This is a genomic window from Mycobacterium sp. IEC1808 (genome assembly GCF_002101935.1).
GTDB lineage: Bacteria > Actinomycetota > Actinomycetes > Mycobacteriales > Mycobacteriaceae > Mycobacterium.
Genome location: NZ_LQPV01000008.1, coordinates 1 through 55,367 on the forward strand (window position 1 = coordinate 1; position 55,367 = coordinate 55,367).

60 protein-coding genes, 1 tRNA gene and 1 other RNA gene (1 of these 62 running past the window's edge) are annotated in these 55,367 nt (G+C 68.5%); 26 read left to right on the forward strand and 36 right to left on the reverse strand.

The genetic code is table 11. The features are described 5' to 3' along the window. The coding region (locus tag AWB92_RS05545; protein ID WP_085184425.1) for a PE family protein at positions 1-1,202 on the reverse strand (1,202 nt) is incomplete at its 3' end. Between the two features lie 217 nt (positions 1,203-1,419). Here AWB92_RS05545 and AWB92_RS05550 point away from each other — a divergent pair. Beyond that, the gene (locus AWB92_RS05550; protein WP_085184426.1) at positions 1,420-2,427 is read left to right on the forward strand and encodes an ABC transporter ATP-binding protein; all 1,008 of its coding nucleotides are present in this window, start codon (positions 1,420-1,422) and stop codon (positions 2,425-2,427) included. A gap of 12 nt (positions 2,428-2,439) precedes the next feature. Here AWB92_RS05550 and AWB92_RS05555 read toward each other — a convergent pair whose 3' ends face one another. The 4 genes from AWB92_RS05555 to AWB92_RS05570 form a co-directional block, all read right to left on the reverse strand. Further along, positions 2,440-3,195, reverse strand: coding sequence for a rhomboid-like protein (locus tag AWB92_RS05555; protein WP_085184470.1), 756 nt, complete (start codon positions 3,193-3,195; stop codon positions 2,440-2,442). 47 nt (positions 3,196-3,242) lie between these two features. Further along, positions 3,243-4,580 (reverse strand): diaminopimelate decarboxylase, encoded by a 1,338-nt coding sequence (gene lysA / locus AWB92_RS05560; RefSeq protein ID WP_085184427.1) that lies wholly within the window; start codon positions 4,578-4,580, stop codon positions 3,243-3,245. Between the two features lie 112 nt (positions 4,581-4,692). Then, complete coding sequence (locus tag AWB92_RS05565) at positions 4,693-5,457, reverse strand: SDR family NAD(P)-dependent oxidoreductase (protein WP_085184428.1); 765 nt, start codon at positions 5,455-5,457, stop codon at positions 4,693-4,695. Between the two features lie 69 nt (positions 5,458-5,526). Then, positions 5,527-6,081, reverse strand: a complete 555-nt coding sequence (locus AWB92_RS05570; RefSeq protein WP_241523373.1) for a PaaI family thioesterase — start codon at positions 6,079-6,081, stop codon at positions 5,527-5,529. A 94-nt stretch (positions 6,082-6,175) separates the two neighbouring features. On the opposite strand from AWB92_RS05570, the gene AWB92_RS05575 reads away from it, so the two are divergent. The 3 genes from AWB92_RS05575 to AWB92_RS05585 are packed head-to-tail and all read left to right on the forward strand — an operon-like array spanning position 6,176 to position 8,888. Continuing rightward, the gene (locus AWB92_RS05575) at positions 6,176-6,763 is read left to right on the forward strand and encodes a TetR/AcrR family transcriptional regulator (protein ID WP_085184429.1); all 588 of its coding nucleotides are present in this window, start codon (positions 6,176-6,178) and stop codon (positions 6,761-6,763) included. A 60-nt stretch (positions 6,764-6,823) separates the two neighbouring features. Beyond that, a complete protein-coding gene (locus AWB92_RS05580; protein ID WP_277622280.1) occupies positions 6,824-7,675 on the forward strand; it encodes a mycofactocin-coupled SDR family oxidoreductase in 852 nt (283 codons plus the stop codon). A gap of 10 nt (positions 7,676-7,685) precedes the next feature. After that, a complete protein-coding gene (locus tag AWB92_RS05585; RefSeq protein ID WP_085184430.1) occupies positions 7,686-8,888 on the forward strand; it encodes a cytochrome P450 in 1,203 nt (400 codons plus the stop codon). Position 8,889: 1 nt separating this feature from the next. Here the strand turns inward: AWB92_RS05585 and AWB92_RS05590 are convergent, their stop codons facing one another. After that, positions 8,890-9,444, reverse strand: coding sequence for a TetR/AcrR family transcriptional regulator (locus AWB92_RS05590; RefSeq protein ID WP_068132786.1), 555 nt, complete (start codon positions 9,442-9,444; stop codon positions 8,890-8,892). 170 nt (positions 9,445-9,614) lie between these two features. On the opposite strand from AWB92_RS05590, the gene AWB92_RS05595 reads away from it, so the two are divergent. Then, entirely contained in the window at positions 9,615-10,319 is a 705-nt protein-coding gene (locus tag AWB92_RS05595; protein ID WP_085184431.1) for an SDR family NAD(P)-dependent oxidoreductase, read from the forward strand. 12 nt (positions 10,320-10,331) lie between these two features. Further along, positions 10,332-10,718: a PPOX class F420-dependent oxidoreductase gene (locus tag AWB92_RS05600; RefSeq protein ID WP_085184432.1), complete on the forward strand. Its 387-nt coding sequence runs from the start codon at positions 10,332-10,334 to the stop codon at positions 10,716-10,718. Positions 10,719-10,911: 193 nt separating this feature from the next. Here AWB92_RS05600 and AWB92_RS05605 read toward each other — a convergent pair whose 3' ends face one another. From AWB92_RS05605 to AWB92_RS05620, 4 genes are all read right to left on the reverse strand, one after another. Continuing rightward, a complete protein-coding gene (locus AWB92_RS05605; RefSeq protein WP_085184433.1) occupies positions 10,912-12,081 on the reverse strand; it encodes a zinc-binding dehydrogenase in 1,170 nt (389 codons plus the stop codon). A gap of 72 nt (positions 12,082-12,153) precedes the next feature. Continuing rightward, positions 12,154-13,134, reverse strand: a complete 981-nt coding sequence (locus AWB92_RS05610) for an SDR family NAD(P)-dependent oxidoreductase (protein ID WP_085184434.1) — start codon at positions 13,132-13,134, stop codon at positions 12,154-12,156. Between the two features lie 19 nt (positions 13,135-13,153). After that, the gene (locus tag AWB92_RS05615) at positions 13,154-13,855 is read right to left on the reverse strand and encodes a cutinase family protein (RefSeq protein WP_085184435.1); all 702 of its coding nucleotides are present in this window, start codon (positions 13,853-13,855) and stop codon (positions 13,154-13,156) included. Between the two features lie 143 nt (positions 13,856-13,998). Beyond that, on the reverse strand, positions 13,999-14,172 hold the full coding sequence (locus AWB92_RS05620; protein ID WP_068106689.1) for a CsbD family protein: 174 nt from the start codon (positions 14,170-14,172) through the stop codon (positions 13,999-14,001). Between AWB92_RS05620 and AWB92_RS05625 the strand changes: the two genes are divergently transcribed. Both AWB92_RS05625 and AWB92_RS05630 read left to right on the forward strand, forming a co-directional pair. Beyond that, positions 14,173-14,394, forward strand: coding sequence for a hypothetical protein (locus tag AWB92_RS05625; protein ID WP_085184436.1), 222 nt, complete (start codon positions 14,173-14,175; stop codon positions 14,392-14,394). Positions 14,395-14,436: 42 nt separating this feature from the next. After that, entirely contained in the window at positions 14,437-15,732 is a 1,296-nt protein-coding gene (locus AWB92_RS05630) for a serine hydrolase domain-containing protein (protein ID WP_085184437.1), read from the forward strand. A 4-nt stretch (positions 15,733-15,736) separates the two neighbouring features. Here AWB92_RS05630 and AWB92_RS05635 read toward each other — a convergent pair whose 3' ends face one another. The 4 genes from AWB92_RS05635 to AWB92_RS05650 form a co-directional block, all read right to left on the reverse strand. Next, on the reverse strand, positions 15,737-17,884 hold the full coding sequence (locus AWB92_RS05635; RefSeq protein WP_085184438.1) for a PPE domain-containing protein: 2,148 nt from the start codon (positions 17,882-17,884) through the stop codon (positions 15,737-15,739). Between the two features lie 168 nt (positions 17,885-18,052). Further along, positions 18,053-19,108 (reverse strand): dihydrodipicolinate reductase, encoded by a 1,056-nt coding sequence (locus AWB92_RS05640; protein ID WP_085184439.1) that lies wholly within the window; start codon positions 19,106-19,108, stop codon positions 18,053-18,055. A 37-nt stretch (positions 19,109-19,145) separates the two neighbouring features. Then, positions 19,146-20,291, reverse strand: coding sequence for a hypothetical protein (locus AWB92_RS05645; protein ID WP_085184440.1), 1,146 nt, complete (start codon positions 20,289-20,291; stop codon positions 19,146-19,148). Next, a complete protein-coding gene (locus AWB92_RS05650; protein WP_085184441.1) occupies positions 20,288-21,613 on the reverse strand; it encodes a hypothetical protein in 1,326 nt (441 codons plus the stop codon). Before AWB92_RS05650 ends, AWB92_RS05645 begins: the two co-directional genes overlap by 4 nt. A 98-nt stretch (positions 21,614-21,711) precedes the next feature. Here AWB92_RS05650 and AWB92_RS05655 point away from each other — a divergent pair, with 98 nt between their 5' ends. Next, positions 21,712-22,011 (forward strand): hypothetical protein, encoded by a 300-nt coding sequence (locus tag AWB92_RS05655; RefSeq protein ID WP_231982141.1) that lies wholly within the window; start codon positions 21,712-21,714, stop codon positions 22,009-22,011. A 5-nt stretch (positions 22,012-22,016) separates the two neighbouring features. On the opposite strand, the gene AWB92_RS05660 is transcribed toward AWB92_RS05655, so the two are convergent. The 3 genes from AWB92_RS05660 to AWB92_RS05670 form a co-directional block, all read right to left on the reverse strand. Beyond that, positions 22,017-23,363 carry a CHAT domain-containing protein gene (locus tag AWB92_RS05660; RefSeq protein WP_085184442.1) on the reverse strand — a complete coding sequence of 449 codons (1,347 nt, stop codon included), beginning with the start codon at positions 23,361-23,363 and terminating at the stop codon, positions 22,017-22,019. Further along, positions 23,360-25,096 (reverse strand): hypothetical protein, encoded by a 1,737-nt coding sequence (locus AWB92_RS05665; protein WP_085184443.1) that lies wholly within the window; start codon positions 25,094-25,096, stop codon positions 23,360-23,362. The genes AWB92_RS05660 and AWB92_RS05665 overlap by 4 nt, the downstream gene beginning before the upstream one ends. A gap of 95 nt (positions 25,097-25,191) precedes the next feature. Next, entirely contained in the window at positions 25,192-25,680 is a 489-nt protein-coding gene (locus AWB92_RS05670; protein ID WP_068107046.1) for a lipoprotein LpqH, read from the reverse strand. A 138-nt stretch (positions 25,681-25,818) separates the two neighbouring features. Here AWB92_RS05670 and AWB92_RS05675 point away from each other — a divergent pair, with 138 nt between their 5' ends. Both AWB92_RS05675 and AWB92_RS05680 read left to right on the forward strand, forming a co-directional pair. After that, positions 25,819-26,193, forward strand: a complete 375-nt coding sequence (locus tag AWB92_RS05675) for a hypothetical protein (RefSeq protein ID WP_085184444.1) — start codon at positions 25,819-25,821, stop codon at positions 26,191-26,193. Continuing rightward, complete coding sequence (locus tag AWB92_RS05680; protein WP_085184445.1) at positions 26,190-26,930, forward strand: enoyl-CoA hydratase/isomerase family protein; 741 nt, start codon at positions 26,190-26,192, stop codon at positions 26,928-26,930. The genes AWB92_RS05675 and AWB92_RS05680 overlap by 4 nt, the downstream gene beginning before the upstream one ends. A 1-nt stretch (position 26,931) precedes the next feature. On the opposite strand, the gene AWB92_RS05685 is transcribed toward AWB92_RS05680, so the two are convergent. Both AWB92_RS05685 and AWB92_RS05690 read right to left on the reverse strand, forming a co-directional pair. After that, complete coding sequence (locus tag AWB92_RS05685; RefSeq protein WP_085184446.1) at positions 26,932-27,714, reverse strand: hypothetical protein; 783 nt, start codon at positions 27,712-27,714, stop codon at positions 26,932-26,934. 117 nt (positions 27,715-27,831) lie between these two features. Beyond that, positions 27,832-27,920, reverse strand: a tRNA-Ser gene (locus tag AWB92_RS05690). Between the two features lie 67 nt (positions 27,921-27,987). Here AWB92_RS05690 and ffs point away from each other — a divergent pair. The 3 genes from ffs to AWB92_RS05705 all read left to right on the forward strand — a co-directional run bounded on the left by ffs (position 27,988) and on the right by AWB92_RS05705 (position 31,334). Beyond that, positions 27,988-28,084: signal recognition particle sRNA small type (ffs, locus tag AWB92_RS05695), an RNA gene on the forward strand. Between the two features lie 51 nt (positions 28,085-28,135). Beyond that, positions 28,136-29,428: an aminotransferase class I/II-fold pyridoxal phosphate-dependent enzyme gene (locus AWB92_RS05700; RefSeq protein ID WP_142281952.1), complete on the forward strand. Its 1,293-nt coding sequence runs from the start codon at positions 28,136-28,138 to the stop codon at positions 29,426-29,428. Between the two features lie 127 nt (positions 29,429-29,555). Next, positions 29,556-31,334, forward strand: a complete 1,779-nt coding sequence (locus AWB92_RS05705) for a DNA polymerase III subunits gamma/tau (RefSeq protein WP_085184447.1) — start codon at positions 29,556-29,558, stop codon at positions 31,332-31,334. A 61-nt stretch (positions 31,335-31,395) separates the two neighbouring features. On the opposite strand, the gene AWB92_RS05710 is transcribed toward AWB92_RS05705, so the two are convergent. Together AWB92_RS05710 and AWB92_RS05715 are read right to left on the reverse strand one after the other, a co-directional pair. Continuing rightward, complete coding sequence (locus AWB92_RS05710; RefSeq protein ID WP_193791389.1) at positions 31,396-32,706, reverse strand: class I SAM-dependent methyltransferase; 1,311 nt, start codon at positions 32,704-32,706, stop codon at positions 31,396-31,398. Further along, a complete protein-coding gene (locus tag AWB92_RS05715; protein WP_085184448.1) occupies positions 32,703-34,100 on the reverse strand; it encodes an FAD-binding oxidoreductase in 1,398 nt (465 codons plus the stop codon). The genes AWB92_RS05710 and AWB92_RS05715 overlap by 4 nt, the downstream gene beginning before the upstream one ends. Positions 34,101-34,171: 71 nt before the next feature. Between AWB92_RS05715 and AWB92_RS05720 the strand changes: the two genes are divergently transcribed. Continuing rightward, positions 34,172-34,609: an SRPBCC family protein gene (locus AWB92_RS05720; protein WP_068107055.1), complete on the forward strand. Its 438-nt coding sequence runs from the start codon at positions 34,172-34,174 to the stop codon at positions 34,607-34,609. On the opposite strand, the gene AWB92_RS05725 is transcribed toward AWB92_RS05720, so the two are convergent. Then, positions 34,606-35,367, reverse strand: coding sequence for an Rv3717 family N-acetylmuramoyl-L-alanine amidase (locus AWB92_RS05725; RefSeq protein WP_193791390.1), 762 nt, complete (start codon positions 35,365-35,367; stop codon positions 34,606-34,608). The two genes, AWB92_RS05720 and AWB92_RS05725, sit on opposite strands and share 4 nt — an antisense overlap. Before the next feature lie 98 nt (positions 35,368-35,465). On the opposite strand from AWB92_RS05725, the gene AWB92_RS05730 reads away from it, so the two are divergent. Continuing rightward, positions 35,466-35,819 (forward strand): YbaB/EbfC family nucleoid-associated protein, encoded by a 354-nt coding sequence (locus tag AWB92_RS05730; protein ID WP_068107057.1) that lies wholly within the window; start codon positions 35,466-35,468, stop codon positions 35,817-35,819. Positions 35,820-35,832: 13 nt separating this feature from the next. Further along, the gene (recR, locus tag AWB92_RS05735) at positions 35,833-36,444 is read left to right on the forward strand and encodes a recombination mediator RecR (RefSeq protein WP_068187739.1); all 612 of its coding nucleotides are present in this window, start codon (positions 35,833-35,835) and stop codon (positions 36,442-36,444) included. A 119-nt stretch (positions 36,445-36,563) separates the two neighbouring features. On the opposite strand, the gene AWB92_RS05740 is transcribed toward recR, so the two are convergent. The 3 genes from AWB92_RS05740 to AWB92_RS05750 all read right to left on the reverse strand — a co-directional run bounded on the left by AWB92_RS05740 (position 36,564) and on the right by AWB92_RS05750 (position 39,239). Beyond that, positions 36,564-37,217: a C39 family peptidase gene (locus AWB92_RS05740; protein ID WP_085184449.1), complete on the reverse strand. Its 654-nt coding sequence runs from the start codon at positions 37,215-37,217 to the stop codon at positions 36,564-36,566. Between the two features lie 92 nt (positions 37,218-37,309). Beyond that, positions 37,310-38,017 carry a type 1 glutamine amidotransferase gene (locus AWB92_RS05745; RefSeq protein ID WP_085184450.1) on the reverse strand — a complete coding sequence of 236 codons (708 nt, stop codon included), beginning with the start codon at positions 38,015-38,017 and terminating at the stop codon, positions 37,310-37,312. Next, entirely contained in the window at positions 38,010-39,239 is a 1,230-nt protein-coding gene (locus AWB92_RS05750; RefSeq protein WP_085184451.1) for a Mur ligase family protein, read from the reverse strand. Before AWB92_RS05750 ends, AWB92_RS05745 begins: the two co-directional genes overlap by 8 nt. A gap of 164 nt (positions 39,240-39,403) precedes the next feature. On the opposite strand from AWB92_RS05750, the gene AWB92_RS05755 reads away from it, so the two are divergent. Genes AWB92_RS05755 through AWB92_RS05765 form a run of 3 tightly spaced genes read left to right on the forward strand, consistent with a single transcriptional unit; the run spans position 39,404 to position 41,455 of the window. Continuing rightward, positions 39,404-40,396, forward strand: a complete 993-nt coding sequence (locus AWB92_RS05755; RefSeq protein ID WP_085184452.1) for a DEDDh family exonuclease — start codon at positions 39,404-39,406, stop codon at positions 40,394-40,396. 46 nt (positions 40,397-40,442) lie between these two features. Continuing rightward, positions 40,443-40,892 (forward strand): hypothetical protein, encoded by a 450-nt coding sequence (locus tag AWB92_RS05760; RefSeq protein ID WP_068187750.1) that lies wholly within the window; start codon positions 40,443-40,445, stop codon positions 40,890-40,892. Continuing rightward, entirely contained in the window at positions 40,892-41,455 is a 564-nt protein-coding gene (locus AWB92_RS05765) for a TetR/AcrR family transcriptional regulator (RefSeq protein WP_085184453.1), read from the forward strand. Before AWB92_RS05760 ends, AWB92_RS05765 begins: the two co-directional genes overlap by 1 nt. Here the strand turns inward: AWB92_RS05765 and leuA are convergent. Then, entirely contained in the window at positions 41,452-43,263 is a 1,812-nt protein-coding gene (gene leuA, locus AWB92_RS05770) for a 2-isopropylmalate synthase (RefSeq protein ID WP_085184454.1), read from the reverse strand. The genes AWB92_RS05765 and leuA overlap by 4 nt on opposite strands. Positions 43,264-43,443: 180 nt before the next feature. After that, on the reverse strand, positions 43,444-44,673 hold the full coding sequence (locus AWB92_RS05775) for a DUF4185 domain-containing protein (protein WP_085184455.1): 1,230 nt from the start codon (positions 44,671-44,673) through the stop codon (positions 43,444-43,446). Positions 44,674-44,856: 183 nt separating this feature from the next. Between AWB92_RS05775 and AWB92_RS05780 the strand changes: the two genes are divergently transcribed. The 4 genes from AWB92_RS05780 (at position 44,857) to AWB92_RS05795 (ending at position 49,307) form a co-directional block, all read left to right on the forward strand. Further along, the gene (locus tag AWB92_RS05780; protein ID WP_085184456.1) at positions 44,857-45,699 is read left to right on the forward strand and encodes a C1 family peptidase; all 843 of its coding nucleotides are present in this window, start codon (positions 44,857-44,859) and stop codon (positions 45,697-45,699) included. A 158-nt stretch (positions 45,700-45,857) separates the two neighbouring features. Then, positions 45,858-47,123, forward strand: coding sequence for an aspartate kinase (locus AWB92_RS05785; RefSeq protein WP_068187756.1), 1,266 nt, complete (start codon positions 45,858-45,860; stop codon positions 47,121-47,123). Positions 47,124-47,125: 2 nt separating this feature from the next. Next, positions 47,126-48,172: an aspartate-semialdehyde dehydrogenase gene (locus tag AWB92_RS05790; protein ID WP_068132881.1), complete on the forward strand. Its 1,047-nt coding sequence runs from the start codon at positions 47,126-47,128 to the stop codon at positions 48,170-48,172. 40 nt (positions 48,173-48,212) lie between these two features. After that, positions 48,213-49,307 (forward strand): DUF4185 domain-containing protein, encoded by a 1,095-nt coding sequence (locus tag AWB92_RS05795; RefSeq protein WP_193791391.1) that lies wholly within the window; start codon positions 48,213-48,215, stop codon positions 49,305-49,307. A gap of 220 nt (positions 49,308-49,527) precedes the next feature. Here AWB92_RS05795 and AWB92_RS30995 read toward each other — a convergent pair whose 3' ends face one another. After that, positions 49,528-50,571, reverse strand: coding sequence for a PE family protein (locus tag AWB92_RS30995; protein ID WP_085184458.1), 1,044 nt, complete (start codon positions 50,569-50,571; stop codon positions 49,528-49,530). 163 nt (positions 50,572-50,734) lie between these two features. Then, positions 50,735-51,178 carry a hypothetical protein gene (locus AWB92_RS05805; protein WP_142281954.1) on the reverse strand — a complete coding sequence of 148 codons (444 nt, stop codon included), beginning with the start codon at positions 51,176-51,178 and terminating at the stop codon, positions 50,735-50,737. 65 nt (positions 51,179-51,243) lie between these two features. Between AWB92_RS05805 and AWB92_RS05810 the strand changes: the two genes are divergently transcribed. After that, positions 51,244-51,633, forward strand: coding sequence for a hypothetical protein (locus AWB92_RS05810; protein ID WP_085184460.1), 390 nt, complete (start codon positions 51,244-51,246; stop codon positions 51,631-51,633). A gap of 21 nt (positions 51,634-51,654) precedes the next feature. On the opposite strand, the gene AWB92_RS05815 is transcribed toward AWB92_RS05810, so the two are convergent. From AWB92_RS05815 to AWB92_RS05840, 7 genes are all read right to left on the reverse strand, one after another. Then, positions 51,655-51,939, reverse strand: a complete 285-nt coding sequence (locus AWB92_RS05815; RefSeq protein WP_085184461.1) for a hypothetical protein — start codon at positions 51,937-51,939, stop codon at positions 51,655-51,657. Between the two features lie 75 nt (positions 51,940-52,014). Further along, complete coding sequence (locus AWB92_RS05820; protein ID WP_085184462.1) at positions 52,015-52,515, reverse strand: hypothetical protein; 501 nt, start codon at positions 52,513-52,515, stop codon at positions 52,015-52,017. Positions 52,516-52,636: 121 nt separating this feature from the next. Next, positions 52,637-52,984, reverse strand: a complete 348-nt coding sequence (locus tag AWB92_RS05825; RefSeq protein ID WP_085184463.1) for a DUF732 domain-containing protein — start codon at positions 52,982-52,984, stop codon at positions 52,637-52,639. Between the two features lie 109 nt (positions 52,985-53,093). After that, positions 53,094-53,396 (reverse strand): hypothetical protein, encoded by a 303-nt coding sequence (locus AWB92_RS05830; RefSeq protein ID WP_085184464.1) that lies wholly within the window; start codon positions 53,394-53,396, stop codon positions 53,094-53,096. A gap of 122 nt (positions 53,397-53,518) precedes the next feature. Then, positions 53,519-53,809 (reverse strand): hypothetical protein, encoded by a 291-nt coding sequence (locus tag AWB92_RS05835; protein ID WP_085184465.1) that lies wholly within the window; start codon positions 53,807-53,809, stop codon positions 53,519-53,521. 10 nt (positions 53,810-53,819) lie between these two features. Then, positions 53,820-54,017, reverse strand: coding sequence for a hypothetical protein (locus AWB92_RS29760; protein WP_158090355.1), 198 nt, complete (start codon positions 54,015-54,017; stop codon positions 53,820-53,822). A 61-nt stretch (positions 54,018-54,078) separates the two neighbouring features. Beyond that, complete coding sequence (locus tag AWB92_RS05840; protein ID WP_085184466.1) at positions 54,079-55,248, reverse strand: glycosyltransferase; 1,170 nt, start codon at positions 55,246-55,248, stop codon at positions 54,079-54,081. A 59-nt stretch (positions 55,249-55,307) separates the two neighbouring features. Here AWB92_RS05840 and AWB92_RS05845 point away from each other — a divergent pair, with 59 nt between their 5' ends. Further along, a protein-coding gene (locus AWB92_RS05845) for a cation diffusion facilitator family transporter (protein ID WP_085184467.1) crosses the window boundary here: on the forward strand, positions 55,308-55,367 show its 5' portion. Its footprint extends 861 nt past the window's final position; 60 of the gene's 921 nt are visible here — the first part of the coding sequence; the start codon lies at positions 55,308-55,310; its stop codon lies off the right edge, out of view.

The window sequence follows — 55,367 nt, forward strand, 5'->3', positions numbered from 1 at the left end:
CCTCCGCCGGAGCCCCCGCTGCCCCCTCCGCCGCCCACGGCGAAGCAGTTGATACCGCTGCTGGTGAGAGTGGTGACGGCGCTACCGCCCTTTCCGCCGTCGCCCCCGTTGCCGTCGGTGGCACCGGTGCCACCGTGGCCACCGTTACCGCCCGAGCCACCGGTGACGCCGCCGTCGACTGCGGTGCTGAGGTTGCCGTTGCCGCCGTCGCCGCCGTTGCCCCCGGCGCCGCCCGTGCCGGCGGTGGCGCCGGCGGCGCCCAGGCCGGCGGTGCCCCCGGCGCCCCCGTTGCCGCCGTGGCCGGCGGTGCCGGCGCTCGCAATGTCGGCGCCGAGACCGCCCTGGCCGCCCTGGCCGCCGGTGCCACCGATGCCCCCGCTGCCGTTCGCGCCGGCATGGCCGAAGGCCCCGGCCAGGCCGCCGGCCCCGCCCGCGCCGCCGGTGCCACCCTGGCCGCCGTCGGTGCCGTTGCCGCCGTTGATATTGCCGCCGTTGCCGTCGATACCGTGCCCGCCGGTCCCGCCCGTCCCGCCGATGCCGCCTACACCGCCTGCACCGCCGTTACCGAAGATCAGGCCGCCAGTGCCGCCGGCCCCGCCGGCTCCACCGGTGCCGCCGATGCCGCCGATGGCGCTGGTGGTCGCATCGCCGGTGGTGCCGGTGGTGCCCGTGCCACCGGCCCCGCCATGGCCGCCGTTGCCGAAAAACCAGGCGTTGCCGCCGCGGCCGCCAGGCTGTCCGGCCGAGCCGGATCCGCCATTGCCGCCATTGCCCCACAAGAGCCCGCCCGGCCCGCCGGGTAACCCGCTCCCCGGCGCACCGTCGGTGCCCTTACCGATCAACGGGGTCCCCAACAACAGGTCGGTCGGCGTGTTGATCACCCCGCGCACGTCTTGCCAAATGGTCTGCAGCGGAGAGGCGTTGGCGGCCTCGGCGGCCGTGTAGGAACTCCCGGCGGCGGTCAACGCCTGTACGAACTGATCGTGAAACGCGGCCGCGTCAGCGCTCACCTGCTGGAAGGCCTGCGCGTGCCCGGAGAACAGCGACGCGACCGCCGCCGATACCTCGTCCGCGCCCGCGGCCATCAGCCCGGTGGTCGGGGCTGCGGCGGAGGCACTGGCCGCGGTCACCGCCGAACCCAGATCGGACAAATCGGAAGCAGCTGACGTCAACAACTCGGGGGCCGCTACCAGGTACGACATCGTTGCTCCTGACTCGAGCCCCCGGGCGAAAGAATCGTATCGTCGCTTCGCCAGCTCACCTAGGTCGTTTAACCAAAGATTCATTCCACGAGAGTTGGGCGGCCCGCACCAGCGCCCGAATCCGCCAGCTCAAACGTGTTTTTTAGCACAACCAAACGGTTATTCCGACTTCAACAATCCATCGACCGCAGAACGCACCATCAACTGGAGGTCGCAAATGGGCATCGGAATATCGGTTCAGGGGTTGACCAAGTCATTCGGCTCGGCCCGGGTCTGGGAAGACGTCACTATGGACATCCCGCCGGGCGAGGTGAGCGGGCTGATCGGCCCGTCGGGCACCGGCAAGTCGGTGTTCTTGAAGTCGCTGATCGGGCTGCTGCGTCCGGAGCGCGGCTCGATCGTCGTCGACGGTGTCGACATCATGCAGGCGACGGCCAACGAGCTGTACGAGATCCGCAGGCTGTTCGGGGTCATGTTCCAGGACGGCGCGCTGTTCGGATCGATGAACCTGTACGACAACACCGCGTTCCCGCTGCGCGAGCACACCGACAAGACCGAACGCGAGATCCGCGACATCGTCATGGAAAAGCTCGCGCTGGTCGGTCTGCAAGGCGACGAGAAGAAATACCCCGGGGAGATTTCGGGCGGCATGAAAAAGCGCGCCGGACTGGCCCGCTCGCTGGTCCTCGACCCGCAGATCATCCTCTGCGACGAGCCCGACTCCGGTCTGGACCCGGTCCGCACGGCCTACCTGTGCCAGCTGCTCATCGACATCAACGCGCAGACCGACGCCACGATCCTGATCGTTACCCACAACATCAACGTCGCCCGCACCGTGCCCGACAACATCGGCATGCTGTTCCGCCACAAGCTGGTGATGTTCGGACCGCGGGAGGTGCTGCTGACCAGTGACGAGCCGGTGGTGGGACAGTTTCTCAACGGCCGGCGGATCGGGCCGATCGGCATGTCCGAGGAGAAGGACGAGGCGACGATGGCCGAAGAGCAGGCGATGGTCGACGCCGGTCAGCACGCGGGTGGCGTCGAGGATATCGAGGGCGTGCCGCCACAGGTGACCGCCACTCCCGGCATGCCGGTGCGCAAGGCCGTCGAGCGTCGCCGCGCCCGCGTGCGCGAGATCCTGCACACCCTTCCACCCAAGGCGCAGCAGGCCATTCTCGACGATCTGGAGGGCGAAACGGCATCGGTTGGCGCGCAGCGGCGCTGACGATAACGACGACTACGCGGGCGAAGGCTGCGGCCGCGATACCCGGCCGACCAGTACACCAATGAGCGCCGCCGCCAACCCGGCGGCCGTCGCCGCCGCCGACGATGCCGACAGCACGAAGTAGCCGAAAGCGACGCCGCCGCACAGCAAAACGAGGCGCGGCGGCGTCCAGCCGGCCGCCGCGGGCAGCCGGTAGGACAAACCGATGCCGAGCAGCAGGGCCAGGACGTGTCCGACGGCGGTGAAGTCGGCTCCGACGGCCGCGACCGTCACCGCGATGCCGAGCCACCACCCGATCCACGCCGGCTGCCAGCGTGAGGGAATCGATGCGGTCAGCGCGCCCAGGACACAAACCGCGCCGTAGCTGACTCCGACGTCGCTCGCCCGCGCGATGGAGAAGGGCAGCCAGCCCGCCTCGACCGCGACGACCAGACCGGCGGCCACCAGCAGCGTGGCGCCGATATGACCGACCGCGAACGCGATGACCAAACCCCTGCTGCGCCAGATCAATTCGCCCAAAGCCAGCAGGCAGACGAGTCCGGGCAGGCAGGCACAGATCTGGCCGCCGTCGTCGACGAACGCGCTGCCGACGAGCGTGCTGAGCCGGCCGTGGGCCAGATTGTGCAGGTTGGTGCTCATGCGACTCACCGCGACCTCGCGGGCGTGCGGACCCAGCGCGGTCAACAGGAGCGACACGGCCACCAGGGCGGCGGCGTACGCCGCCGTGATGCGCACCGAGGCCGCACGGGCCAGCGTCCACGCGGTCATCGTGGACAAACGCTGGGTGTTGTCACGAACGGCGATGGTGGACATGGTCATTCGCCCGGTCCCGAATGGCCCGACCAGCCCCGGTCCCGGGCGAGGAGGTCCGCGATGGTTTCGCGGCGGATCAGTTCACGCGCCTCACCCGCGGCGACCGCGACCAGCGGTGGGCGCCCCATGACGCTGCAGCTCGATCCCATCGAGTAGTGGTAGGCGCCGGTGCAGGCCACCGCCAGCAGATCGCCGGGGTGGACGTCGGCGGGCAGTTCGGCGTCGCGGGCGATCTCGTCGCCGGCCTCGCAGTGCCGGCCCACCACGGTGACCGGCGCGCCGTCCGTCGCCGCGGGCCGGTTGGCCAGGGCCACGGTGTATTTCGCCCCGGCGGGCGCCATCCGTGGGTTGTCGCTCATGCCGCCGTCGACCGCGACGACGGTGTGCCCGTCAGGCCGGCGCTTGACGGCGACCACCCGGTACAGCGTGATCCCGGCGCGGGCCGCGATCGCCCGACCCGGCCCCATCACAATCCGCGGCCGCGGGTAATCGTTTTGGGCACAGGCGGATTGGAGCGCGGCGTCGATGACCGTGCCGAATGTTTGCGGGTTGAGCTCGGGGTCGCCGTTCCGGTAGGGGACTGCGTGTCCGCCCCCGAGGCTGAGCTCGGTCAGCACCACATCATGGCGATCGCGGACCTCGGCCATCAGGGCCAGCATCTGCTGGATCGCCTCGCCGTACAGCCCGACGTCGGCGAGCTGCGACCCCAATGGGCAATGCAGCCCGACCAGGTCCAGCCACGGCTCGCCCACAAGCCGCTTGACCGCGCCGGCGGCCTGCCCGCCCGCCAGGGTGAAGCCGAATGTCTGGTCGCCGCCTTCGACGTCGGGAATGACTCTCAGCAGCACGCGTTGACGACGGCGCACCCGCCCGGCCAGCAGGGCGATCTCATTCGGGGTGTCGATCACGATTCGCCCCACCCCCGCGGCGACGGCGTCGTCGAGCTCGCCCGCGCTCTTGGCGGTGCCGTTGAGCACGATGTTCGACGGCGGCACCTCCCCGGTCAGGGCGGTGGCCAGCTCGCCGCCCGAGCAGACTTCCACGCCCGCGCCTTCCTCGGCGGCCCACCCCGCGACGGCCGCGCTGAGCAGCGCCCTGCCCGCGTAGATCAGTTCGGCGGCGGGCAGCGCCGCGCGATAACCCCGGATTCGGGCCCGGAAGTCGTGTTCATCGACCACGTAGGCGGGGGTGCCGAACTCGGCGGCGACGTCGGTGGCGGCCACGCCGCCGATGCACAGCCGACCCGTTTCATCGACGGAGCTGCTCAGCGGCCAGATCGCGCGGTCGAGGCGCGGTCTCACCTCACGCCGCTGCGACGAAAGCAGCTCGGACAGCGTCATGCTTCCACGGTGCAGGCGTGTGGCGGGGTCCGCCGCGTTCTTAACGAACCTTTCACACGCGTGTGATTAATCTTCACGGATTCGGTACGGCGGAACCGCCTCATCCGGCCACTCAGGCGAAGTAGTCCGACGGAACGAACGGAACGTCGTCCGGCGCATCATGACGGGCGGCCAACAGCGCCCGCGCGGCGTCCCCGATCGGAATTCGCAGCGGTAGCTGCGGTTTCTCGGCGGCGTCGACCACCTCGGCGGCGACTTGCTCCGGAGTGATGATCCCGGCGCGCGCGCCGCCGCCCGCCAGGATCGCGACATACGGGTCGTCCGGCAGCGTGTAGGTGGTCACATCGTCGAGCGCGCCGGAGCTCACGGCACCGGGTTCGAGCAGGGCGGCCTGCACCCCGAACGGTGCGACCTCGATGGCCAGCGCCTCGACCAAGGCCTCCAGCGCCCACTTCGTCGACGCGTACGCCGCGCCGGGTGGCAGCACGACACGGCCCACGACGCTAGACATGAACAGCAGCTTCCCGTCGCCACGCGCGCGCATCTGTGGCAAGACCGCCTGTGCGACGCGGATGGCCCCAAGGGTGTTGAGGTTGAGCAGTCGCTGCAGTTCGGCCAGCGGGGTGGCTTCCACGGACGCGTAAATGATGTCGGCGGCGTTCGAGACCAGAATGTCGACCTCCGCGGCGGCCGCGACCGCCGCGGTCACGCTGGCATCGTCGGTGACGTCGAGCGCCAACCGCTCGCTGACGTCGAGGTCCGCGAGCGCGCGGGGGTCGCGGGCGGTGGCCAGGACGCGATGCCCGCGACGGGCGAACTCCGTGGCCAAGGCGCGGCCGATGCCGCGGCTGGCACCGGTGATCAGAACGGACGACATGGCATGTGCTCCTTGTTAGTGGGACGGGCTACGCCGACGCGGCGCAGCGGGAAAGGTTCTGCGGCCTCCTCAAGCGGCGGGCTGTCCGTTGGTGCCGAGAGTCTTTGCGCCAGTGGGTAAATCGAAGACCAGCAGCGTGGTGGTCGCGGTCGCCACCAGCCTCCCCGACGCGTCGCTAACTTCTGCCTCGGCGAATCCGATCCGCGACCCCGCTTTGACCACGGTGCCGACTGCGCGCAGCGTCCCGCTGGCCACGGTGACCGCCCTGAGGTAGTTGACCTTGATTTCGACCGACGTGTAGCCGACGCCTTCGGGCAGCGTGGTGTGCATCGCGCAGGCGGCCGCGGTGTCCAACAGGGTGCACACCGCACCGCCATGCACCACGCCCAGCGGGTTGTACATGGACGCATCCGGCGTGCAGGAGAACTCGATGCGCCCGTTACGCACATCCTCGAGCCGCATGCGCAGCAGCTCGGCGATCGGTGAGGGCGGCAACTGCCCGTCGGCGACCGCCTGCCAGTACGAAAGGCCGGACATCGACGCGGCCGCCGCCTGCGTGGCGACGGGGTCACGCCAGGTGACCACGCGCGACTGCTCCACGCCCCAGCCCACTGAAGTCTTCACGCGCCGGCCTTTCGGAAACTGATCGGTTTACCCACTCGGGCTTAACCTAGCGCTGTAATTACTTCTTGTAAACCGTCCGGTGTACGATGGAGATGTGAACGACGCCACATCCCAGACGCGCCCGGCGGGCGGGCGTGGGGCTCGCGAGCGCATCGAACGCGCCGCGGCGCGGCTCTTCTATCGCAATGGGATCCATGCGACCGGCGTCGAACTCATCGCCCAAGAGGCCAACGTCTCGAAGCGCACGCTCTATCAGCACTTCGCCAGCAAGAACGACCTCGTGGACAATTACCTGCGCGGCTACGAGGTCCGCGGCGGCTCGCCGAATGAGCGGCGGCTGGACGACGCCACCATGTCCCCGCGGGAGCGTCTCCTGGCGATCTTCGAAATGTCGCCCCGGGAAGTATTGCGAGGCTGTCCCTTTCACAATGCGGCCGTGGAATCCGCCGGATCGCTTTCGAGCGCGGACGAGATCGTGCGGGCACACAAGCAGGCTTTCACCCGCCGCCTCATCGCGGTGGCGCAGCAGGCGGGTGCCACCGACCCTCACCTGCTCGGCCAGCAGCTGGCCGTGCTGTTCGAAGGCGCCACCGCGATGGCCACCTCGCTGAACGACACCGCGCCCGTCGTCCACGCCCGCGCCGCCGCGGCCACGCTGATCGATACCGCCCTGCGCCCTTGACGATCCCCTCCCGGTGCTGCTAGACATGGCGTGCGCCCATATTTGGGCGATCGCCCAAATATGGGGATCGAGGTGGCAATGGGCCGGATGGAGGGCAAGGTCGCGTTCGTGACCGGCGCCGCGCGCGGACAGGGCCGCAGTCACGCGGTCCGGCTCGCGCGGGAGGGCGCCGACATCATCGCCGTCGACATCTGCCGCAAGTTCGAGGCGTCGCCGGCCGACGGCGCGACGCCCGAAGACCTCGACGAGACCGCGGGCTTAGTGAAGGACGCCGGCGGCCGCATCGTCACCGAGGTGGTCGACGTCCGCGACTTCGACGCGCTGCGGGCCGCCGTGGACAGCGGGGTCGAACAGCTGGGGCGCCTGGACGTCATCGTCGCGAACGCCGGCATCGGCACGACGGCGGGAAAGCTGCACAAGACCGACGAGGCGCTGTGGCAGGAGATGATCGACGTCAACCTCAGCGGGGTGTGGAAGACGGTGAAGGCCGGCGTTCCGCACATTCTCGACGGCGGCCGCGGCGGCTCCATCGTCCTGACGTCGTCGGTGGCCGGCAACAAGGCCTACCCGCACGTCGGCCACTACGTGGCGGCCAAGCATGGTGTGATCGGGCTGATGCGTTCGTTCGCAGTCGAATTGGGCCAGCGGATGATCAGGGTCAACGCCGTTCTGCCGACGCATGTGAATTCGCCGCTGCTGATGAACGAGGCCACCTACCGCGCCTTTCGGCCGGAGCTGGAAAACCCCGGTCCCGACGACCTGGCGCCGGTGTGCCAGAGCTTCCACTACCTGCCGATCCCCTGGGTGACCCCCGAAGACATCAGCAACGCGGTGTTGTTTTTGGCCTCCGATGAAGCGCGCTACATCACCGGCGTCGCGTTCCCGGTGGATGCCGGCAGCTGCCTGAAGTAAGGATGCATCGATGACCATCACCAACGACACCGACGTCTATTACGACCCCTACGACACCGGCATCATCGCGGACCCGTACCCCACCTATGCGCGGCTGCGCGAAGAGGCGCCGCTCTATTACAACGAGCGGTACGACTTCTGGGCAATATCAAGGCATTCCGACGTCGAACGGGCCCTGGCGAACTGGGAGACCTTCTCCAACAGAAGAAGCGACATCCTGGAGTTGATCCAGTCGAAGTTCGACATGCCGGGCGGCGTCATGATGTTTCAGGATCCGCCCGAACACACCAGGCTGCGCGGCCTGATGTCGCGCGTGTTCACCCCGCGCCGGATGGCCGAGCTCGAAGACCAGATCCGGCGGTACTGCGTGCGGTGCCTGGACCCGCTCGTCGGGTCCGGGGGATTCGACATCATCAGCGAGCTCGCCTCGATGATGCCGATGCGGGTGATCGGCATGCTGCTGGGAATCCCCGAGTCCGAGCAGGTTTCGGTGCGTGACGCCAACGACGCCAACCTGCGCACTAAGCCGGGCGCCCCGATGAAGGTCGCCGACGCCGACTCGATCGCCGACGGGCGGATCTACGCGGACTATGTCGAATGGCGATCGAAGAACCCGTCGGACGACCTGATGACGGTGCTGCTCAACGTGGAGTTCGACGACGAGCACGGGGTGCACCGCAAGCTGACCCGCAAGGAGGTGCTGCATTACACCCAGGTGGTCGCCGGCGCCGGCAACGAGACCACCGGCCGGCTGATCGGCTGGCTGGCCAAGGTACTGGCCGAGCACCCCGACCGGCGCCGCGAGGTCTATCGGGATCGGTCATTGTTGACCCGAACCGTCGACGAGACGCTGCGGTTCGAGCCCACCGGGCCCCACGTCGCGCGTTGGATGGCAAAGGATTTCGAGTGCTACGGCCGGACCGTTCCGGCCGGCAGCGCCATGCTGCTGCTGTTCGGCGCCGCCAACCGCGATCACCGCCGCTATGACGATCCCGACACGTTCAACATCCGCCGCGACAACATCTCCCACATCACCTTCGGCAAGGGCGTGCATTATTGCCTCGGGGCGAACCTGGCGCGCCTCGAGGGCCGCGTCGCGCTGGACGAGATCCTCAACCGGTGGCCGGAATGGGATATCGACTACGACACAGCGCAATTGGCGTCGACGTCGACGGTGCGCGGCTGGGAGCGCCTGCGGGTCGTGCTCCCGTAGGTCAGCCGCGCGGCTTCTTCGGGGTCGGCATCTCGAACCGATCCAGGAACCGGTTCACCAGCTGGACGGCCTCGTCGTGGCCGCCCTTGGTGCCGAGTGTCTGCTCGAGGATCAGGGTGCGCCCGATCGCGGCGATGACGACCGCTATGCCCGCCGGTGGGAATTCGCTTGTGTCAAGGCCGTGTTCGCGGACGACGAAGTTCAGGGCGGTGATCTGCTGCTCGCGCCACCGCTCCTGCCAGGCGGAGATCTCCGCCCGGATCTCCTTGCGATGGTTGGCAAGTCCCATGAACTCCAATAGCAGCCGCGCGTCCTTGGGTTCGATGAGCGTCTGCCAGAAGGCGTGCAGCGGCCGGTCGGAGGCCAGCGCCTCGCTCTGCCGTTCCAGGTAGGCGGCGGCCCCACGCCGGAACACGTCGAGGTACAACTCGTCCATCGTGGGGAAGTAGTAGTGCACCAAGGCCGGTTTGACGCCGGCCTCGGCCGCGACCCGCCGCGACGTGGCCGCGGCGTAACCCTCGTCGACCATGATCCGGCTCGTCGCGTCGATCAGCATGTCCCGAGTTGTCGAGTCCCTGGCCATCACCGACCCTAAATTGGGCGATCGCCAAAAATCAACCGGCCGCCGTGGGGAGTGTCGGGCCACTTGACCGACCTCGCGAAAGGGTGATAGGCAATGTCGAGCCCACGTGCTGGGCGATCGCTCAGGAAGGCGGGTGGGCGCGGGTGAAGACGGCGGTGGTGACCGGCGGTGCGTCCGGGATCGGCCGGGCGGTCGCGGAGCGGTTGCGCAGCGACGGATTCCGGGTCGCGGTCATCGATCTGTCGCCCACCGACGACGGGTTCGGTTACGTCGCCGACGTCACCGACCGCGCACAGGTCGACGCGGCGGTCGCTGCCATCCGCGAGGCGCTCGGCCCGATCCTGGTCTTGGTCAACGCGGCCGGCGTCGAGGGCTTCAAGAAATTCCTGGACATGTCCTTCGAGGCGTGGTCGAAGGTGATCGACGTCAACCTGAACGGGGTGTTCCACACCATTCAGGCCGTGCTTCCCGACATGGTCGAGGCGGGCTGGGGGCGCATCGTCAACATCTCCTCGTCGAGCACGCATTCCGGGCAGCCCTTCATGGCCCACTATGTGGCGGCCAAGTCCGCGGTCAACGGCCTGACCAAGTCGCTTGCCCTGGAATACGGTCCGAGCGGGATCACCGTCAACGCGGTGCCGCCGGGGTTCGTCGACACCCCGATGCTGCGCAGCGCCGAGCGTCGGCAGCTGCTCGGCGGCACGGTCGAGGACCACATTGCCCGCACCCCGGTGCGCCGGGTGGGCAGGCCCGAGGACATCGCGGCGGCGTGCGCGTTCTTTGTGTCCGAGGAGTCCGGCTACATCACCGGCCAGATACTCGGCGTCAACGGCGGCCGCAACACCTGATAAGGATGAGGTGTGCCTCCCAGCTTCCAGGACGTCATCGCATCCAAGTACCTGCTCCTGACCACCTTCACCAAGGACGGCCGCCCCAAGCCGACCGCGATCTGGGGCGTTCCCGACGGCGGCAAGCTGCTCGTCATCACCGACGACGGGTCGTGGAAGGTCAGACGGATCCGCAACACGCCCCGGGTGACGCTCGCGCGCAGCACGGCGTTGGGAAAGCCGAAGGGCGAGGCGGTCGAAGGGGTTGCCCGCGTCCTACCGAAGTCCGAGACGCGGCGCGTTTACAACGCCGTGCTCAAGCGGTACTGGTATCACGCCTGGTGGTTCTATGCGCACTCGATCGTGCGCGGCGGCATCGACAAGGTGCACGTCGGGCTGGAGATAGAGCCGGCGTCCTAGAGGGTCCGTGGCGGCAACGACAACAGGTCACATCAGTCCCCGCAGATTGTGGGTCGACCATGTGCCCGCCTCAGCGCGACAATCGGGCGCCCGAGGGATTTGTCGCTCGGAGGCGGGCACGACAGGTGGCCGCGCCGCCAGGGGCCCATGGGTCAGATGTGATTGCTGGTGCAATCACTCCCGCCGGAAACCGTTATGCGCCAACCGGGGTCGCGGCGTCGCTTTTGGGGTCGATGAGAATCTTCGCGTGCGCCTCCGGATCGCCGAGCGCGTCGAACGCGGCCTCGACCCCGGGCAGCCCGACCGTCCCGGTGATCAGCGGGGCGACGTTGACCTTGCCGTCGGCGAGCATGTGCAGGGTGTCGCGGAATTCCAGCGGGGTGTAGCCCAGCACGAACCGAAGGTCGGTCTCCTTGTTGATCGCCATCGCCGGGCGGATGTGGTCGGAGCCCATGCAGACGCCGACCACCACGACGCGCGAGAACAGCGGGGCGCCCGCGATGATGCCGTCGATAATGCCTGGGACACCGACACATTCGAAGATGACGGGGTGTTTCGGCGTTGCGGCGCCGGCGGCCTCGGCGGCGCGCCAAAAGTGCCACCAGGGCAGCCGCAGCCGTTGCAGCTTTTCGATGGTGCCGACCGCCAGATCGAACGCCTCGAGGATGCCCTGCAGGTGCTTGCTGCTCGCCTCGGTCGCGTAGGGCGAGTCCTGGGCGGGATCGACGACGGTGTCGGCGCCACAGGCCGTCGCCAGCGCGCGCCGGCCCGGTGAGAAGTCGCTGGCGATCACGGTGCGCACGCCGTGCGCCTTGAGCATGCAGATCACCGCGAGACCGATTGGCCCACAGCCGATTACGATCGCGACGTCACCCTTGCCGACCTCGCCGCGCCGCACCGCGTGCCAGCCGACGGCCATCGGTTCGGTCAGGGCGGCCACCTCGGGCGCCAGGCCGTTGGGGACGGGCAACGTCAGCGACTGCTCGACGAGGAGCTGCTCGGCATAGGCGCCCGGCGCCATCGTCGACAGCCCGATCCCGTGCACCTCCTTGCCGCGGCGCAGCAACGGCAAGGCGACGACCCGGGTGCCGGTCCGCGGGGCCTTTCGGGTGCCGGGGCCGTAATCGAGGACCTCGCCGCAGAACTCGTGGCCGAACACGACGTGCTGGTCCGATCGCATGAACGCGTCATAGCCGGATTCGGCCATCACGTCGGCGAGTTCGTCGCAGTGGTGGCGCGCATGCAGGTCGGATCCGCAGATGCCGCACCGCAGTACCTCGATCAGCAACTGGCCCTTGCCCGGCACCGGGGTCGGCTGGTCGACGACTTCGAGTTTGGCGTTGGTACACGTGACGGTCTTCATTCTTCGATCCTCCTACACCGGCGCGGAGTTGAGTCCGTCTCGTCGAGCCTGGGCCCCACCTGAGCGACGCGGTCAGCTGCCGCGCAAGGCCTCGAACGTGTCGGCCACGGTGTCGCGCGGGTCCCGATAGGTGATGCCGAGTTCTCGCTCGCTGGGCGAGTCGTCCGACGCCGGCATCTGCGTGTAGTACTGCATCCCCGCCGACGTGATGGGGGTCTCGAAGGGCAGAAACCGGCCAGCCCGGTCCATTACCGCCCCGGCCACCCGAAGCGCGGCGTCCGGGATGGGAACCGCGACCATGGGGGTCCCGGCGATCTGGCCGAGCATGGACGCGAGCTCGGCCACCGGAACCCGATGTCCGCCAGCGGTGTAGCGGCGCGGCCCGCGCCCCGGCTCCAAGAGCGCGGCGTGCAGCGCGGCCAGATCGCGGACGTCGACGACCAACCACGCCGCGCTGCGCCCCGGAATCGCGTGCATCTGCACCGCGGCCTTGACGCCCTCGCCGGCCTCGCCGAACTGATCGCCGGCCGGGGGGCCGAGGACCATCCCGGGATAGGTGATGTTGACCGGCGCGCCCGCGTCCTGCAGTCCGCGCGCATAAATCTCCACCTGCGCCTTGGACGTTCCGTACCCGTCCGCTCCACCGACGACCGGTAGGTCCGCCGTGAGTGTCTCCAGGCCCGGATGAAACAGCGCCGTGAAGCTCGACACGTGGACGATCGGGTCCAGCCCCAGCTCGACGGACTGGCCGAGGACGTTCTGCGCGCCCTGCATGTTCGTCGTCAGCATCTCTTGTGTCTGGCGCGGGTCGGTGGCCACCAGGGCGGCGCTGTGCACGACGGCGTCGCACCCGCGCAGCGCTTCCCGCACCGAGACGCGATTGGTGATGTCCCCGACGGCGTAGTCCGACACGTCGACACCCAACTTGGCGACGGACGTCTTCAGCCGGGCCGGATTTCGCACCAGGAAGCGGATGGTGTGCCCGGCGTCCGCGATGGCCTTGGCGGTCCACCCGCCGACGAATCCCGTGCCGCCCGTGACCAGAACATGCATGCTGCGATTCTGCACGGGGCTACAGGTGGTTCGCGGCGTAGGTGGCCGCTTGGCCCGTCATCCCGTTCACCGAATACGACACGTGCGCGAAGGCGTCGTTGCCGTCGCCGCAGATCCCGTCGCCCGGCGCGCACAGCTCCAGGGTCTTGGGCTGATACAGCGGGCCGATGGCGATCACCGGCGCGCCGTACTTTTGCAGCCACGGACCCGACGGTGTCCCGAACAGCGTGACGGCGGCAACATGGTTGGCGACATCCGGCGGCATGGGCTTGGGCACCGCCGACGCCGGTACGCCCGGTGGTACGGAAGCCGACGTGACGAAACCGGCTACGGCCGCGCCCTGGGAGTAGCCGCCGAGGACCTCGCGGGTCTTCGGGCAGTTCGCCGCCATCGACTCGATATGCGAACCCGCGTCACGGATGCCGTCGATGACGGTCAGCGGAAAGTCGCTGTTCGAAAAATCGGTGCTGGCGGGGTAATTCACCGGGTACACCCCGAGCGTCCGGCCGCCGATCTGCCCACGCAACGCGTCGACGAATGACCCGCCGACGCCCCCGACGCCGGGCGGTTCACCGGAACCGCGGGCGAACACCACCTCGACGTCGGGACACGGATCGGCGGACGCGCCGGGCGCGGGAGCGCCCAGCAGTGCGAAGGCGGCCGACGCGGCCGCGACTCCCATGGATGTCGTGAATCGGCGCATGTTCGTAGACCTTCGCATTGTCGGTGTCCTTCACCTGGTATTCGACGCCAATTGCGCCGTGGATTGCCAGCAAAAGCGTTTCTCAACCGGGCTGGCCGATCGCAGCAGAAAAGGCCAGCGGGCGCCGAACGTACCGGCGAGCCCGCTGGCCCAATCGTCGATTACTTCTTGAAGGCGTCCTTCACCTTCTCGCCGGCGTCCTTCAGGCTGGACTTCGCCTGGTCGGCCCGGCCTTCGTTTTTGGTGTCGTGATCTCCGGTGGCCTTGCCGATGGCTTCCTTGGCCCGGCCGCCCAGATCTTCGATCTTGTTCTTCGCCTTGTCTGTTCCACTCATGTGCTGCTGACTACCCAGCGGCGGGCCATCTCGAAACCGCAGGTCGTCGCGCCTGTCATGATGGACATCGTGGGCACCGCGGTGGTGGTGGCGATCGTGGCCGTGCTGATGTTGTTGGGCATCGGCATGGTGGTCAATCAGCTGTTTCGGCTCAGGAAGTGGTTGAACGTCCCGCCCCCCGACCAACCGCCCGGCGACCAGGCCCCCCGACCCCCGGAATGAGCTGTGTTCAGCGCGTTTGCCGACTGATAGCTTGATCCCGTGATGGCATCGCGCAGGGGATCGACCCTGCTGGTGACCGACGACGGCTTGCCCCGCGGTGTGTCCGGCGCCGCCGACCCCCATTTCGCCAATGTCATCGGGATCTTCGCCCGGTTGTTCTTCGGCCGCCGTTTTGGCGGCGGTGCGCTGGCCGTCTACATCGACGGCGTGCCCGTCGTCGACGTCTGGACGGGGTGGTCGGACCGGGCGGGCACCGAACGCTGGACCGCCGACACGGGCGCGATGGTGTTCTCGGCGACCAAGGGCGTCGCGTCGACCGTGATCCACCGGCTGGCCGACCGCGGGCTGTTGTCCTATGACGACCCGGTCGCCGAATACTGGCCCGAATTCGCGGCCAACGGCAAGGCCGACATCACGGTCCGCGACGTGTTGCGGCATCGGTCGGGGTTGTCGCACCTGCGGGGTGTCACCAAGAGCGAGCTGATGGACCACGCGCTCATGGAGGAGCGCCTGGCCGCCGCGCCCGTCGATCATCTGCGCGGCGTGCAGGCGTACCACGCCCTGACCTACGGATGGCTGCTCTCCGGCCTGGCCCGGGCGGTGACGGGCAAGGGCATGCGGGAGCTGATCCGCCAGGAAATCGCGCGCCCGCTCAACACCGACGGCCTGCACCTCGGCCGCCCGCCCGAAGGGGCGCCGACGAAGGCGGCCCAGATCCTGATCCCGCAGGGGCGGCTGCGCGCCCCGGTGTTCAACTTCATCGCACCGAAACTGGCGGGTCTGCCGTTCTCCGGTGCGCTGGGGGCGATGTACTTTCCCGGCGTCATCTCTCTCATCAAGGGGGACACCGAATTCCTGGACGGCGAGGTGCCGGCGGCCAACGGCGTGGTGACCGGCCGCGGTCTGGCCAAGATGTACGCCGCGCTGGCCAACGACGGCCGGATCGACGGCAAGAAGTATCTGTCCGAGGAGTTGGCGCGCGGCCTGGCGGGGCAGCCGCAACGCAAGTGGCCCGACGCAAACATGGTGGTGCCCATGCCATTTCACCTGGGCTACCACGAGTCGCCGGTGCCCGGCCTGCTGAAGGGTTTCGGTCACGTGGGTCTGGGCGGGACCCTCGGCTGGGCCGACCCCGACTCCGGCAGCGCCTTCGGGTTCGTGCACAACCGGCTGCTGACCCCGTTGCTCTTCGACATGGGTTCCTTTGCGGGACTGGCCAGTCCGCTGCGCAACGCCATCGAGGCCGCCCGCCATCAGGGCCCGCTCGAGGTGCCGAGGCTCGGCGCGGCGTACAAGTCCGACCGCCGTCGGGCGGCGGTGGCGTCCGGCGGGCGTTAACTCCTTAGAACCCGAAGAAGCCCGACTGGTTCGGCGCCGTGTTGAAGGCGCCGGAGCTCAGGAATGCGGCGCCCATGTTCGCCAGGCCCGAGCTGAAGGCGCCGGTGTTGAACAAGCCGGTGTTGAAGCCGCCGCCGCCTGAGTTCCCGATGCCGACGTTGAAATCGCCCAGACCCGAATTGAAGAGGCCGACGTCGAAGCCGCCACCCGAGTTCATTATGCCGATCGAGGGGCTGGTCCCCGAGTTGAAGAAGCCCACGTCGCCGTCGCCGCTGCCCGTGTTCATGAAGCCCGTGGTGAAGCCGCTCGAATTCGTGTTGAAGAAGCCCGAGCTCAAGCTCCCGCCGCCGGTATTGAAGAAGCCCGAGTTGTCCGTGCCGGTGTTGCCGAAGCCCGAATTGGCAACGGACTGCACAGCCGCGCTGCCCACGCCGGTGTTGAGGGTTCCCGAATTGAACATGCCGGTGTTGACCAACCCCGAGTTCTCGTAGCCGGTGTTGAAGTCGCCACCGTTGAAGTCGCCGGTGTTGTCCGTTCCGGCATTGAAGTTGCCGGTGTTGCCCACGCCGGAGTTGAACATACCCATGTTGTCCAGGCCCGAGTTCCCCATGCCGAAGTTGAAGCTGCCGGAGTTTGCCATACCCATGTTGTTGACCCCGGAGTTCCAGAAGCCCAGGTTGCCGCCCGCCAATGCGTTCGGTCCCGCATTTCCGAAGCCCATATCCAGGCCGCCCGAGTTAGCCAGACCGGTGTCGACGTTGCCGGAGTTGAAGAGGCCGGTGTCGGTGACGCCCGAATTGCCGATGCCAAAGTTTCCGTTGCCGGAGTTGAAGAAGCCGACGTTGTTGGTGCCCGAGTTGAACAGGCCGATGTTGCCGCTGCCGGAGTTCAGGCCGCCGAAGTTGAACTGATTGGTTGCGGTGTTGAAATAGGTGTTGCCGACACCGATTTCGTTGTCGCCGGTGAGCCCGAAGCCGATGTTGTTGTTCCCGGTGTTCCCGGCGCCGATGTTGCCGTTACCCGCCGCGCCGCCGGGGCCCGAGTTGCCGAAGCCGATGTTGTTGCTGCCGAAGTTGCCGAACCCGTAGTTGGCGTTACCGTCGTTCCCGCTGCCGTAGTTCTGGTTGCCGATGTTGCCGCTGCCGAAGTTACCGCTGCCGTTGTTGCCTGAGCCGAAGTTTCCACTCCCGGTGTTGCCGGAGCCCAGATTTTGGTTGCCGACGTTTCCGCTGCCCAGGTTTTGGCTGCCGATGTTTCCGTTGCCCAGGTTCAAGTTGGACGTGATTGTGCCATCGGCGCCGTTCCCGCTGCCGAAGTTGAGGCTGCCGTTGTTGCCGTTGCCCAGGTTTCGGTTGCCGATGTTGCCGTTGCCGAAGTTGGTGTTGCCGGTGTTGCCGGAGCCCAGGTTATTGCTGCCGATGTTGCCGATGCCGAGATTGAAGCCGGGGGCGGCCGCGGCCGCGCCCACGGTGGTCGTGATCGTGCGGACGCTACCGTCAACCTTGCTGGCCGCGGCCAGGCGGAGGGTCCGCGCTTTGGACACCGAGCCGTCGCACGCCGACCTGACGGCAGCGACCATGGGATTGTCGGAGATGGCGACCGTGGCCGCCTGGGTGGCCGCGGCGGGCAGGCTCTGCAGCAGCTGCGGCAGCGACGCCAATTGCACGGCCGCGGCGGACGCACCGCCGTGATAGCCGACCATCGCGGCCACGTCGGCCGCCCACATCTCTTCGTATTGGGCTTCGGCGGCGGCGATCGCTGGGGCGTTGAAGCCCAACAGGTTTGAGCGAACCAGCTGCACCAGCTGGTTGCGGTTGGCGGCGACGAGCACCGGATGCACGGTCGATGCCAGCGCCGACTCGAACGCGCTTGCCACCGCCTTGGCCTGCGCGGCGGCGTTTTGCGCCTGAGCCGCTGCGGTGCTCAACCATCCGCTGTAGGGGGTTGCCGCGGCAATCATCGCCGCCGACGCCGGACCCTGCCAGGCCTGGCCCGCCAGGCCGTTGGTCACCGAGGAGAACGAGTCGGCCGCCGACGCCAACTCGGCGGCCAGCCCGTCCCACGCGGTCGCCGCGGCCAACATCGGACCGGACCCAGCGCCGCTGAATATCAGCGAGGAATTGATCTCCGGGGGGTATACCGAAAAGTTCATCGCCGCAGTCCCTTCTGGGCGCAAGAAGCTGCGGCGGTGCACGCAATGCCAACTGCACAGCGCCCGCCCCCGCAGCGGAACGAAGCAGACTATACGAGCAGACCGTTCGAATGTGGCCGTTTTCGCGAGTTCGGATCAAATCCAAATGACGCGTGAACTTTTCGCCCGTTACACCTTGGCGAAGCCTCTGGGAAGCGTCAGCGGCAGATCGGTGTAGGTGACGATGCCCGGCGGGGCGGCGACGACCGCCGGGACCGCGTTGATGGCGGGCAGCGCCGTCATGATGTGCCCGAGCGCCATGAAGTCGGCAATCGTCTCGGCCTGGAAGTACGGGGGCGGCAGGAAGCCGACCTTTGTTGTCACCGTTGGCTGCCCGTCGATCTGGATGACCCAGCCGTCCTGGTCGATCTTCCAGTCGGGCTCGAGCGTCTGTCCCTTGCGCCACCGGACGTTGAGGTCGATCAACGTCTTTTCGCCGACGACGCCCTGCCAGCTGATGTAGACGCCCGCGACACATCCGGCCGGAATCGTCCAGGACGCCATCTCGAGATCGGCTGTGGTCTGGGCGAATTCGGCCACGCAGCGCACCTCGTCGAGCTCGACGCCGAGCGCGTCGGCCACCAGCCGCACGGCCTCGCCGAAAATGGCGGTCCCCTTCCGGGCCATCTCCGCCAATTCCGGGTGGTCGATCGGCTGGCCGAAGCCGACCGGCTTCTCGGTGTCGGGCGAGTCGTAGAACGTGGTGTCTGCCGCCTCGATGACGGAGACCTTGTCGATCCGGTTGCACACCATTGCCGAGACGATGGCCAGCAGCTCGGCGAAGCCCGGGCTGACCCCGGAGCCGAACATCGTCGAGCCGCCCTTCTGGCAGGCCTCGACGATCCGGTCGCGGCCCTCGCCCAGGTTGGCTCCGGTGATGAACGACGCCGTCGTCACCACGTTGACGCCCGCGGACAGGATGCGGACCAGCTCGTCGACGTTGATCCACATGGGGTTGTAGACGACGCAGTCCGGTTTCAGCGCGAGCAGCGCGTCGACGTCGTTGGTGGCGCTCACGCCCAGCGGCGCGATGCCGACGAGTTCGCCGGCGTCGCGGCCGACCTTGCCTTCTGACCAGGCGTAGCAGCCCACGAGTTCGAGCATGGGATTGTCGGCGATCGACTGCAGCGAGCTCTTACCTACGTTTCCGGTGTTCCACTGGACGACCCGATAGTTGTTTGGCACTCGCTCAGCATAGGGACTGGCGCGGCCGCCGAGAAGCTCAGTAGTCGGATTCGCCGGCCAGGATCTCCGCCAGGAACGCGTCGTGCGGCGGCCGGTCCAGCCGTGCTCTGGCCCACCGGCGAACCCGCTCCCGGGTCTCGCGCGCCTCCGACGTCTGGGCGCCGACGGTCACCGACGTCGCCGACCAATCGTGATCCCAGGCGGCCGCCTCCGTCACCGGGCGCTGCTCGTCGTCGACGAGCGGCAGGACCGCGCCGCCGTGCGCGTCCAGGGCGCCGCTGCCGGTGACGTCCCCGGACCGCAGTCGCACCGCGATGCCGGTGGCCGGCTCCGGGCCGATGACGGCCGCCCGTACGACGGCGACCACCGCCGCGTCGGCCATCTGGACGGTCCAGTCGATGGTGTCCTCGCCCGCGTCGAAGATTCCGGGCGGAACCGCGCCCCAGCCGATGGACGCGACACCGCGGGCGATCGGGACCGCGCCGCGGCGAGCCGCGTCGGCACCGGCGGCCAGCGCGTAGTCGTCGCGCCGCCCGCTACCGACGCTGAGCTCCGCAGCCGGATCATCCAGCGCCGCATACAGTTCCGGCCAGCCGTCACCGTCCACACCGACCTCCTCGGCCAGCCCGGCGCCGGCCCGCACCAAATCGCGGATCCGCGGATCGCCGTCGCGCAGGTGTGCGAGCAGGGCGGGGCCGTGCGGTGCCAGTAGCCCCACCACGTCGGAATCCAGCGTGTCGTCGGTGAAGAAACCCTGCGCCCCGGAGGTCAGCAGCGCGACCTCGACGTCGAGCAGCGCGCGATCGAGGCCGGCGATGCCGTCGAGGCGGCTGGCCGGCCACCACCGCCGCAGCCAATGCCCGACGGCGAGTCGCCGCAGCGCATCGACCGAGCCCGGCACGACGTCCACCCCGGCGAGCTCGATGGTGTGCGGCTCGTCGGCTGCGCCGTCGAGTGCGGCCGCGAGCGCGACGTGCCCGGATTCGCCCAGGACGCGCCAAAGCCAGTCGGCGCGTGACAGATCGGTGAAGGTGATCCGGGCCTCCGAGGCCGCCGCGTCGCCGGGTGGTTCGTCGATCGTCCACGACAGCACGCCGCCGCTGACCTCCAGCACCGCGGCCAGCGGCGAATCGGCGGTGACGGGACCGGTGCTCCACAGTCCGGAATCGGCGACCAATCTCATCCGGCCACCTGCAGTTCCAGCATCGCCTTGATGCGTTGCCGATGGTCGAGGCTCACCGACCGCGCGACGCCCTCCAGCAGCGAGCGCACCTCGTCGACGTCGTCGCACGGTTCCTGCCAGACGTCGCGCCCGTGCAGCCGCGCCCACAGCCGGCTCAGGTAGGGCTGGGCATACGCGGCGAGGTCGTCGACCACCTGCCGTTGGCGCGGGTGGATCGGGCCGCCCTCGGCGAGGTAGCGCCGGGCGTGCAGCACGTAGGCCTCCTTGCGCAGCCGGGCCTGGATCTGGGCCGCCAGCGCGTAGCGGCTGGAGACCGAGGGGTCCAGCGGCGCCAGCTCGACGGCGATCTCGATGCCGGCCACCAGGGTCGCCTGTTTGTCCTCGGACAGCAGCCCCCAGGGTGCCGCGGCCCGGTCGACCTCCTCCTCGCACAGCAGCGGGATGTCGGGCAGCGCATCGCGGTCCAGCGCCCGCCGCAGCGTCGCGCGCACCCGGTCCACCACCGTGCGATCCAGCGGGCGATCGCTGTCGGAGCCGCCCGCGATCGGTGGCTGCCGTTGTGGCTGAGCCGAACTCAAGCCCAGCCCGACGATCGACCACGGCAGCTCGGCCGCCTCGACCCGGGCCAGGGCCCCGAGGTTGTACGGTGTGGCGTCGGCGATCACGGCCGACCAGACCCGCTGCCGGGCCGCCGCGGCGCGGTGGCTGTCGGCCGGCCCCAGCACCGTGCCCAGCTCGGCAAAAAACGCAGCGGCGCCCGTCGGCGCTTCCGGGGCTTGCACGTCGCGCCAGCTGCGGTCGAGCTGGGCGGCCAGCCCGGCCACCACATCCGGGCCCGCCACGTATTGGTGCAGCACCTCGATCGCGGTGCGGTCGCGGCCCTGGTGAATGTCGTTGAGCACCGCGGCCGCCGTCTCGCTATCCTGCGGCGCCGGTGGGCCTTTCGTCACGGCGAGCTCGAAGCATACCGGGAAGTACAATTCCTGGGCGTTGCCGGTGCGGATGCGCTGCCTACGGCGCTCGAGCTTGAGAGTGTCGAACCACGCTGCGGCGGAACGTAATTCGCGCGCGTTGCCGATGATGAGCTCGTGCATGGCCGCTGCGGTCTCCGGTGAGACGACGGGGGCCGAATACTGCGGGTTGGATCGCAGCCGGAGCACCAGGGGATCGATGATGCGCTTGACGGTCCGGCTCAAGGGGCCGCCGTCGTCGCTGCTGAGCACCTCGACGCCGGGGCCGATCGCGCGCCACGCGGCCTCGATCACCGACCGGCGTGGGTGGCCCGCGGCGACGACCGTCGCAACCTGCGAATCCGCGCTCATTCCGACAGGATAGGGGCTCTCCGAAAATATCCGTAGCCGGAAAGTTGGGTTCGGTAGCCGTTTGGGCGTTCCAACCTGGTGGCATGAGGAAGCTGATCATGCTGCTGTCGGGCGTCGTGCGGATCCCGTTCGCTCCGCGCCGCAACACCGCCGGGCCCACCGTCGGAGTCGGCACCGTGCGCACCGTCGGCGACGAGCGCCAGGTTTTCATCGAGGTCGTGGCCGTGTCCGGCGAGACGTTCATCGGGAAACTGGCCCGCTGTGACGGCGATGCCGACGTGTCGATGCTGCGCCCGGGCCTGGTCGTCCTGGTGGCGTTCGATCCCGCTGCCCGCGAGGAGCTTTCGCTGCCCGACGATGTGGTGGCCGTCAACGCGTCCTGGCTGGCGTCGATCTGAGTGCGCTATCGCGCGCCGTCCACCGCGAAACTGACCATGGCGGCCCAATAGAGCGGGCTGGCGGTGAGGACGCCGTCACGCCAGCGGCGCATCTGCGCGCGCTGCCAACGGTTCAGCGCGCACCCCGCGTCGGCGCCGTCGTGCGCGTCGTCCACGGCGACAACGACATCGGCCATCGGGTCGGCTGCGTCGGCGGCGGCGAACCGTCGATAGGCCGCGGATGTGGGCAGTGACCACAAGGTGGCGCTCACCAGCTCGGCGCCGCCCAGGACCATCGCCGCCACGAGGCCTGTCGCCTCGTCGAATTGATAGTCGCCGCCCGATCCGCAGGCCAGCAGGGCGACCCGTGGGGGGATGGGCAGTTGTAAGGACATCAGGTCCGATGCGGTCATCGGGCGATGATCGCCGGTGGGCTCAGCGTCCCCGGGAACATCCGCCGTGCAGGCCAGGTGCAGCGCCGCGCGGTCGGCCTGGCCGTGCGCCGAACTGGCGTGGCCGACATACATGAGCCGGCTGGGGGATTGTGCGAGCTGCTTGGCCAGCCAGACGCGGTCGGCATCCTGACGGCGGAACAGCTCGACGGCGTCGTCGACTTCGGGCAGCACCGGCCGGCGGCGCATCAGCCCGGCGAAGTGTTGCGCCAATTGCGTTGCCGCCGAGGGCCTCCCGAGCACCGAGCCGAGCTCGGAGTCCGGGCGCTGCCCGGGCACCCGGGGGTCGAGGACCAGCACCGGGGGCCCGTGCCGCCGGGCGTCCCAGCCGGCCGGCGCCCGTGGCGAGTGCACGATGTTGGGCGGCACCGCCATCAGCACGTCGACCAGTTCCATCAGCCGATGCCCATCGGTGCGGGCGCCAATATCGTCGAGCTGCCAAGGGATCTGGGCGGCCACCCGGCCGCTGGAGGTGATGGCATCCTGGCGCGCGCGCACGAGCTCTTCCTTGCTCGGCCCCGATTTCGGCACGGCCAGCAGGCCCCACGGCACGCGGGCCAGCCGAGCGCTGGGCGAGACGAACAACACCGCGCGCGGGGTGGACACGCATTCCGTCAGCAGCTGCCAGCCGGGCGCGCCGATGAGCAACACCCCGAGGATGTAGGCCATCGTCAACTCGGTGTCCGGCGCCGCGAATGGACCCGTCGTCAGCGCGCGCTCGATGGCGTCGCGACGGCTTTCCGTGCCGTTGGGCTCCGGTAGGGCGCCGGCCAGTTCCTGCAGCGCCGCGAGCAGGATCGGATCCTCGATCACCCAGTTGACCGTCTTGGACGGCTGCCCGACGATCCGCAAGCTCCCGTAGGTGACGATTCCGACGTCGGCGAAGCGCAGGACGAGAGTCGGCCGGTCCGCGTCACTCATGGCCAGGTGGACCAGACGGGTTCGCCGGCGGTGACCTCGCGGCCATAGCGCTGCAACGCCAGTTCGCGGTAGTGGCTAAGGATCGGCGCGGCATCCGGATGCATCTGCAGCGGCGGCAGCGGGCCCAGCCGCGTGAGCGACCGGCCACCCAGCGCCGGCGGGCCGGCTGCGGCCAGCGCTTCGCCGTCCTCGATGAGCACCGCTGGGGTGGCCGTGGACGCCCACTCGCCGATCTTGGCGCGCTCCGGCTCCATGTCGAAAGTCCCTCGGGCACTGTGATACTCGACCAGCTCGCTGATCAGCTCGGTGTTCTCCCACTCCCACGCGACGGCGAAGGCGCCGGCCAGGATGGGCGCCGAAACGCTGGTCGCCCAACGTGATCGCGCGTCGGCGTCGGCGATCGAATACCGGACCGAGTCGACCGCGAGCGCGGCCGGCACCTTGAGCTCCGCGGCCTGTTCGAGCTTGCTCATGCCGCGCCAGTATTCCGGGGTGCCGATCTCGCCCTTGAGGATGCCGAGGCCCTCGGCCTGCCGCGCCTCGGTTTCCTCCAGCGTTTCGTCGGGATCGCCCGAGCTGTCGAAGCCGAGGTCCGCCAACGCATCCGCGCGCCACACCGTGCCGAGCTGGTTGTCGAGCTGGGCGTATTGCAGCCAACTGCTGCGCGGCGACGAGTCGAGCAGTTCCCGCGCCTGGGCGATCAGCTCGACCGCGTCGGCGAATTTACTCCAAAAGATCGCGATCCAGCTGCGTTGCAACAGAATACGGTGCAGGTACAGCGGCTTTCCGAGTTCGCGCCAGTGCCGCTCGGCGTGCTCCCAGCACTCGTCGGCCGCCTGGAGGGCCCCGGACCCCAGCCGGGTGAAGCCCATGTAGAGCCAGCACCGAGCGATGTCGTGCGCACGGTCGTAGCGGGCGATGACGGGGTAGGCCTCCGAGACCAGTTGCTCGGTGCCGGCGTGGTCGGCAGATGCCCAGCAGGCCGCCGCGCGTTCCAATTGTGTTCTGGCCGTTGCCAGTTCCCAGCCGTTCGCTTGTGCGCGGGCGCCAGCCCGGCGCAGCCAGGGTTCGGCCTCGGCCAGTCGCCCGGTCTCGACGCAGAACCTGCCGTACTCGGTGGCCGCCGCCACCCGCAGATAGTCGCCGAACGGGCTGTCGCTGCGCAGGCGATCCGGATTCTCCAGCGCGGCCAGCACCTGCTCCCATAACGGAACCGACTGCACGTGAAGGTCGTCGTCGCAGAGCGCGCTGGCGCAGAGCATCTGCGCGTAAGTGACCAGGTAGCCGTGCTCGTCGGCGAGGTCGGCGAAATCCGCCTTGGGGGCCGTGTCCGACAACGCGGCCAGCGCCGCCGCGGCGCCCTCGTGATCGCCGAGGGCCGCGGCCAGTCCCGTTTCCAAAAACTGCGCCCGCTGCGAATACCGCACCATCATGTGCGCCACCTCGGCGTCGGACATGCGCACCTGTTCGGCGGCCTCCGGCATGGTGCCGGCGGCAATGCCCGAGTAGACGGCCAGGCAGTCGCGGATGCGCCGGATCGATTCGCGCACTCCGTCATTCGCCCCGCGCGCCAGGTAGATCTCACCGAGCTGTGCCAGGGCTTCCAGCATCAGGTCGTCCCGGTCTTCCCGCTCGATGCGCGGGACCAGCGACAGCAGCAGATCCCGCGCCGAGTTCTCGTCGGCGGCGAACGCCAACCGGCGGGCGTTCTCCAATTCGCCGGGGATCGACACGGCTGCATCATAAGTCCGCCGCCGTGACCGTGGCGAGGAACCGAAGCGGCGGGCGTTTGAGTGAGGGCACGCCCGCCGCTTCGGCGTTCGATCGATCAACCGCAGGTCACCTTGATGCTGAAGTCCTTGGTGATCATCCCGGCCATCGGGTTCTTCATGTCGGCGCCCTGAGCCTGTCCCGTGATGGTGTACGTCTTGCCGTCCACCGACACGTTGGCCGAGCCGACCTTCGCACCCATGCCGTTGCTGACCGACAAGGCGTTGCCGTCGACGAAGAGCGCGAGCGACTCGACCGCCGGGGGGTTCGCGTCGGTCATCACCACGGCCAGCGCCTGCTGGGGCCCACTGGTGGTGCCGCTGCCGATGTCAATCTTGCCGCCGGTCCTGACGCAGGTCACCGCGGACGGGTTCAGGCCGGGCAGGTCGGTGCCGCCCACCTTGACTTGCGCGTTGGTGCCGGTGCCGGTGGAGGCACTGGGCGCCGTGCTCGACGCCGGGCTGGCTGAGTGGCCCCCGCTCGAGCAGCCCACCAGCGCAGAGGCGACGCCGAGGGTTCCAATCGCTCCCACGAGAAGACGTTTCACTGCAGTTCCTTCCTTCATGCGCCGCCCCAGTGGCGTCGTCATGGGCGCAAGTACAGACCGGCCGCGTCGCTACCGATCCCAATTTCGACGGTCACCCGGTAGGCTGCCTCGACACGGCCCCACGAAGGGAGACGCGCAATGGCGAGCGTGAAATGGCTGGAACAGCCTGAGGCGCATGACTTCCCGGCGGCGGCCGACTACCTCGCCTTGCTCGCGGAGCCGGGCACCGCCAACGAGTTGGCCGAAAAGCTGAAGTCCGGAGTCGTCAGCCACAAGAAGGCCAAGGACATCCTGCGGGCGGCGCAACTGAGGCTGCTTCCCGAAGACAATCCGCACGTCGCCGCGGATCTGTCCAAGATCAAGAAGGGGCAGGCGTTGTCACCGATTCTGCTGGTGCGCGGCGACTTCACGGCCGGTATCCCGCTGCAGATCGCCGACGGCTACCACCGGGTGTGCGCGAGCTATCACACCGACGAGAACACCGACATCCCCGTCGTCATCGTGTCATCGTGATCGAGATCGAAGCCGCCGGCGCGGTCCGGGTCCTGACGATTTCCTCCGGGCGCGTCAACGCCCTCGACGTCGAGCTGCTCAGGGAGCTGACCGACGCCCTGGGCGAGCTGCAGCACTCGGGTGCCCCCGCGCTCGTCGTCACCGGCACCGGTCGCGCGTTCAGCGCCGGGGTCGACCTCAACCGCGTGGTGGACGGCGGTGCGGCCTACACCGACCGGCTGATCCCGGCGCTGTCCGAGGCGTTCGAGGCGCTGTTCTGCTATCCGGGCCCGACGGTGACCGCGGTGAACGGAGCCGCCATTGCCGGCGGGTGCGTGCTGGCCTGTGCCTGCGACCGCCGGCTGATCGGCCCGGAGGCACAGATCGGGGCGACCGAGGTCCGGGTCGGAGTGGCGTTTCCGGTCGCCGCGCTCGAGGTGATGCGGTACGCGTGCGGGGACCGCGCGGAAGAGGTGGTGCTCGGCGGCGGTGTTTACCGGGGCGAGGACGCCGTCGCCAACCGGCTGGCCCACCGCGTCGTCGCCGACGATCTCCTCGGGGCGGCGGTGGCGGAGGCCGCCGACCTGGGTGGCATCCCGACGGACGCCTACCGGCACACGAAAGCGCAGCTACGGGCCCCCACCCTGGCCCGGATGCGCGAGGGCGCCCTCGTCGACAGCGAGGTGCGCCAGCTCTGGGGCTCGGACGAGACGCAGCGGCGCATCGCCGCCTACGTCGAGAGCCTGCGGCGCCGCTGAATTATTCGTCGAGCGCGACGCCGCCGCGGGTGCGCCTGCGGCGCATCCGGTGTGAGCCCTTGCCGGTCGGCCGGCGGTTCTGCAATCCGCCCCGCGGCTCGTCGGCAGCTTCGGCTTCCTCGGCGGCCGGTTCGGCTTCCGTCTCGGCCTCGGCGCTGGCCTCGACGGGCTCTTCGGCCTTTTCCGTTTCTTCGGTTTCTTCGGCTTCTGCGGTCTCGTCGGGCTCTTCGGCCTCTTCGGTGACTTCGGCCTCGGTGTCTTCGGCCTCGGTGTCTTCGGCCTCGTCCGCCTTCTGGCGGCGAAGGCCCCGCTTCTTGGGCTGCTTGGCCTTCTTCGGCTTGATCGGTTTCGGCGGTGGCGGCGGCAATTCGGCGATAAACGACAGGTAGAACGCGAAGATGCCGATCACGCCGATCGCGGCGGCGGCGCCGTAGACGGCGAACAACCACCGCCCGGCGTGGTCCAGGCTGAGCCAGATCTCGCTGATCGCCGTGCCGATGATGAGCACGCCGGAAAGCACGTGGGCCACGATGGACCAGAGCCGGATGGACAGGGCGAGCTGGGGCGTCCCCAATTCCGGCTTTCGGGTCCGCAACTGGGTGAACACCACCGGAAGGGCGGCCAGGGCCACCAGGGCACCCGTCACGATCCGAAGCGTCGTCCCCAACGAATGCGTGGTGTCGCCCATCAACTCAGGCCAGCGGGGCAGCACGAAAAAGAAGTAGAGGACGCCGGCAGCGATCGAAAACGACGCGTGCCACGGTATGGCGACCTTGCGCCCCATACGCCTCCTCATGCTGGTGCCGGGGCCACGTCGGCCCGGTACGCCAGCCTAAAGGCCGTTCAGAGCGATTCCAAACAACCCCCGTGCGTGGTCGCGCCTCAAACCGAGGGCGACCGGTGGCGGAGGATGCGGGATTTGAACCCGCGAGGGCTGTTAACCCAACCCGCGTTCCAGGCGAGCGCCATAGGCCACTAGGCGAATCCTCCGTGGGCCATGGTAACCGAGGGGCGCGCGGTCGCTGCCGGTTGTTGTGGGCTTGGGTATTAGACTCGCCGGAGGACCCCGCGCGGCGTCTATCCTGTGAACTCCCCCAGGGCCGGAAGGCAGCAAGGGTCAATGGGCTCTGTCGGGTGCGCGGGGTCCCCTATGTCCGATGTGTGGCGGACCTCGAATCCAGCGTTCAACAACGAAAGGTCCCCTGGTGGCGTTCGACTCCCTCAGCCCTGACGAGCTGGCCGCGGTGCACGCCCGCAACCAGCAGGATTACGCGGAGCTGCAGGCCAAGAAGCTGGCCCTTGATCTGACGCGCGGCAAACCCTCGCCGGAGCAGCTCGACCTGTCCAACCAGCTACTGAGCCTGCCCGGCGACGACTACCGCGACGCCGAGGGCACCGACACCCGCAACTACGGGGGTCTGCACGGCCTGCCCGAACTGCGGGCCATCTTCGGCGAGCTGCTGAGCATCCCGGTGCAGAACCTGATCGCCGGCAACAACTCCAGCCTGGAGCTGATGCACGACCTCGTCGCCTTCTCGATGCTGTACGGCGGGGTCGACTCGCCGCGGCCCTGGAAGGACGAGCCGGCCGTCAAATTCCTGTGCCCCGTCCCCGGCTACGACCGCCACTTCGCCATCACCGAGACGATGGGCATCGACATGATCCCGGTCCCGATGCTGCACGACGGGCCGGACGTCGACCTGATCGAGGAGCTGGTCGCCGTCGACCCTGCGATCAAGGGGATGTGGGCGGTGCCGGTGTTCGGCAACCCCACCGGGATCACCTATTCCTGGGAGACGGTTCGCCGGCTGGTGCAGATGCGCACGGCCGCGCCCGACTTCCGGCTGTTCTGGGACAACGCGTACGCGGTGCACACCCTGACGCACGATTTCATCCGCCAGGTCGACGTGCTGGGCCTGGCGGCCACGGCCGGCAACCCGAACCGGCCCTACGTCTTCGCGTCCACCTCGAAGATCACCTTCGCCGGTGCCGGGGTCAGCTTCCTGGGCGGGTCGCTGGGCAACATCGCTTGGTACCTGCAGTACGCGGGCAAGAAGTCGATCGGCCCGGACAAGGTGAACCAGCTGCGCCACCTGCGCTTCTTCGGCGACGCCGACGGCGTGCGCCTGCAAATGCTGCGCCACCAGCAGATCCTGGCGCCCAAGTTCGCGCTGACGCTCGAGATCCTGGATCAGCGGCTCGGCGACTCGAAGATCGCCTCGTGGACCGACCCGAAGGGCGGCTATTTCGTCAGCCTTGACGTGCTGCCAGGCACGGCGCGGCGCACCGTCGCCCTGGCCAAGGACGCGGGCATCGCGGTGACCGAGGCGGGCGCGTCGTTCCCGTACCGCAGGGATCCCGACGACAAGAACATCCGGATCGCGCCGACCTTCCCGTCGCTGCCGGACCTGCGCGACGCGGTCGACGGGCTGGCGACCTGCGCGCTGCTGGCGGCCTCCGAGTCCCTGCTGGCGTCCTCCCCGTCGAGTGTGAGCTGACGGCTTTCGCTGTGCGCCCAGGGCGGAAAATCCGGCGAATTCCCGCCGCACGTTCACACTGAAAGCCGCGGATGCACACCCGACGCTGCCCGGGCTTTAGTCAGCCCGCGACGGTAGCCTGCTGACCGTGGCCCTCTACCGCAAATACCGACCGGCAACCTTCGCCGAAGTAGTAGGGCAGGAGCACGTCACCGAGCCGCTGTCCATCGCCCTGGAGGCCGGCCGAATCAACCACGCGTACTTGTTTTCCGGGCCGCGCGGCTGCGGAAAGACGTCGTCGGCGCGCATCCTGGCCCGGTCGTTGAACTGTGCGCAGGGCCCGACGGCCAACCCGTGCGGGGTTTGCGAATCCTGCGTCGCGCTGGCGCCCAATGCGCCGGGCAGCATCGACGTGGTGGAGCTCGACGCCGCCAGCCACGGCGGCGTGGACGACACGCGCGAGCTGCGCGACCGCGCGTTCTATGCACCGGCGCAATCGCGCTACCGGGTGTTCATCGTCGACGAGGCGCACATGGTGACCACCGCCGGGTTCAACGCGCTGCTCAAGATCGTCGAGGAGCCGCCCGAGCACCTCATCTTCATCTTCGCCACCACCGAGCCGGAGAAGGTGCTGCCGACGATCCGGTCGCGCACCCACCACTACCCGTTCCGGCTGCTGCCGCCGAAGACCATGCGGGCGCTGGTCGGGCGGATCTGCGAGCAGGAGGGCGTCGTCGTCGACGACGCGGTGTATCCGCTGGTGATCCGCGCCGGCGGTGGCTCGCCGCGCGACACGCTTTCGGTGCTCGATCAGTTGCTGGCCGGGGCCGAGGGCAATCACGTGACGTATCAGCGCGCGCTGGGCCTGCTGGGCGCCACCGACGTCGCACTGATCGACGACGCCGTCGACGCGCTGGCCGCCGCGGATGCCGCCGCATTGTTCGGCGCGGTCGAATCGGTGATCGACGCCGGGCACGACCCGCGGCGTTTCGCCACCGACCTGTTGGAGCGCTTCCGCGATCTCATTGTGCTGCAAGCGGTTCCGGATGCCGTGAGCCGCGGCGTGGTGGATGCGCCCGAGGACGTGCTGGACCGGATGCGCGAGCAGGCGGCGCGCATCGGCCCGGCGACGCTGACCCGCTACGCCGAGGTCGTGCAGGCCGGGCTGGGTGAGATGCGTGGCGCGACGGCGCCGCGCCTGTTGCTCGAAGTGATCTGCGCGCGGCTGCTGCTGCCGTCGGCCAGCGACGCCGAGTCGGCGCTGCTGCAGCGCATCGAGCGGATCGAGACCCGGCTGGGCGTCTCGATCCCGGCGTCGGAGGCCGCCGCTGAGCCCAGCCCACCGCCGCGGCGGGTGACCGTTTCCCGGCCACAGCCGAAACCTGAGCCCACGCCCGAGCCGGCGCCCGAGCCGGCTCCGGCGCCGGCACCCGCTCCCGAACCCGAATCCGCCTCCGCCCCAGGTGAACTCAACGCGTCGGCGGTGCGGACCATGTGGCCGACGGTGCGTGACAAGGTGCGCCAGCGTTCCCGCACCACGGAGGTGATGCTCGCGGGCGCGACGGTCCGCGCAGTGGAGGGCGACACGTTGGTGCTGACCCACGCGTCGGCTCCGCTGGCCAAGCGGCTGTCCGAACAGCGCAACGCCGACGTCATCGCCGAGGCGCTCAAGGACGCGCTAGGGGTGAGCTGGCGAGTGCGCTGCGAGGTCGGCGACCCGGCGCCCGCGCCGACCGCTCCACCGCCGGTGGTGCGGGAAGCGCCGCCGGACGAGCCCGCCGACGCGGCTTCGTCTCAGCGCGACGAAGAGGAACACATGCTCGCCGAGGCCGGTCGCACCGAGGCGGGCCCACGGCGCGATCCGGAAGAGGTCGCACTCGAGCTGCTGCAGAGCGAGCTGGGCGCGCGCCGGATTGACGGCGGCTAGTGGCGACCGTAAGCGCGGCGTAGCCGGGCGCAACGGGTCGCCACCATCGGCTAGGCCGAAGCTAGGGCGTCCACCACGGCCGCAACGGCAGGTCGTCGTCGCCGCGGGCGTCGACGTTGGCCGCCAGCACGTGGTGCAGCTGAAGGTTGTTCTGCTCGAAGGCAACTCGTGAGGCCGCCATGTACAAGCCCCACACCTTAGCCGTCGCCAACCCGACCTCGGCGACTCCCTCGTCCCAATGTTCGACGAGGTTGCGGCACCAGTCGCGCAGCGTCATCGCGTAGTGATGCCGGAAGTTCTCCTCGTGCAACACCTCGAAACCGGCGTCCTGGATCTCGGTGACGATGCGGCCCGAGCCGGTCAGCTCGCCGTCCGGGAACACGTAGCGGTCGGTGAACCCGCCGGCGAACGAGGTCGACTTGTTGTCGTGCCGGGTGATGCAGTGATTGAGCAGCATCCCGCCGGTGCGCAACTTGGACTTCAGGAAGCCGAAGTACGCGGGGTAGTTCTTGACACCGATGTGCTCGGTCAGGCCGATCGAGGAGACGGCGTCGAATCCCGCCTCGGCGACGTCGCGGTAGTCGGAGTGGCGCACCTCGGCGAGGTCCGCCAGGCCCTCGTCCTCGATCGCCCGCCGCGCCCACTTCGCCTGCTCGGCCGACAGAGTGGCACCGATCGCGCGGACACCGCGCCGCGCCGCATAGCGCACCATGCCACCCCAGCCGCAGCCGACGTCGAGCAGCCGGTCGCCCGGCTGCAGCCGCAGCTTCTCGAAGATCAGCCGGTACTTGTTGTCCTGGGCCTCTTCCAGCGTCGCGTCGGCGTTCGGATAGACCGCGCAGGTGTAGGTCATCGACGGGCCGAGCACCCATTCGTAGAAGGTGTTGGAGACGTCGTAGTGGTGATGGATGGCCTCGGCGTCGCGGGTCTTGCTGTGCATGACGCCGGCGGCCACGCGCCGCCACCGCGGCGGCGCCTCCTCCGGCGGTGGGGCGACGGGGAGCAAATGCTCGAGGCCCATCGACCGGACGACGTTGGCGAGCACCCGCGCCGACGGTCGCTTGAAGTCGACCCGGTCCGTCAGCGTCTTGAGCAGCGGGTATGGATCGCCGGGATGCACGCCGTACGTCTGCAGGTCACCCGACACGTAGGCGCGGGCGAGGCCGAGTTCGCCGGGGGCGGTGGCCAGATAGGTCGCGCCGCGAGGCGAACAGAGGTCCAGGCCCAGCTCGGCGTCCTCACTGCCGGCGGTGCTGCCGTCGTACGCGGTGAACTTCAGTGGGTGGCGCCCGGTCGCGGCGAAGATCTCCAGGATCTCGGCCATGCTGAGCTTGCCCGTAGTGGTGTGGCGGGGCTCTTTGGTTGTCGTCATCGCCGTTGCACCGCCTTTGCGTACAGGTCCAAAAGACGCGAGTCGGGGTCGTAGGTCTTTTTCACGGTCTTGTATGTCTCCCCGCCATAGAGTTCGTCAAACTCCTCGCGGGTGTAGAACGAGTCGGAGTACAGCGACTTGTGGCCGTCGAGCTCGCTGACCTTGGCCTCGATGGCACGGTTCGTCACCCCCGCTGCGCTTCCCCCGGCCGCCGGTACCGACGACCAGAACCCAATATTGACGTATGTGTGATCCGGCCGCATCGGATACAGCGGCCAGCCCTCGTGATCGCGCAGTCGCAGGGGGCACAACCAGATCGGGGTGATGGGCACGTTGTCCAGGAACCATTCCAAGAACCCGCAGGTCCGTTCGACCGGCACCTCGACGTCCTGCACCACGCGTTCGCGCGGCGGACGCCCGTGGCGCTTCTCGATCCGGTCGGCGATGCCGAGACGCTGGTCCAGGGCGATGAGTTTCGAGTAGACGCTGCTGCGCCGGTAGCGCCGCGGCCACCAGCGGCGCACCCGCGGGTTCTGCACGCCGAATGCCCGTGAGCACCAAAACCAGTCGGTGTCCCAGCGCCACAGGTAGTCGTGGATCGTCAGCCGATCGTCCTTGGTGGCTTCCACCCCGACCGAGTCGTGCCGAATCGATTGGTAGTAAATGTTTTTCCCGGTGTAGTCGCTGACCGGGCCCGGCGTGCCGGTCCGACGGCCCACGCACAGGTAGCTTTCGTCGGCGCTGAATACCACGCCGTCCAGGTAGTCCACCGGCGTGCCGCCCTGCCCGCCGGTGTCGATGATGCGTTCCATCGCCGCGACCAGCTCGGGCAGCGAGCGGAATCGGATGTGCCGCAGCGCCACGAACGGTGCGACGGGTTCCAGCTCGATCCGTATCCTGGTCGAATAGCCCAGCGTCCCATAGGAATTCGGGAAGGCGCGGAACAGGTCGGGATGCTGGGTGCGCGACGTGGTGAGCAATTCGCCGGCGCCGGTGAGGATGTCCATCTCGAGCACCGACTCGTGCGGCAGGCCGTTGCGAAACGACGCCGACTCGATGCCCAGGCCGCTGACCGCGCCGCCGAGTGTGATGGTCTTCAATTGCGGAACCACCAGTGGCGAAAGGCCATACGGCAGGGTCGCGGCCACCAGATCCTCGTATGTGCACATGCCGGCGACGTCGGCGGTGCGGGATTCGGAATCGACAGAGAGAACGCCGGTCAAACCGGAGGTGTCCAGGCCGCGTGAATCGCGTTTGGTGCGGGCGCGGAACAGGTTTGAGGTGGGCTTGGCGAGCCGGACGGCGGACGTCGTCGGGATGGATCGATAACTCGCCATCAACCGATCGACGCCCGCTGCGTGAGCCGAGAGTGCAGATCCAGGGACAGGCACCACATATACCCTAGTCTTCGAAAACAGCCCGTGCACCAGAGCGCGGGCGCGATTAGCAGGAGGAGTCGGGCCTGATGGGCCAGGTGAGCGCAGCCAGCACGATCTTGATCAACGTCGGGCCCGAGGCCACCCTTGCCGCGGTGGCGGACTACCAGAAGGTGCGTCCGAAAATCTTGTCCCCGCAGTACAGCGAGTACCAGGTGCTGCAGGGCGGCCAGGGTGCGGGCACCGTCGCCAAGTGGAAGCTGCAGGCCACCAAGTCGCGAGTTCGCGACGTGCAGGTGGACGTCGACGTGGCCGGCCACACCGTCATCGAGAAGGATGCGAACTCGTCCATGGTGATCAACTGGACGGTCGCACCGGCCGGACCGGGGTCCAGCGTCACGGTGAAGACCACCTGGACCGGCGCGGGCGGCGTCAAGGGCTTCTTCGAGAAAACCTTTGCGCCGTTGGGGCTGAAGAGGATTCAGTCCGAGGTGTTGACGAACCTGAAGAACGAACTGGAAAGTTAGCGCGCCTGGCCCTGGGTGGCCAGGAAGCCCGCGACACCGCGGACCAGCGCGTCGGCGTATTTCTGGCGGCCGTCGGCCGACTCCATCAGCGCCGAATCCACCGGATTCTTCATGTTGCCGCACTCGACGAGGATCGACGGGTACTGCGCCAGGTTCAGGCCGGCGAGGTCCGAACGTCCGTACAAGCCGTCCTGGCCGATGTAGTTGGCGGGCGGAATGCCCGAGGCCTGCAACTGGTCACGCATGATCCGCGCATACTGCACCGACGGCCCGGCCTGCGCCTGGTTCAGCGGCGGGGCCGAGTAGTTGACGTGAAAGCCGCGCCCGGACGGCGGGCCGCCGTCGGCGTGGATGCTCAGGATCGCGTTGGGGTGCAACGCGTTGGCCGCGGCGGCACGCGCATCGACGCACGGTCCCAGGCCGGTGTCGTCGCCGCGCGACATGGCGGTCCGCACGCCCAGGGCGTTGAGTTCGGCGCGCACTCGCAGCGCGGTGTCCCAGGTGAACGTGTGCTCCATGTAGCCGCTGTTGGTCGACGTCCCACTGGTCTGGCAGTCCTTCGTGCCGCCGCGCCCGGTGGGCACCTGCCGCCCGATGGACGCGTCGTTCGAGCCGTTGTGGCCGGGATCGATGAAAACGACCATCCCGGCGATGTTGGACGGGACGGCCGTCGCCGTCGGCATGATCGCCGTCGACGCGGCAACCAGCGCGCCGACCACCAGTTTGATTCCGACACGCCTGCTCAGTCGTAGGTCCACCGCGCAAAGGTAACGTCGCGCGGTCTACGCTGAGTGTTCCGAATCGCCCGACACCCGCAGGCGAAACCAACTCGAGACCAAGATGCGAGGGGATTGTCATGCAACCCGGAGGCGACATGTCGCAACTGCTCGCCCAGGCGCAGCAGATGCAGCAAAAGCTATTGGAAGCCCAGCAACAGCTCGCCAACTCCGAGGTGCACGGTGAGGCCGGCGGGGGTTTGGTCAAGGTGACCGTCAAAGGCAGCGGCGAGGTGGTCGGCGTGCAGATAGACCCCAAGGTCGTCGATCCCGCCGACATCGAGACCCTGCAGGATTTGATCGTCGGCGCCATGGGCGACGCGTCGGCCCAGGTCACCAAGATGGCGCAGGAGCGGTTGGGCGCGCTGGCCGGTGCCATGGGCGCCCCGCCGGCCAAACCGCCGGCGCCGCCCACCCAACTGCCGGGGCTCTAGACGTTATCCCGACATGTTTGAGGGACCCGTCCAGGACCTGATCGACGAGCTGGGCAAGCTGCCGGGCATCGGGCCGAAGAGCGCGCAGCGCATCGCGTTTCACCTGTTGTCGGTCGAGCCGCACGACATCGACCGGCTGACCGCGGTGCTGGCGAAGGTCCGCGACGGTGTGCGGTTCTGCGCGGTGTGCGGCAACGTCTCCGACGACGAGCGGTGCCGAATCTGCGCCGATCCCCGCCGGGACGGCTCGCTGGTGTGCGTGGTCGAGGAGCCGAAGGATATTCAGGCCGTCGAACGCACCCGCGAATTCCGCGGCCGCTACCACGTGCTCGGCGGCGCGCTCGATCCGTTGTCCGGGGTGGGCCCCGACCAGCTGCGCATCCGCGAGTTGCTGAGCCGCATCGGTGAGCGCGTCGACGACGTCGACATCACCGAGGTGATTATCGCCACCGACCCCAACACCGAGGGGGAGGCGACCGCCACCTACCTGGTTCGGATGCTGCGCGACATCCCCGGCCTGACGGTGACGAGGATCGCGTCGGGGTTGCCGATGGGCGGCGACTTGGAGTTCGCCGACGAGCTGACGCTGGGCCGCGCGCTCACCGGCCGCCGGGCGATGGTCTGACGGTTCCCGACCGCCGCTCTCCCGGGGGATGGGCGACCGCCGAATTTGATCGCGCATGCGCTATCAAATTCGGCACCGACCACATGCCTGTAGCTTTGAGTCGCTATTGAGAGCGTCCGTCACCGGGTCACGACGGCGAAGTTGTCACTGGTGTTCCACGCAGCCTCGAAGGTAGCGATGGAAACCTGTTCGTCGCGGCCCGCCGCGGCGCCGCTGTCGTTGAGGTGCACCAGGTTGGTCTTGGTGTCGATGCCGGTGACGACCACGAAGTGGTTTTCCTGGGAGCGGTCGCCGCCCGAGTTCCAGATGATCCGGTCGTTGAGCCCGACGATCACCTTGCGTCCCTGGTCAAGGTCCTGCTCAAGGGCGCCGATGTTGGTGTGCACGGCGTCGGACGCGATGCCGTAGTGCGCCAGCAGCACCGGCAGGTCCGAGTTCTTGGTCTTGCCGGTGGGCTTGTAGATGGGTCCGGGGTGGCTCACGCTCGGGGTGTTCGCGGCCACGCCGGTGATCTCGTCCTCGGAGGGTTCGCGGCCGGTGATCTGGCCGACCACGTCGGCGACGGCCATCTCGCCGCAATCGAGGTTTTGCTGCTGGTAGCGCCAGTAGGGCGCGGCGGCGACCGGGTCGCCGTGCATGCCCTCATGGGTCGGGGCGGGGGCCGCATCGGCCGCCCCCGCGAACGCGACCATCGAGCCGGCGGCCGCACTCAGCACGGCCGCGAGATCGACAATGCGCGCCGCGGCGGCGAGCCGGGTTCTCGTGTTGCTCATGGGGATCCCTTTCTCGGTGGGGGACTCGAGAAAAGGCTGGGCGGCGGCCCTAGGTGGATTCTTGAAGGATTCTTGGAGCGCAGGTCGGCGGGCTAGCGGGCGGTCAGCCGCTCCCGGCGCAGCAGGTCCACCTCGGGCAGCTGCAGCGGCGCCAGCTCGCCCACCACCTTGGCGAGCAACAGGTCGGCCAGCTCCGGGTTGCGCGCCAGGCACGGCCCGTGCATGTAGGTCGCGACGACGCTGCCCTGCACCGCACCGTCGAAGCCGTCGCCGGCCCGGTTGCCGGCGCCCTTGACCACCGCGCCCAGCGGTGACGCGGCCGGTCCCAAAACCGTTCCGCCCCTGTGGTTTTCGAAGCCGGTCAGCGGTTGTGTCAACCCGGCCGGCAGCGGCTCGCTCACCAGTTCGCCGATGGTGCGCCGGTCCTGCGGCGAGGTGGTCAGGTCCAGCATGCCGACGCCGTCGACGCGTTCCCCGGCCGACGTCTCGTACCAGTGCCCGAGCACCTGGATGGCCGCGCAGATCGCCAGCACAGGGGCGCCCCGCTCCGCGGCGCGCTGCAGGCCCGGGTGCTTGATCAGGTGCTTGGTGGCCAGCCGCTGCGCGTAGTCCTCCGCCCCGCCCAGCGTGTACAGGTCAAGCGACTCCGGAACCGGGTCGGCCAGCGTGATCTCGACGATCTCGGCGGCCACCCCCCGCATCCGCAGGCGTTGCCGCAGCACCAGGGCGTTGCCACCGTCACCGTAGGTGCCCATCACGTCGGGCAGCACCAGCCCGATCCGCACGGTCGAGTCAGCCATGGCGCGCCAATGCTCGCTGCAGCTGCAGGAAGGCGGTGTAGTTGGCGACGACCTCGACGCGCCCGGGCGGGCACGACGCGATGGCCGCCACGGTGTCGTGCACCAGCGTGTGCTCGACGCCCGCGTACCCGAGGCGCACCGCCAGGTCGGTGCCGCGTTCGCCGGCGGCGACGACCGAGGTCTCGTCGAAATGCTCGAACCGCACGTCCCACAGCCAGGACAGGTCCTCGCCGTCGGGCACCTGCCCGTTGACCGCGATCACCACCCCGGCCGCGTGCTTGTCCACCATCGACAGCGCCTCCTGCCAGCCGGCGGGGTTCTTGGCCAGCAGGATCCGCGCCTCGTGCTCGCCGACGCTGACGCTGCGGTAGCGCCCGGCGACCTCGTCGACTTGGGAAACCGCCGCCACCGCTTTCGCCGGGTCGGCGCCCAGGGCGACGGCGGCGGCCACGGCCTGCGCGGCGTTGCCCCGGTTCACCGTGCCCGGCAGCGCCAACCGCATCGGCAGGACCAGGCCGTCGGGCCCGTACAGCGTGTCGTCATCGAACCACCACTGCGGGCTGGGCCGCTTGAAATCGGCGCCGGTGGAGTACCAGTGCCCCCTGTCCCGGACGATGACCTCGCCGCTGCGCGGGCAGCTGACCGAGTCGTTCGCCCACGAACCGCCCGCGGCCACCCACACCACGTTGGGGCTGTCGTAAGCCGCGGAGGTCATCAGCACGTCGTCGCAGTTGGCGACGACGACGGCGTCCGGATGCCGGGCCAGGCCGGCCCGCAGCGTGCGCTCGATCACGTTGATCTCGCCCACCCGATCGAGCTGGTCACGCGACAGGTTGAGCAGCACGATGACGCTGGGTTCGACCGCATCGGAGACGTGCGGCACGTGCATCTCGTCGACTTCTAGGGCGGCCAGCCCGGCACGCCGATCGGCGGCCAGCGCGGCCACCAGGCCGGCGTCCATGTTGGCGCCCTCGGCGTTGGTTGCCACCGGGCCCAGGGTCGCGAGGGCGGCCGCGGTCATCCGCGTGGTCGTCGATTTACCGTTGGTGCCGGTGACGATGACGGTGCGCCTCCCGACCCCCAGCTGGCGCAGCACCGAACGGTCCAGGGTCATCGCCACCAGCCCGCCGATCATCGCGCCGGCCCCGCGACCGGTGACCCGCGACGCCCAACGCGCGCTCGCCCCCGCGGCGAGCGCCAGGCGTGCACGGGTGGTGATCACCCGCGCAGTTTATTAGGGCGATCGCAAGCGCGGCGCTGTGCGCCGGGCGCTGCGGGTCGCCCTCATCGGTTTAGGGCGGGCCGCCCGCATCGATTTCCGTAGGCGATCGCGACACGAGGGCAGAACGACCAGGTGATGTCGGTCCGGCGTGCCATCCTCACTTCATGAACCGGGTGTCCTGGGGGCGGCCGGCCAGCGAGCCGGGCGGGGGTTGGGCCGTTATCGACGTCGAAACCTCGGGGTTTCGGCCGGGCCAGGCGCGGATCATCAGCATCGCCGCGCTGGGGCTGGACGCCAGCGGCCGGGTCGAGCAGTCCGTGGTCAGCCTGCTCAATCCCGGGGTGGACCCCGGGCCCACCCACGTGCACGGCCTCACCCCCGCGATGCTCGAGGACCAGCCGCAGTTCCGCGACATCGTCGGCGACCTCGTCGAGGTCCTGCGCGGCCGCACGCTGGTGGCGCACAACGTCGCCTTCGACTACTCGTTCCTGGCCGCCGAGGCGGAGCTCGCCGAGGCCGAACTGCCCGTCGACAACGTCATGTGCACGGTCGAGCTGGCGCGCCGGCTAGACCTCGGGGTCGACAACCTGCGGCTGGAGACGCTCGCGGCGCATTGGGGTGTGGTCCAGGAGCGGCCGCACGACGCCTTCGACGACGCGATGGTGCTGACCGGGGTGCTGGAGTCGGCGCTCGAGCGGGCGCGCGAACGCGACGTCTGGCTGCCGGTGCGTCCGGTGACCCGGCGCCAATGGCCCAACGGGCGGGTGACCCACGACGAGCTGCGCCCGTTGAAGGTGCTGGCCTCGCGGATGCCGTGCCCGTATCTCAACCCGGGCCCGTATGTCCTTGGCCGGCCGCTGGTCCAGGGCATGCGAGTGGCGCTGGCCGCCGAAGTGGCGCGCACCCACGAGGAGCTGGTCGAGCGGATCCTGCACGCCGGGCTGGCCTACAGCGACGTCGTGGACGGGGAGACCTCGCTGGTGGTCTGCAACGACGCCGCCCCCGAGCAGGGCAAGGGCTATCACGCCCGACAGCTGGGGGTGCCGGTGGTATCCGACGCGCAGTTCATGGGCTGCGTCGGCGTCGTCGCCCGGGGCACCAGCATGGAGGAGTTCACCGACATCAACACGACGAACCCGCAGCTCGCGTTGTTCTGAGCGACCCCCCTTGTATCACTACACCTGTAGTAGTACCGTCTACGCTATGACAACCACTACAGATGTAGTACAGCGCGAGTCGTGGTGGGCTTCCTACCGTCGGCACGGTTATTTCTTTCGCCAAGCGGCGATGCTGACCATCTCGCTCGGTGTGCTGATCCACCTGTACCGGGTGATCTTCGGCGACGACCTCACGCTGAAATACGCGATGACCCTGACGACCGACAGGATCCTGCTGGTCCCGATGACCTATGCGGCCATCACCGGCGTCCTGGTGTGGCGGCGGGTGCGGTTCGCCAACAAGCCGCATCGGGCGTTCTTCACGGCATCGCTGGTGTACATCGCCGGCAGCGTCCCGCTGCACATCTGGTGCTCGTATGTCACCAAGGACCTGTCGCTGTACATGTGGTTTCGGCCGTGGTTCAGCTACCTGCTGTTGATCGTGGTCTATCCCGCCTTCCTGACGATGTTCTGGCGGCTGCGCTACAAAGACTGATGCCTCCCAATTCCGAGCGCCGCGCTCAGCTCCTCGACGCCGCGATCGGCATCCTCGCCGACACCGGCGTCGGGGGGCTGACTCATCGTCAGGTCGACGAGCGGGCGGGCCTGCCCGCGGGCACCACATCGAACTACTTCCGCACGCGCCAGGCGCTGCTCGAAGCCACGGCGGCGCGCACCGTCGACCTGCATTGGCAGCGCGTCGAGGCCTTGCAGGCCGCGATCGGGTCGCTCACCCGCGACGGCATCAAGGCACTGCTGACGCGGATGCTGTCCGACCCCGACGAGCAGGCCCGCGGCTACACGCTGGCGCGGTTCGAGCTGTTCATGGAGGGCACGCGCCGTCCGGAGCTACAGCCGTTCCTCAAGGACCTGCAGGCCGCGGCGGTGAAGTCGGCCACCCTCATCTTCGAGGCGGCGGGCTTCACCCCCGAACCGCAGCAGATGGAACAGCTGAGCCGCCTGCTCAACGGCTACGTGTTCAGCAACCTCACGATCCCGGGTGCCGACGACCCCACGGTGCTCGTGGACAATCTGCTGCGCGCGTTCTTCGACGCCTAACGCGAAGCCCGGTTCACCGCCGAGACCACGGCCCGTAGCGACGCGGTGGTGATCGACGGCGCGATCCCGACGCCCCACACCGTCCTGCCGCCGACCGAAGCCTCCACATACGCCGCCGCCTGCGCGTCGTCCCCCGAGCTCATCGCGTGCTCGGAGTAGTCCAGCACGGCGACGTCGAACCCGACGGTGCCCAGCGCGTGCACGAACGCCGCGAGCGGGCCGTTGCCGACACCGACGATCTCGGTCTCTACCCCGTTGACCTTGACGGTCGTGGTGATGGTCGTTGTGCCGCCGTCCTCCTCGGAGGCGTCGACCCGCTGCTTGATGCGCTCCAGCGGCCAGATCGGGGCCAGGTACTCCTCGGAGAACGCCTCCCACATCTCCTTGGGCGACACCTCGCCACCCTCGCCGCCCGTGCCTTCGGCGATCTTCTGGATCACCTGCGAGAACTCGATCTGCAGGCGCCGCGGCAGCGCCAGGCCGTGGTCGGCCTTCATGATGTATGCAACGCCGCCCTTGCCGGACTGCGAGTTGACCCGGATCACCGCCTCGTAGGTGCGTCCGACGTCCTTGGGGTCGATCGGCAGATACGGAACCTGCCAGAGCATGTCCTCGACGTCGGTGTCGGCGGCATCCGCATCCACCTTCATCTGGTCGAGGCCCTTGTTGATGGCGTCCTGGTGGCTGCCGGAAAACGCGGTGTAGACCAGGTCGCCGCCGTAGGGGTGACGCTCGTGCACCGGCAGCTGGTTGCAGTACTCAACGGTGCGGCGGATCTCGTCGATGTTGGAGAAGTCGATCTGCGGGTCCACGCCGCGGGAAAACAGGTTGAGCCCCAGGGTCACCAGGCACACGTTGCCGGTGCGCTCCCCGTTGCCGAACAGGCAGCCCTCGATTCGGTCGGCGCCCGCCTGGTAGCCCAATTCGGCTGCGGCGACGGCGGTTCCGCGGTCATTGTGCGGGTGCAGGCTGAGGATGACCGACTCGCGGTTGGCCAGGTTGCGGCTCATCCACTCGATCGAATCGGCGTACACGTTGGGCGTGGCCATCTCCACCGTGGCGGGCAGGTTGAAGATGATCGGGTTGTCGGGCGTCGGCGCGATGATCTCGCCGACGGCGTCGCACACCTGCTTGGCGTACTCCAGTTCGGTGCCCGTGTAGGACTCCGGTGAGTACTCGAAACGCCACTGCGTGCCCGGGTACTTGGCGGCCTCCTCGACGCACTTACGCGCGCCGTCGGTCGCGATGGCCTGCACGGCGGCCCGGTCGGCGCGAAACACCACACGGCGCTGCAGGATCGAAGTCGAGTTGTAGAAGTGCACGATGGCCCGCGGCGCGCCCTCGCACGCCAGGAAGGTGCGCTCGATCAGCTCCGGCCGGCACTGGGTCAGCACCTGGATCGTGACGTCGTCGGGAATGGCGCCTTCGCTGATGATCTCGCGGACGAAGTCGAAGTCGGTCTGGCTGGCCGACGGGAACCCGACCTCGATCTCCTTGTAGCCCATCCGCACCAGCAGGTCGAACATGCGTCGCTTGCGGGCCGGGCTCATCGGGTCGATCAGCGCCTGGTTGCCGTCGCGCAGGTCCACTGCGCACCAGAGCGGGGCGCGGGTGGTGACCCGGTCCGGCCAGGTGCGGTCGGCCACGCGGATGGGCTCGACTTCCTCGGCGAAGGGCCGATACCGGCCGATCGGCATGGACGAGCCGCGCTGCGGATTCCAGGCGGGTTGTTCGGGTCCGGGTGGGCCGGCGGGTTTGACAATGGTGCGGGCCGACTTATAGGCGTCGGGCGAATCTGGATTGGTCACGATAGTTGCTCCGGGGGATGAGAAGGAAACTCAGACCGGCGCATCGCGAACTCCCGCGACGGGAGGCCGGTCTTGATCAGACCCCGTCGCGGCGTCCGAGGAGGAGCACCCGCTGCACGTTGTGCACTCTACCGCGCGCGGGCTGGGCGCCAAAACTCGATGCGCTCCGTGAATGAGGCGTCACCGTCGCGGGGTCCGCCTGGACCTGCCCGCTCGTCCCCGGCGGGCCGTCGTCGCTTTTGTCGTGTCCTTGAGCGTCACCCTGAACTGCATCGCGCGGTAGGGCCAGCCCGTCGCCGTGTCCCACTGGGAGACCACCAGCCCGACGCCGCCCGGAACGTCCAGGCGCGAGCCGGGAAGAACGTATCCGCCGTACAGCTGCGCGACCCGGTTGTTCGGCAGGTCTTGTGCGTCCCAGGTCGTCCCGATCACCGGCGTTTGGATTTCCGTCTCGTAGAGGTTCGCGGTGGGGTCGTCGATGGTGCGGTATCCCAGCGCGTACTCCGAGGACAGGAAGCCGCCGAGGATCCACGTGCCGGTATCGAGCCTGCGCAAGGTCAGCTCGCCCCAGGTCTCCCCCGGGGGTGTGATCGGCGTGGGCGCGTTGCCCCACGCCCACTGGTTATCGGCCCAGCCCCAGCCGGAGTACTTGGCCTTGTTGCCGATATCGCCCGGACGCACGCGGCGCAGGATGATGCCCTTGTCGCGCTGAAAGCCGGTGGAGACGATGTACACCCAACCGTCGTCGGGGTCGTAGTCCCACGACCACAGCTGTGCGAAGCCATCGCACACCGACGCGGAAAAGGTGGCCTTGGCGCCCATCGCTCGCCAGGTGACGCCGTTGTCGGTGGAAGCCCAGATCCCGGTGCGGGTCACGTTTCCGAAGCCACGGTTGACGATGGCATGCAGATACATCATCTGCCCGATGACCAGCACGTCCGACGGGATCACGGTGCTGATCCCGCCCTGTTTCCACGGCGGGCCGTCGTGGATGTACTGCCACAATTGCTGGGCGTAGTCAGGGTCAACGCCGCCCGCGCTCTCATACCGGATCTGGTTGTTCGTGTCCCCGCTGCCGATCAGGGCGACGGGGGCGCGCCAGTCGCCCTGCCCGACGGCGAGGCCGGAGAAGGTGTCTCCGAACACCGACACCAGCTTGCCGTTCGGAGCGACCGCGCACACGCCCAGGTCGGTGCAGGTGACCCCCCATTTGTCGGTGATACCCGGGCCGGTGATGTCCCCCACGTAGCCCTCGACGGGCGAGTCTGTTGCCGCGCAACGACTTTCGCGCCTCCACCGGTACACCGTCGAGCGGCTGATGCCGCTGTCGGCCGCCACCGTGGCGACCTTCTCTCCGGCGTGCACCCTGCGCAGTGTCTGGTTGCGCAGGGCGGCATCAGCCTTCCGCATGGCTCCTCCGCTTTGGTCGAGTTCATCCGAGCACATCACGTCAGCGGGGCGGCGGCACGCGTAGTGCGCTACCTGTGTTCCCGGCAGCGCTCCGCTCCTCGACAGATGAGGTAGCCCACTACGCATGCCAACCCCGGATCGCCGCCCCTACGGTCGACCTACCACCCAGATCAGGAGGATTCGATGACAACGTTGCAAGAGGCCGGCCGCGTCAAAAGCGAAGAGCCACCGCAGGACTGGAGCCACGTCCGCGGATTCGGCTGGCGCCCGCAGCTCCCGGACGCCCGCGACATGCTGTACATGCCCAGGCTCAAGGGCACACTGCCCCCCGCATACGACCTGCGTCCGTCGATGCCGCCGGTGTACGACCAGGGCCAGCTCGGATCGTGCACCGGAAATGCCATCGCCGCCGCGATGGAGTACGAGCGGGATCGGCAGGGCTTGCCCGATTTCGTCCCTTCGCGGTTGTTCATCTACTACAACGAGCGCGCGCTCGAAGGCACCGTGTCCAGCGACTCCGGCGCGATGATCCGGGACGGCATCAAGGTGGTCAACCGTGAGGGCGTATGCCCGGAGACGCTGTGGCCCTACGACATCGGCGTGTTCACCGTGAAGCCGCCGAAGCGCTGCTACGTCGCCGCGGCGAAGGACAAGGCGGTGCAGTACGAGGCGATCCAGACGTTGGGGCAGCTCAAGGACGCCATCGCCTCGAACCTGGCGGTCGTGTTCGGGTTCACGGTGTACCAGAGTTTCGAGTCGCAGTCCGTCGCGCAAACGGGCGTGATGCCGATGCCCAAACCGGGCGAGGCCACCGTCGGCGGCCACGCCGTTCTCGCGGTCGGCTACTCGGATCCCAAGGGCCACTTGATTGTTCGCAACTCGTGGGGGCCCGCGTGGGGCGACCAGGGCTACTTCTACATGCCTTACCAGTATCTGACCGGGTCCAAGGACGCCTCGGACAGCTCGCCGATCAACAGGGCGCACCTGGCGAGCGACTTCTGGGCGATCCAGGCGGTCTCCTCGTAGCACCTGACCGCGCCAGGTGCCCGCGAAGGCGCCCGCCCTGTCCGGTCGGCGGACGAGCGGGCGCCCCTTCATCAGCGCCAACGGGTCGACGGCGGCAAAAACGATTCGCCGTCACACGTATTCTGTTGTGGACCTATACACGGACCGAAAGAGCAACAGTGGCGCTCGTCGTGCAGAAATACGGCGGATCCTCGGTGGCCGACGCCGACCGGATCCGTCGCGTCGCCGAACGCATCGTCGAGACCAAAAAGCAGGGCAACGACGTCGTCGTCGTGGTCTCGGCGATGGGCGACACCACCGACGACCTGCTGGACCTGGCTCAGCAGGTGTGCCCGGCCCCGCCGCCGCGGGAGCTCGACATGTTGCTGACCGCCGGTGAGCGCATCTCCAACGCGCTGGTGGCCATGGCGATCGAATCGCTCGGCGCGCAGGCCCGCTCGTTCACCGGTTCGCAGGCCGGCGTGATCACCACCGGCACCCACGGCAACGCGAAGATCATCGAGGTCACGCCGGGACGGCTGCGCACCGCGCTCGACGAAGGCCGCATCGTGTTGGTCGCCGGCTTCCAGGGGGTCAGCCAGGACACCCGCGACGTCACCACGCTCGGCCGCGGGGGTTCGGACACCACCGCGGTCGCCCTGGCCGCCGCGCTCGGCGCAGACGTCTGCGAGATCTACACCGACGTGGACGGCATCTTCAGCGCGGACCCCAGGATCGTGCACAACGCCCGCAGGCTGGACACGGTGACGTTCGAGGAGATGCTCGAGATGGCGGCGTGCGGCGCCAAGGTGCTGATGCTGCGCTGCGTGGAATACGCTCGCCGCTACGACATTCCGGTGCACGTCCGCTCGTCGTATTCGGACAAGCCCGGCACCATCGTTAAGGGATCGATCAAGGACATAGGTATGGAAGACCCCATCCTGACCGGCGTCGCGCACGACCGCAGCGAGGCCAAGGTGACCATCGTCGGCCTGCCCGACATCCCCGGCTATGCCGCGCGGGTCTTCCGGGCCGTCGCCGACGCCGACGTGAACATCGACATGGTGCTGCAGAACGTGTCCAAGGTCGAGGACGGCAAGACCGACATCACCTTCACCTGTTCGCGCGACAGCGGCCCCACCGCGGTGGAGAAGCTGGACGCGCTGCGCGACGAGATCGGGTTCACCCAGTTGCTCTACGACGACCACATCGGCAAGGTGTCGCTGATCGGGGCGGGCATGCGCAGCCACCCCGGCGTCACCGCGACCTTCTGCGAGGCGCTGGCCGCCGTCGGCGTCAACATCGAGCTGATCTCCACTTCCGAGATCCGGATCTCGGTGCTGTGCCGCGACACCGAACTAGATAAGGCCGTCGTGGCGTTACACGAGGCGTTCGGTCTCGGCGGCGAGGAGTCGGCGACGGTATACGCGGGAACGGGTCGGTAGATATGGGTGCCAATGGGGTGTCGATCGGCGTAGTGGGGGCCACCGGCCAGGTGGGCCAGGTGATGCGCCGGCTGCTCGACGAGCGCGACTTTCCGGCGACCACCGTGCGGTTCTTCGCGTCCGCCCGCTCGCAGGGCCGCAAGCTGGAGTTCCGCGGCCAGGAGATCGAGGTCGAGGACGCCGCGACGGCGGACCCGTCGGGGCTCGACATCGCCGTCTTCTCGGCCGGCAAGACGATGTCGCTGGTGCAGGCGCCGCGGTTCGCCGCCGCCGGAGTCACGGTGATCGACAACTCCTCGGCCTGGCGCAAGGACCCGGACGTGCCGTTGGTGGTGTCGGAGGTGAACTTCGCGCGCGACGCGCATCGGCGACCCAAGGGCATCATCGCCAACCCGAACTGCACCACGATGGCCGCCATGCCGGTGCTCAAGGTGCTGCACGACGAGGCGCAACTGGTGCGGATGGTGACCTCGACGTATCAGGCGGTATCGGGTAGCGGCCTGGCCGGTGTCGAGGAGTTGGCGACCCAGGCGCGCGCCGTCATCGACGGCGCCGAGGAGCTGGTGTACGACGGCGGCGCACTCGACTTCCCGGCGCCGAACACCTATGTGGCGCCGATCGCGTTCAACGTCCTGCCGCTCGCCGGCTCGCTGCTGGACGACGGTTCGGGGGAGACGGACGAGGACGCGAAGCTGCGCTTCGAGAGCCGCAAGATCCTCGGCATCCCGGACCTGTTGGTCAGCGGCACCTGCGTGCGGGTCCCGGTGTTCACCGGTCACTCGCTGTCGATCAACGCCGAATTCGCCCGGCCGCTGTCGCCCGAGCGGGCCCGCGAGCTGCTCGACGGCGCCCCCGGCGTCAAGCTCGTCGACGTGCCGACGCCGCTGGCCGCCGCCGGTGTCGACGAATCGCTGGTCGGCCGGATCCGCCACGACCCGGGCGTCCCGGACGGGCGGGGCCTGGCGCTGTTCGTGTCGGGGGACAACCTGCGCAAGGGTGCCGCGCTGAACACCATCCAGATCGCCGAGCTGCTGGCCGCCGAACTATAGTTCCCGGGTGAGCTCGGCCCGGGTCGCCCTGCTAAGCGTCTTGTGTTTGGTTGCGCCCCAGCCTGTTTGGCAAGCGCGCGCCGATCCACCGGCGCCGGCGCCGGAGCCCGTCCTGCAGCCACTGGCGCCGGGTCAGGTGGTGCGGATCGGGCCGACGGCCGGCACCGGAACCCCGACGGGCGACTACGGCATCGGCGCGACGGACCTGTGTGAGTTCGTCGAGTTTCCCACCGAGCTGTTGCAGGTCTGCGGCGACAGCTTCGCCGGCCAGGGCGTCGGGTTCGGCGGCTGGTACTCGCCGATCGCACTGCACGTCGACACCGCGTCGGTCGACGACCCCGCCGGGGTGCGCTACACCGGCGTCACCGGAGTCGGCAAGCCGCTGCTGGCCGACCCCACGCCGCCCGGCGACTCTCAGCTGCCGGCCGGGGTGGTGCAGGTCAACCGGCGCAACTACCTGATGGTCACGACGACGAAAAACCTTGAGCCGCAAAGCTCGCGGCTGGTGATGGCCGAACCGGCGCGCGGCGGCTGGCAGACCGTCGCCGGGTCCCGCCGCGACGGTTCCTATCAGGGTGGCCGGCAGTCGCAGATCAGCGGCTACTACGACCCGATCCCCACCCCGGACTCACCGGGCGGCTGGGTGTACATCGTGGCCAACAGCTTCACGCGGCGAGATCCCGTGCTGCTGTACCGGGCCACGCCGCAGACGTTCGTCGACCGGTCCCGGTGGCAGGGCTGGGCGTCGGGGCCCGACGGCGGATGGGGCAGGCCGCCGACGCCTTTGTGGCCGGACCAGGTGGGTGAGATGTCGATCAGGCAGATCGACGGCAAGGCGGTGCTGTCCTACTTCAACGCCAGCACCGGCAACATGGAGGTCCGGGTGGCCGACGACCCGACATCGCTGGGCACCGCGCCCGTGACGACGGTGGTGCAGCACGACGAATGGCCGGATCCGGCCGAAAGCCTGCCGCCCCCCTACGACAACCGGCTCGCGCAGCCCTATGGCGGGTACATCTCGCCAGGGTCCACTCTCGACGAGCTGCGCATCTTCGTCAGCCAATGGGACACCCGCGCCCGGGCGCGCGCGCCGTACCGCGTTATCCAGTTCGCGGTCAACCCGTTCAAGCCCTAGTCGAGGGCGTTTTCGGGTCCGTCAGCGCCGACGGCGTTGTTCGAGCAGGACGCCCAGCCACAGGAAGGCCGGCGGGGCCAGGACGGCCCACGCGAGCAGCGCGACCATGATGATGTTGCCCGCGGTCACGGTTCCTCCGGCGGGGATTGCGGCGTTGGTAGCAGCCGATGTTGCCAGACCCGGTATCGGCGTTCAACGAATCGATCCGAGACGGGGCCGGCTACGTTCCGTTCACGCCCGGCAGGCCGAGCAGCCCGCCGCCACCGCCTGCGCCGGCGTTGCCCTTGGTTGCGCCTGTCCCCGGGTCACCGCCGTTGCCGCCGTTGCCGATCAGCCCGGCGTTGCCGCCGTTACCGCCGTCCCCGCCAACGGCGCCCAGGGCGTCGCCGCCGGCGCCGCCGGTGCCGCCGCCGCCGACCAGCTTGCCGCCGTTGCCGCCGGCCCCACCGTGGCCGCCGGTGCCGGTGTCGCTGAGACCGCCCGCGCCACCACCGCCGCCGGTGCCGAACAGGATGGCGGCGTTGCCGCCGGCCCCGCCGGCACCGCCGGTGAGCTCGCCGAATCCCCCGATGCCGCCGGCGCCGCCGGTGCCGAACAGGAACCCGGCGTTGCCTCCGGCGCCCCCGGCACCGCCGTTGTTCGCACTGCCGAATCCGCCGGCGCCACCGGCGCCGCCCGCGCCGAACAGGATGCCGGCGTTGCCGCCGGCCCCGCCGTTACCGCCGATGTGGCCTGCGCCGCCGGCCCCGCCGGCGCCGCCGGCGCCGAACAGCAGGTGGCTCCCACCGGCCCCGCCGGCCCCACCGGTGCCACCGTTGCCCAAAATCCATCCGCCATCCCCGCCCTTACCGCCAGCGACTCCGGGGGTAGTGCTGTTCGCGCCATCGACGCCGTCGCCGATGAGCGGGCGCCCTGACAGCGTCAGGAAGGGCGCATTGATCAGGCCGAGCACCTCGTCTTCCAAGGTCTGCAGCGGTGAGACATTAGCGGCTTCAGCAGTGGCATACGCGCGCGCGCCCTCGGCCAAGACCCGCACGAACTGGTCGTGAAACGCAGCCGCCTGTGCGCTCAGCGCCTGATATTCCTGGCCGTGGGCGGAAAACAGGGCCGCGATCGCCGCCGACACCTCGTCGGCGGCGGCGGGTATGACAGCAGTTGTCCGTGCGGCCGCGACCATGTGGGCCGCGTCGACGTTCAAGCCGATGGCTGCCGAGTCACCTGCCGCCGACGTCATCATCCCTGGGTCCGCAATCACACAGGACATCTCGCCACCTCCTTGGCCGCCCACTTAGAATGCGGTCTTCCTCGGGGATCGGTATGAGTAGGCGATTACTTCTTTCGACAACCGGCGGGCGAAAGCCTTACTTGCGACGCCGGCCCCTTCCACGACCGGAGTCTTGGGCAAGGGCTGGTCAGAGCGCGTTTGGTCAGGGCGCCTTCGCGAGTCGGAAGGTCAATGAATATGACTGCGGCGGATGGTCGCAGACGCCCCGGTTTTGGATGACTTGGACCGTGCCGGCAAGGGTGTTCGGATCCCACGTGTAGTGGGCGTTCGCCGCGTTGCCTTCCGTGACACCCCCCTTACACACGATGTCCTCGGTGCTATCGAGCGTCCACTGACCATCCACCAACGTCGCCCGGCCCGCGAGGCCGGAAGCCGGGCTCGACAAGTCGGCGCACCCGTCACCGCACGGGGTGAAGTACCAGTTCTCGGTAAATGTCCGGCCGCCGCCGGCCGGATCGGTGGTCTTGATGTAGTGACCATTCATCATGGGAGCGGCGTACGCGGGAGCGGCCGCCCCGACAGCTACGGCGGCGAAGGTGGCCGCGGTGGCAAAACTTCGGGCGGCCGGTAGATCAGCCCTCGACACGCGTTTAGCTTGACACCACCAGGGCCCGCGTGGCGGTCCGAGCATCCGCTGCTTACCCTCCTTCAATGCACGGCAAGAAAATTGCTGTCGCGGGCGCGGCGATACTTCTCGCAGGTTGCGGCGGGTCCGGCAAGACGGCAACGACGGTGACGTCCGCGGTGGAAATCACGAAGACAGTCACCGTGACCGCTCCCCCGCCGCCGTTCGCCCCCAGGACCGTCATCGAGACCGACGGCACCTATCGGGTCGGTATCGACATCGTGGCGGGCACCTATCGCTCGGGAGGTCCCAGCCCTGAAGGTGGGTCCGACTGCTATTGGGCGCGGCTGAGCAGTCTCAATTCAACCCACATCATCGATAGCGACATCGGCACTGGTCCTCAGGTGGTGATGATCGCGCCAACCGACAAGGCGTTCTTGACGCGTAGCTGCCAAACCTGGCACAAGACCGACTGAGTTGCTTTCAGAGCGTCGCGGCTACGGGTTCTCCTCGATGACGCACTGCACAATCGTGGCGGCGGTCTGCTGGTCGAATCCCATCCCCGCTACTTTCTGAGCCTCCGCGGCGGGGGAAACACCAGATTTGAGGTCCTGCTCGATAACTCCAACGCGTTGGAAGTTTTGTGGGTCCGGTTCATTCAGCGGTAGTTGCTTGATGCCTCCCACGCAACGAGTGAAACCGCTGTAATCAGCGTGGGCGGGCGACGCTCCCAGCAGCGCGATGGCGATGCCCACCGCGGCAGCGAAATAGGTGAAACGCATGGTCGCATCGTATCGCCGCGCATGCCGGAGACAAAGGAATAAGCAAATTGCGTTGCAGCGCAATGGCTTAGTGTGTCACGCCCGCTCGGCCTTCATATCCATGTCGATGGTGCCCTGGCACGCGCCGCTGAGGATCTCGGTGTGCATGACGCCAGAAAGAGACCCGTCGGGCTGGGGCGTGTAACGCACGGTCGAGTGGGCCGGATTCCATTGGATGCTGGTGTCGGGCATCATGCAGTCCCACTGAAAATCGCTGACCTGGGTCCACGACGACCCGTCCCAGGTGAATTGGACCGGTTGCGGAACTGTCGGGTTGCTCGGCGGGGGGCCGCTGACGATGGTGGCGACGCATTTTCCGCTCGAACAGCTCGAGCGGAACCCGTAGGTGTCGGTGTGCTGGACCTCGGGGTCACCGACCGCCATGCTGGTCCCGGATTTCGGGCCGACCATGAACGTGATCGCGTAGGTGCCGTTCCACGACGCGGCGTCGGCGGATGCGGCCGGGGCAAATGACAGGGCGAGAGCGAGCGGCGCGGTACACAAACCAACAAGACCGCTCAGACCATTTGGGGTCATTGGCTTCTCCTCTCAGTCCGCGACAACTGCGGAAGCAGAGCGAAGTGCATATACCCCATCTTTACCCTTATTCCACGCCGGAAAAGGGGCGGGATAGTTTTTTGCGCGGGCTAGGGACCGCTCAGCAATGAGCGGCCCAGCATCGCTGCAGCGGGCAATAGGTCGCGTGCGCGATTCTCACCATGGAGCCGATCTCCCCGAACGTGACGTTCCGCGGGTCCAAAGTGGAGTGGATGTTTTGGGTGATCTGGTCGTAGGTCCAGCCCCACCCGAGATCGTCGCAGATGAGCCGCCCCATTGCGGTGAGGGCCTCGTCGTGGTCCGGCGGCCAGCTGAAGCCGGCAGCGTGCAGTTGGGACAGGTACGCGTCGTCGACGGGATCGGCCGTCGCGATCGCCGCGCCGGAAACCAGGGCGGCGCCGGTCACGACGGGAATGGCCAGCGCGGCGAGCCAGCGAAGTGAGTACATTTGATGCGCTCTCTTTCTCCTCGGCGTTGAGGTTGCCGTAGAAGAATAGTGGAGAGCCGGGAAAAAGCAGATTATGAAGAGTTGAATAGTCGGCTTTTGAAGCGATTATCTACGCGGCGTGCGGGTGATGCGACAGGGCTTGTGCCGGAGTCTCTTTCGCGTCGACTTGCCCCGCCCACTCCGAGCGAAGATGGGTCACCGGGGCCGGGTGTGCGTCGTCTCGGCCCCAGCGGTGCGCAATCTTGCGGTAGATCCACGCGACGGACGCCACCACCGCGACCGCGACGGCCAAGACCGCCACCGCGTCGCCGAAGGCGACCAACAGGATGATGCCGCCGAAGATCCAGAACGCGGCGGCCTCCAAGTCGCGGGTCCCGTGGTGTCCACCGGTCGTGGTCGTGATGTGCCCCATGTCTGCCTCGCTCCGATCAGGGTGGCCGTCTGATGCGACAACCGTCCCGTGCAACACCGGAGCGACGGCAGGGCTGCCCAAATCGGAGGCAAGGTGACCGACGTCACCAAGTCAGGCGACGGCTATTCGTCGCCTTCCTCGTCGTGGTCTTCTTCGACGTCTTCGTCGTCGTCTTCGTAGTCCTCGTCTTCGTCTTCATCGTCGAAGACATCGAGCTCCAGGTCGAGGGGGTCGTCGCCGAATGGGTCGACCACGTATTGCTGCCAGTAGCCCGGCGAGAAGTAGATCTTGTCCGCGTGGTCGACGTCATCGCCGACCTCGACCATCAGGATCCCGTCTTTGATGTCGTAGCTGAATGCGTTGGGGTATTGGACACCGCCGTCGGCGGTTCGGATGTGAACGTCATATGCCACGAGCGGAAGCTTACGGAGTCGGCGGCGGCGGTGGCGGGCCAGGCGGCGGGCTCTCCGGCGACGGCTCGGAAGGTGGCGGCTGTTGCGGACAGTCCGGTTGGTAGATCCACACACCGCCGGTGCGCGTCCACGTGATCCCGCAGCCGAGCGGCAGCACGCCGGCTGCATCCGCCGGCGCGGCAACGGTCGCCATCACGCCGGTAACCATGGCCGGAAGAATTAGACGCGAGACGAGCCACCCCATTTTCCAAGCGTGGGATACGCGAGGGCTAGGCGCAACTCGAGGCGGCGTCTTCGAGCAGATCAGCGGCGCGGGCGACGCTTTCGGCGGATTTGGTCATCCGGGCGGCGACGGCGCGGGCCCGCGCGGCGTAGTCCGGGGCGAGGATACGGCGCAGGTCGGTGACGAGCGATTCCTGGGTCGTCATCGAAAGCTGGCGCGCGGCACCGACTTTCAGTCGTTCGAGGCCCGCCGCCCACATCGGCTGATCGAGCCAGAGCCACAGCGCCAGGGCCGGGATTCCGGCACGCAGACCGGCCGCCGTCACACCGGCGCCGCCATGGTGCACGACGGCGCGGCACGCCGGCAGCACGACCGCATGGTTGACCGCATCGACAATCGTGACGTGATCGGGTCGCGGCAGATCGGCAAAGTCGTTGGGGCCGCTGCAAATCAGCGCTCGCTCCCCCAGCTGCGCGCATGCCGCGCCGATCATGGCGACCAGCTCCGCCGCGGCCGAGACCGGCGTGCTGCCTAACCCGAAGCAGATCGGCGGCGTCCCCGCGGCGATCCACGCCAGGACCTCGTCGTCGGCCTCGGCGGGCAACTCCAGCGTCAGCGCCCCGACGAACGGGCGCCGGGCGTCCGCTTCCACCCAATCGGACGCCGGCCCGGGCAGGCAGAGCTCGTCGTAGGCCTGGATTTCCAGCGGCGACGCGGGCGGGGGCGCTTCGGGCAAGCCGAGCGAGCGGCGCTGGGCCGCCGCGACGTCCTTGACCAAGTTCGAATACAGCACCCCGGTGGAGAACACGCGCGTCGGGAAGAAATGCAGCGCGGCCAGCGGAATGCCGCGATACTCCGCCACGGTGGCGGCCAACTCCTGCTCGTTGAAGCCGGCCACCAGCAGGTCGGCGTCCTTCGCGAGCGACGTCAGCGTGGCGGTTTTCTCCGCCCAAACCCTGGTGAGTTGCTCCATGACCTCGGGCAACGCGGCGAACGGGTTGTCGACGCGGCGGACGAAATTCGCGGCCGAGTCCATCCGCTCGCGTGTGTCCTCACCGTAGGCGACCGCGGTAAGCCCGGCCGACTCGACGAAGCCGAGCTTGTCGGGCGAGACCGCCACGCGAACCTCGTGGCCCCGGCGCAGCAGCTCCCGGCCGACCGCCACGCAGGGCTCGACATCACCCCTGCTTCCGTAGCCGGCTACCACGAACTTCACGGACGGAACCTAACGCACCCAACTGGTGGATCGCCCAACGTGCGGGCATCCTGGGCGGTATGCACGTGATCAACGGAGTCCGCGACCCCGCGGCGAGCTTCCCCCTCGAGACCCTGGCC

Coding starts and splice junctions, on each gene's coding strand:
- AWB92_RS05580 (WP_277622280.1), top strand. CDS start 6,824: ATGGGGATCGAGGTGGCAATGGGCCGGATGGAGGGCAAGGTCGCGTTC.
- recR (WP_068187739.1), top strand. CDS start 35,833: ATGTTTGAGGGACCCGTCCAGGACCTGATCGACGAGCTGGGCAAGCTG.
- AWB92_RS05655 (WP_231982141.1), top strand. CDS start 21,712: ATGCTGCTGTCGGGCGTCGTGCGGATCCCGTTCGCTCCGCGCCGCAAC.
- AWB92_RS05630 (WP_085184437.1), top strand. CDS start 14,437: ATGGCATCGCGCAGGGGATCGACCCTGCTGGTGACCGACGACGGCTTG.
- AWB92_RS05710 (WP_193791389.1), bottom strand. CDS start 32,706: ATGACGACAACCAAAGAGCCCCGCCACACCACTACGGGCAAGCTCAGC.
- AWB92_RS05605 (WP_085184433.1), bottom strand. CDS start 12,081: ATGAAGACCGTCACGTGTACCAACGCCAAACTCGAAGTCGTCGACCAG.
- AWB92_RS05745 (WP_085184450.1), bottom strand. CDS start 38,017: ATGGCTGACTCGACCGTGCGGATCGGGCTGGTGCTGCCCGACGTGATG.
- AWB92_RS05780 (WP_085184456.1), top strand. CDS start 44,857: ATGACAACGTTGCAAGAGGCCGGCCGCGTCAAAAGCGAAGAGCCACCG.
- AWB92_RS05585 (WP_085184430.1), top strand. CDS start 7,686: ATGACCATCACCAACGACACCGACGTCTATTACGACCCCTACGACACC.
- AWB92_RS05675 (WP_085184444.1), top strand. CDS start 25,819: ATGGCGAGCGTGAAATGGCTGGAACAGCCTGAGGCGCATGACTTCCCG.
- AWB92_RS05565 (WP_085184428.1), bottom strand. CDS start 5,457: ATGTCGTCCGTTCTGATCACCGGTGCCAGCCGCGGCATCGGCCGCGCC.
- AWB92_RS05635 (WP_085184438.1), bottom strand. CDS start 17,884: ATGAACTTTTCGGTATACCCCCCGGAGATCAATTCCTCGCTGATATTC.
- AWB92_RS05790 (WP_068132881.1), top strand. CDS start 47,126: ATGGGTGCCAATGGGGTGTCGATCGGCGTAGTGGGGGCCACCGGCCAG.
- AWB92_RS05755 (WP_085184452.1), top strand. CDS start 39,404: ATGAACCGGGTGTCCTGGGGGCGGCCGGCCAGCGAGCCGGGCGGGGGT.
- AWB92_RS05615 (WP_085184435.1), bottom strand. CDS start 13,855: ATGCGAAGGTCTACGAACATGCGCCGATTCACGACATCCATGGGAGTC.
- AWB92_RS05830 (WP_085184464.1), bottom strand. CDS start 53,396: ATGGGGCACATCACGACCACGACCGGTGGACACCACGGGACCCGCGAC.
- AWB92_RS30995 (WP_085184458.1), bottom strand. CDS start 50,571: ATGTCCTGTGTGATTGCGGACCCAGGGATGATGACGTCGGCGGCAGGT.
- AWB92_RS05620 (WP_068106689.1), bottom strand. CDS start 14,172: ATGAGTGGAACAGACAAGGCGAAGAACAAGATCGAAGATCTGGGCGGC.
- AWB92_RS05550 (WP_085184426.1), top strand. CDS start 1,420: ATGGGCATCGGAATATCGGTTCAGGGGTTGACCAAGTCATTCGGCTCG.
- AWB92_RS05775 (WP_085184455.1), bottom strand. CDS start 44,673: ATGCGGAAGGCTGATGCCGCCCTGCGCAACCAGACACTGCGCAGGGTG.
- AWB92_RS05610 (WP_085184434.1), bottom strand. CDS start 13,134: ATGCATGTTCTGGTCACGGGCGGCACGGGATTCGTCGGCGGGTGGACC.
- AWB92_RS05720 (WP_068107055.1), top strand. CDS start 34,172: ATGGGCCAGGTGAGCGCAGCCAGCACGATCTTGATCAACGTCGGGCCC.
- AWB92_RS05645 (WP_085184440.1), bottom strand. CDS start 20,291: ATGAGATTGGTCGCCGATTCCGGACTGTGGAGCACCGGTCCCGTCACC.
- AWB92_RS05730 (WP_068107057.1), top strand. CDS start 35,466: ATGCAACCCGGAGGCGACATGTCGCAACTGCTCGCCCAGGCGCAGCAG.
- AWB92_RS05815 (WP_085184461.1), bottom strand. CDS start 51,939: ATGCGTTTCACCTATTTCGCTGCCGCGGTGGGCATCGCCATCGCGCTG.
- AWB92_RS05660 (WP_085184442.1), bottom strand. CDS start 23,363: ATGAGTGACGCGGACCGGCCGACTCTCGTCCTGCGCTTCGCCGACGTC.
- AWB92_RS05765 (WP_085184453.1), top strand. CDS start 40,892: ATGCCTCCCAATTCCGAGCGCCGCGCTCAGCTCCTCGACGCCGCGATC.
- AWB92_RS05685 (WP_085184446.1), bottom strand. CDS start 27,714: ATGGGGCGCAAGGTCGCCATACCGTGGCACGCGTCGTTTTCGATCGCT.
- AWB92_RS05650 (WP_085184441.1), bottom strand. CDS start 21,613: ATGAGCGCGGATTCGCAGGTTGCGACGGTCGTCGCCGCGGGCCACCCA.
- AWB92_RS05810 (WP_085184460.1), top strand. CDS start 51,244: ATGCACGGCAAGAAAATTGCTGTCGCGGGCGCGGCGATACTTCTCGCA.
- AWB92_RS05760 (WP_068187750.1), top strand. CDS start 40,443: ATGACAACCACTACAGATGTAGTACAGCGCGAGTCGTGGTGGGCTTCC.
- AWB92_RS05825 (WP_085184463.1), bottom strand. CDS start 52,984: ATGTACTCACTTCGCTGGCTCGCCGCGCTGGCCATTCCCGTCGTGACC.
- AWB92_RS05590 (WP_068132786.1), bottom strand. CDS start 9,444: ATGCTGATCGACGCGACGAGCCGGATCATGGTCGACGAGGGTTACGCC.
- AWB92_RS29760 (WP_158090355.1), bottom strand. CDS start 54,017: ATGGTTACCGGCGTGATGGCGACCGTTGCCGCGCCGGCGGATGCAGCC.
- AWB92_RS05820 (WP_085184462.1), bottom strand. CDS start 52,515: ATGACCCCAAATGGTCTGAGCGGTCTTGTTGGTTTGTGTACCGCGCCG.
- AWB92_RS05555 (WP_085184470.1), bottom strand. CDS start 3,195: ATGACCGCGTGGACGCTGGCCCGTGCGGCCTCGGTGCGCATCACGGCG.
- AWB92_RS05740 (WP_085184449.1), bottom strand. CDS start 37,217: ATGAGCAACACGAGAACCCGGCTCGCCGCCGCGGCGCGCATTGTCGAT.
- lysA (WP_085184427.1), bottom strand. CDS start 4,580: ATGACGCTGTCCGAGCTGCTTTCGTCGCAGCGGCGTGAGGTGAGACCG.